Source organism: Micromonospora sp. NPDC047557 (genome assembly GCF_043205095.1).
In the GTDB taxonomy this organism is placed as follows: domain Bacteria; phylum Actinomycetota; class Actinomycetes; order Mycobacteriales; family Micromonosporaceae; genus Micromonospora.
In genome coordinates, this window is the sequence record NZ_JBIDDK010000008.1 from 56112 (window position 1) to 110115 (window position 54004).

Below are 54004 nucleotides of genomic sequence, written 5' to 3' on the forward strand. Positions count from 1 at the left end.
GCGCGCGGTTGTCCGTTCGGAAGATCAGGTTTCCACATGATCGGATGGAAGTGCCATGCACGTGCGCTCAGACGCGGTAGTGCTGTTCGGCGTGACAGGTGATCTCGTCTCGAAGAAGCTGTTTCCGGCGCTGTACGAGTTGACCCGACGTGGTCGGCTCGATGTCCCGGTGATCGGGGTGGCCCGCTCCCCCTGGGACGATCAGCAGTTGGTCGCGACCGCCCGCAAGTCGGTGGCCGAGGTGAGTGACGAGGTGGACGACGAGGCGTTCGACGCCCTGGCGGGCAACCTGTCGATGATCTCGGGCGACTACGCGGACCCGGTGACGTACGAGCGGCTGGCGGAGCGTCTGCGCGACGCCGAGCGTCCGGTCTTCTATCTGGCGATTCCGCCGATGGTGTTCGGTTCGGTCGTGCGAGGGCTGGCGGCGGTCGGGCTGGCCGATCGTGGTCGGGTGATCGTGGAGAAGCCGTTCGGGCGTGATCTGGCGTCGTCCGCGGAGTTGGATCGGACGTTGCGGGGGGCCTTCGATCCGACGCGGGTGTTCCGGATCGACCACTACCTGGGCAAGGAGGCCGTGGAGAGTCTGTACGCGTTCCGGTTCGCCAATCGGCTGTTCGAGCCGTTGTGGAACAGCGAGCACATCGACAAGGTGCAGGTCACGCTGGCCGAGGGTTTTGGCACGCAGGGTCGTGCCGGGTTCTATGACACCGTGGGCGCGACCCGTGACGTGTTGCAGAACCACATTCTTCAGGTGGTCGCGTTGATCGCGATGGACGCGCCGGCGGGTGACGACACGGACGCGTTTCGTGCGGCGGAGGCGGCGGTTCTGCGGCAGATCGAGGCGTTGTCGCCGGAGTTCACGGTGCGGGGGCAGTACGCGGGCTACCGCGACGAGCCGGGTGTCGCGCCGGATTCGAACACGGAGACGTTCGTGGCGACCCGGTTGACTGTCGACTCTCCTCGCTGGGCGGGTGTGCCGTTCTATCTGCGGACGGGCAAGTCCCTGGCGGGGACGGCGACGGAGGTGGTGGTCGAGTTCAAGCAGCCGCAGCGTGCGCTGATCCCGGCCGCGGGTGGGGCGGCGGCGCCGGCGAATCTGCTGCGGTTCCGGCTGGGTCGCGGGGACGGCATCACGATGTCGATTCAGGCGAAGAGCCCGGGTGCGGAGGTGGCGAGCCGTCCGGTCGACCTGTCGGTGGACTTCGGGGCGGCGTTGGGTCGTCGTCAGGAGGCGTACGAGCGGTTGCTCGACGATGCGATGGACGGGCAGCATCTGCGGTTCGCGCGGGCGGAGACGATTCGGCAGGAGTGGCGCATCGTCGAGCCGATCCTGGATCTGGCGGCGCCGGTGCGGCCGTACGACAGGGGTAGTTGGGGTCCGGCGGAGGCCGACGCGTTGGCCGGCGGTTGGCACGTGCCCGACCTGGGGTAGCCGGCGGGAGTGGGCTGAGTGACCGCTCAGCTCACCGGAGGGACCGTCCGGCGACGGTGAGGTTTGCCGCAGGCGTGAGGTGTGGGCATGTGGGGGTGTCTCACGTCCTCATCGGAGAGGAAGCAGCGCATGCTTTCCGCACTCGATCGTCGGCACACCGTCGCGCCGCCCGGCTACAGCCGGTGGCTCATTCCCCCGGCGGCGTTGGCCATCCATCTCTGCATCGGCCAGGTTTACGCGACGAGCGTCTACAAGAACTCGTTGATCGCCCACTTCGACACCGGGCAGACCGCGATCGGGGTGATCTTCAGCATCGCGATCGTGATGCTGGGGTTGTCCGCGGCGGTGGCCGGGACGTGGGTGGAGGCGAACGGGCCGCATAAGGCCATGTTCGTCTCGGCCTGTTTCTGGGCGACGGGTTTTCTGGTCGGGTCGCTGGGCATCGCCACGAAGCAGCTGTGGCTGCTGTACCTGGGCTACGGCCTGCTCGGCGGCATCGGTCTGGGCATCGGGTACATCTCCCCCGTCTCGACGCTGATCAAGTGGTTCCCGGACCGGCCGGGTCTGGCCACCGGTCTGGCGATCATGGGGTTCGGTGGCGGCGCGATGGTGGCTTCTCCCCTGTCGCGTCAGCTCCTGTCGTTCTACGACCCCGGTTACGACCCGTCCAACGCGGGCTCGACGGCGTCGGGCAGCGCGCTGGTGTGGCTGTTCGTGACGCTCGGCCTGGGCTACTTCGTGATCATGATGTTCGGGGTGGCGAACGTGCGGGTGCCGGCTGACGGGTGGCGTCCGGCCGGCTTCGACCCGGCGGCGGTGGCGGCGAAGCCGCTGGTGACCACGGCGAACGTGTCGGCGGCCAACGCGGTGAAGACCCGCTCGTTCTGGCTGCTGTGGGTGGTGCTGTTCTGCAACGTCACGGCCGGCATCGGCATCCTGGAGCAGGCCAGCCCGATGATTCAGGACTTCTTCCGGGACAACGGCACGTCGGCGGTGTCGGTGGCGGCGGCCGGCGGGTTCGTGGGTCTGCTGTCGCTGTTCAACATGGCGGGCCGGTTCGTCTGGTCGTCGACGTCGGACGTGATCGGCCGCAAGCCGATCTACCTGGTGTACCTGGGTGTGGGCATGGTGCTGTACGCGCTGCTGGCCGTGTTCGGGCAGACGGCGACGGCGCTGTTCGTGCTGTTCGCGTGCGTGATCCTGTCGTTCTACGGCGGCGGGTTCGCGACCGTGCCGGCGTACCTGCGGGACCTGTTCGGGACGTACCAGGTGGGTGCGATCCACGGGCGGCTGCTGACCGCCTGGTCGGCGGCGGGGATCGCGGGGCCGCTGATCGTGAACGGGTTCCTCGACGCGCAGGGCAAGCCGGGCACGTTGACGGCGGCGGCGTACCGGCCGGCGCTGTTCACGATGGTGGGCGTCCTCGCGGTGGGCTTCGTGGCGAACCTGCTGGTGCGGCCGGTGCCGCAGCGCTATCACGAGCCGGCGGCGGACGTGGACGAGCCGAAGAGCGAGCAGAGGAGCGGTACGCGATGAGTGACGACGGTCGGCACGGGCAGCAGGCCCGGTTGTGGATTTCCTGGCTGGTGGTGGCGGTGCTGCTCGGCTACGGGGTCGTGCAGACGGTGATCACGGCGGCGAAGCTGTTCACCCACTGAGCGGTGAGCCGGGGCGCGCGGCGCCCCGGCTCACAGGCCGCCGGAGACGCGCAGGACGGTGCCGGTGGCGTAGGAGGCGTCCGGGCTGAGTAGCCAGGCGATGGCGGCGGCGACCTCGTCGGGTTCGCCGGCGCGGCCCAACGGGATGCGGCCGGCGGCGCGGTCGGCGCGGTCGGGTACGCCGGAGTCGGCGTGGATGTCGGTGCGCACGATGCCGGGGGCGACGCCGTTGACCCGGATGCCGCGTGGGGCGAGTTCCTTGGCCAGGCCCACGGTGAGGGTGTCGGTGGCGGCCTTCACGGCGGCGTAGTGCACGTACTCCCCCGGGCTGCCGAGGGTCGCGGCGGCCGAGGACACGTTGACGATGGCGCCGCCGTCGGTGAGGCGGCGGGCCGCCTGCTGGGCGCTGAGGACGTACCCGATGAGGTTGATGTCGACGACCCGGCGCAGGTCGTCGACGCGCAGCTCGGTGAAGGGGCCGATGGGGCTGGTGACGCCGGCGTTGTTGACCAGCCCGGTGAGCGGGCCGAGTTGCGCGGCGGCGTCGAACAGGGCGGCGACCTGGTCGGGGTCGGTGGTGTCGGCGCGTACCGCGATGGCCTGCGCGCCGGCCGCGTGCAGGTCGGCCAGGACGGTCTCGGCGGCGGCGTGGTCGCGGCGGTAGCACAGGGCGAGGTGGTGCCCGGCGGCGGCGAGTCGGCGGGCGGTGGCCGCGCCGATGCCGCGACCGCCGCCGGTGATGACGGTGACGGGTGGTGCCACGATGCCTCCGGGGCTGTCGGGTGGGGTGAGCCGACGTTACCGTGACCGGCGCGGGTCGATCGTCGAGAGGAGGGTCACATGCGGCGGGCGTTGGTGCTCGGCGGTGGCGGGGTGACCGGGGTGGCGTGGGAGTTGGGCCTGCTGGCCGGGTTGGCCGAGAGGGGTGCGGCCCTCACCGAGGCCGATCTGGTGGTGGGCACGTCGGCGGGTTCGGTGGTCGGCGCGCAGGTGCGCTCCGGGGTGCCGCTACGGCGGTTGTACGAGGAGCAGTTGGCCCCGCCGACGGGTGAGATGGCGGCGCGGCTGGGCTTTCTGGCGGTGGCGCGGTTGGTGTGGGCCGGTGGTCGTACGCGTGACGCGGTGCGGTCGAGGGCGCGTATCGGGGCGATGGCGGTGGCGGCGCGTACCCAGTCGGAGGCGTCGCGGCGGGCGGTGATCGAGGCCCTCCTGCAGAGGCGGGAGTGGCCGGAGCGGCGGCTGCTGGTGACGGCTGTCGACGCGGCCTCGGGTGAGTTCGTGGTGTTCGATGGCGCCGACGGGGTGTCGTTGGTGGACGCGGTGGGTGCGAGCTGCGCGGTGCCCGGGGTGTGGCCGCCGGTGACGATCGGGGCGCGTCGTTTCGTCGACGGTGGGATGCGTTCGTCGGTGAACGCGGATTTGGCGGCGGGCGCGCAGCGGGTGCTGGTCCTCGCGCCGACGTCGGCGGCGTTCGGGCCGATGCCACGGTTGGCGGCGCAGGTGGCCGAGCTGCGGGCGGCCGGGTCGCAGGTGGTGGTGGTGACGCCGGACGCGGCGGCGCGTACGGCGATTGGCCGCAACGTGCTGGACCCGGCGCGGCGGGCCGGCGCGGCGCGGGCCGGGTGGGCGCAGGCCGCGACGGTGGCCGACGAGGTGCTGGCGCTCTGGGTGTGATCGCTTACGCTCACCGCGCGTTCGATCGGACAACGGAGGTGCGCGGTGGCGGGTGTGGGTGTCGGCGATGTGGTGCAGGACTTCGAGCTGCCGGATGAGACGGGCACGCCGCGGCGGCTGTCGGAGTTCCTGGCGACCGGGCCGGTGGTGCTGTTCTTCTACCCGGCGGCGATGACCCGGGGGTGCACGGCGGAGAGTTGTCACTTCCGGGACCTGGGCGCGGAGTTCACGGCGTTGGGCGCGTCGCGGGTGGGCATCAGCCGTGATCCGGTGGCGAAGCAGGTGGAGTTCTCGACGCTGCACGGTTTCGACTATCCGTTGCTGTCGGACGCCGACGGGACGGTGGCGCAGGCGTTCGGGGTCAAGCGGCGGGTGCCGCTGGGGCCGTTGAGCACGAAGCGGATGACGTTCGTCATCGGCGCTGACCGGCGGGTCATCGAGGTGATCCACAGTGAGGTCAGCATGAACGACCACGCGGACCGGGCGCTGCGGGCGCTGGGCGGCTGAACCCCCTTGCGGCGGCTGTCGCAGCCGACTGGTATCAAGACAGCAATCAAACAGGTGTACGGAAGAGGGTTGTGATGGATGCCGGCCAGGGTTTGTCCACTGACGAGGTGCAGAGCATCCGGGAGGCGTTGGCGGCCGGTCGTAAGCCGCGGGTGGTGTTCACCGCGTCGGCGGGGCAGATCGCCGGTCAGGTCGGCCAGGTGGTCGAGCTGACCGATCCCGAGGTGTCCGACGAGTTCGTGGTGGTGCGTTTCGGCCGCGACGAGTTGCCGTTCTCCCCCGCCGATCTGGCGGTGGCGCCCAAGGGCGCGGGTCGTCGGGTGGCGGAGCCGAAACCGGAGCCCGAGCCGGAGCCGGCGGCGGCGCCCGCGCCGGAGTTCGTGTTGGACACGCCGCGGGTGCCCGCGCCGCGACAGGAGGAGCCGAAGGTGGAGCAGACGGAGAAGGCGACGCCGGCCCGGCGGGTGGTCAAGGCCGCCAAGCCGAAGAGCCCCGCCGGTCTCACGGTGACTTTGGCGTACGCCGACGGCGAGTGGACCGTCGCCGCGCAGCAGGGCAGCAAGGCCCTCGCGAAGCCGTACGTGGTGAAGCCGGCCGAGGCGTTGAAGATGGTGGCGCTGGTCGACGTGCCCGGTGTGCAGGAGGCGGTGGAGCAGATCCTGGGCACCGAGCGGGCCGAGGCCGAGCAGCAGGCGGAGAAGCTGCGCGCGGAGCTGGCCGAGATCGAGGCCCGGCTGGCGGAGCTGCGCGAGGCCCGCTGAGGCGGGTCAGTGCCGGTTGTGGTGCTCCAGCAGCCGGGTGAGCAGTCGGGTCAGCTGCTCGCGCTCAGTGGTGGACAGCGGGGCGAGCAGGTCGCGTTGGACGCGCTCGACGGTCGCGCCCATCCGGTGGGCCTCGTCGGCGCCGGCGTCGGTGACGCTGATGACGTTGCGGCGGCGATCGGCCGGGTCGGGGGCCCGCACCACGAGCCCCCGGCCGGCCAGGTCGTTGATGGTGGCCACCACGTCGCTGCGGTCGATGCCGCAGCGACGGCCGAGGTCGGCCTGGCTCGCGGGGCCGTCCTCGGCCAGGGTGGCGAGCAGCCGGTAGTGGTAGCCGCGCAGGTCGTGGGCGGCGAAGCCCTCGCTGAGCAGGCGGGCGGCGTGGTGGGCGGTCTGACTGAGCAGCCAGCTCGGGGCCGTGCTGAGCCCGGCGGGTGACTGCGGCGCCGCGTGATCCATGACCGCAGCCTAGCAAGAATCGTTGGCGTGACCCACGATCGGGTGTTACGTTGGCTGCACCAACGTTGGTTAACCCAACGTATTGAAGGAGGCAGCATGTCCACCGCTCCCACGCTCAACGGCCAGGTCATCGGCCAGGCCCACTACGCCACCCGGGCCCTGCTCGAACGGGCCGCCGGCCCGCTCGGCCTCCGCTTCGCCCAGGTGGTCGCCCTCAACGCCCTCGCCGCCGGCCCGGTCGAGCGCGCACAGCTCGTGCACCGGCTCACCAGCACCCTCAAGGTCGACGAGCCGGCCGTGCGCGAGGTGATCGACGCCCTCGTCGACGCCGATCTCGCCCAGGTCGACGGCCCCGCGCCGCAGCTACGGCTCACCGACACCGGTCACGTCACGCGGGCCCGCGTCGCCGACGCCGTCGCGGGCATCACCGCCCGGCTGTACGCGGGCATCCCGGCCGACGAGGCCGACGCCGCCGCCCGGGTGCTCACCCTGGTCACCCAGCGGGCGAACGCCGAACTGGCCGCGTCCTGACGGGCACGCGGTCCCGGTCTGACCGGCCCGCGCGCGGGCGGGTCGGTCAGAAGTAGTCGAGCAACTGCGCGGGGCCTCCGACGCCCAGCAGGTCCAGGGCGGACGGGTCCGCGACGCCGGTGGTGTGCAGCAGGCCGGCCTGGGCGACCGAGCGGGCGTGCGCCGCACCGGCGTACAGCAGCGCGAAACCGCGCACATGCAGGCGCAGGTCCGGCTCGCCGCTGATCCGGGTCAGCTCGGCGGCGCCGTCGGCGACAGCCAACCGCCAGGCGCCGGTGTTCCAGTCGGCGAGCGGGTCGGTGAGGTGGAAGTCGACGGCGCCCCGGGCGTGGACGGGCCAGCCACGGGCGCTCACCGCCCGGGCCACGTCCACCGGCCGGTGCATCCACAGGTCCCGCGCGTGGTCGCGGGCCGCCTCCAGCGGCAGGTGGGCGCTGACGGCGTCGCCGTCGAGCGGGCACAGCCGCAGCGTCGGCGCGACGCTGGCCCAACTGCCCAGCACACCGACGAGTTCCCGGGCCGCGTCGGCGGTGACGGCCAGCACCTCGTCGACGGTGAGCACCGAATCGGCGCCGTAGCCGCGGCCCCGCTGCCAGGTGGCGTAGCCAACCAGGTCGCCGTCAGCTTCGACGAGGGTGACACCGTCGCCGGGCAGGTCCCCCTTGGCGTTGAAGTGGTCGAACAGCGCGCCTTGGCGGGTGAGCATGCCGTTGCGGTGCCGGGAGGCCCGCTCGTACAGGTCGGCGACGGCGGCCAGGTCGGCGGGCGTGCCGGCCCGCACGTTCAGGTGCGCGGCGGGCCGGTGCCGGGGCAGCGCGGCGGTGGCCAGGTTGACGGTGCGCAGCACCCCGGCGGCTTCCCAGCCGCAGGAGCGGTAGGGGGCGGCGACGGTCGGGTACAGGGCGCTGACCGCCGCGCCGCGTTCGTGGGCGCCGGTTAGCAGGGCGGTGAGCAGGGCACGGGCCACTCCCCGGCCCCGGGCCTCGGGGGTGACCGCCACCCCGGCGACGTCGGCCGCCGGGACCGCCCGCCCGGACCACCACTGGTCGTGGTGCAGGTCGACGGCCTTGCCGACGAGCCGACCGCTGCCGTCGAACGCGCCGTAACGGATCATGCCGGGCACCTCGACGGTCGTGCTGGCGGGGCGCTCCTGGTTGCCGCCGAACGCCAACCGGCCCAACTCCCAGGCGGCGTCGAGGTCGTCGAGGGTGAGTTCACGGACGTGCACAGTGGCGGGCATCGGGACAACCTAGCCGCACGGCTCCGCGCTGACCGCCGATTTTCTGGCGGAAGCGAGCCGAGCCCGCGGTCGACCGATGCCCGCGTGGACAGGATCACGCAAGCGGATCCCTCAGCCCGAGTGCGTCCAGCACCTCGACGAGCGCCCGCCGGTCGTGCGCGAGCTGCGGAACGTACTCGGTGATTCCCACTCCGATCACCTCGTGGTCGGCGCGCAGCGCGGTCAGCGACCGCGCCAGCGCGGCGGCGCTCACGCCGCCGGGGGTGGGCACGGCCACGGCCGGCAACGCGGACGGGTCCAGCACGTCCAGGTCGAGGTGCACGTACACCGCGGCGCCGGGCGGGGGCAGCGCGGCCAGCCGGGTCGGCTGCGCGTCCCACGTCGGGACGTCCACCACCGTCAGGTCGTGCCGGCGCACGTACGCGACCTCGGCGGGGTCGAGATCGCGGACCCCCACCAGGGCGACCTGGCCCGGGGAGAGGCAGCGGGGCGCCGGCAGCGCGTCCCCCGGGTCGTCGTTGTCATCGTCGAGCAGCAGCCGCAGGGGCATGCCGTGCGCCATTCCGCTCGGCGAGCTCGCGGGCGTGTTCAGGTCGCCGTGCGCGTCGATCCACAGCACGAACAGCCGGTGCGCGTACCGACCCGCGAGGTGGGCCACCGACGCGACCTCGACCGCGCAGTCCCCGCCGAGGGTCAGCAGCCGCCGCGGACGGTGCCGCGCGAGCACGTCACGGTGCGCGCGGTAGGCGTCGACGACCGCAGCCCGGTGCCGGACACCGCCCTCGCGCTCCGATCCGCCGGCCGGGACCGGCACCGTGACCCGCCGCGTCCCCGGCACGGTGAGGGCGGCCAGCGCGGCCGGTGCCTCGCGCACCCGCAGGTCATCCGCGCCCTGCCACATCGGCACCAGTACGTCGAGATCCCGGTTCCACATGGCGACGATCTTTCCAGCGGCCGCGCGCCCGGGCACCGTGCGGCCCGTCGGTCAGTGCTGCGGGATGTTGGCCACGCCGATGCGCTTGCGGAAGACCCAGTACGTCCACCCCTGGTAGGCGAGCACCACCGGTGTGAAGATCACCGCCACCCAGGTCATGATCTTCAGGGTGTACGGGGTGGAGGCGGCGTTGGTGGCCGTCAGCGTGCCGGCCGCGTCCAGGGTGGACGGCAGCACGTTCGGAAACAGCGCCGCGAACAGGGTCGCCACGGCCAGGCCGATCGCCACGGCGGTGCCGGTGAACGCCCAGCCCTCCCGGCGTACCCGGGCGGCGGCCAGGCCACCGAGCAGGGCGAGGGCCGCGCCGACGGCGAGCACGACGGCGGCCGTGCTGGAGCGGATGCTCAACGTCCAGGTCAGGAACCCGACCGCGAGCACGGCGGCGCCGACACCCAGGCGCACCGCGAGGGCGCCCGCGCGCTCGCGGATGTCGCCGGTGGTCTTCAGGGCGAGGAACACCGCGCCGTGGGTGAGGAACAGCGCGAGGGTGGTCGCGCCACCGAGCAGGGCGTACGGGTTGAGCAGGTCGAGCAGGCCGCCGACGTACTCGTGGTCGGCGTCCAGCGGCACGCCGCGCAGGATGTTGGCGAAGGCGACGCCCCACAGGATCGCCGGCAGCAGCGAGCCGACCACGATCGCGGCGTCCCAGCGGCGCTTCCAGGACGCCTCGGGGCGCTTGTGCCGGTACTCGAAGGCCACCCCGCGGGCGATCAGGGCCAGCAGGATCAGCAGCAGCGGCAGGTAGAACCCGGAGAAAAGGGTCGCGTACCACTCGGGGAAGGCGGCGAACATGGCGCCGCCGGCGGTGATCAGCCAGACCTCGTTGCCGTCCCAGACCGGGCCGATGGTGTTGATCAGGACGCGGCGTTCCCGGTCGTCGCGGCCGAGCATGGGCAGCAGCATGCCGACGCCGAAGTCGAAGCCCTCCAGGATGAAGTAGCCGGTGAACAGCACGGCGACGAGGAGAAACCAGATGGTGGTCAGGTCCACGATGGGCTCCGGGATCAGTAGGCGAAGGCGAGCGGACGCTCGGCGTCGTCAGGGGTGTCGTCGATGGGGTGCTCGTCGCTGACGTCGGGCACGCCGGCCCTGGCGTAGCGCAGCAGCAGCTTGACCTCGATCACGGCGAGGGTGGCGTAGATCAGCGTGAAGGCGGTGAACGAGGTGAGCACCTCGGCCAGCGAGACGCTGCGGGACACGCCGTTTCGGGTGAGCATCTCGCCGAAGACGATCCACGGCTGGCGGCCCATCTCGGTGAAGATCCAGCCGAAGGAGTTGGCCAGCAGCGGCAGCACCGGCATGGCCAGCCCGGCGCGCAGCAGCCATTTGCTGCGCGGGGTGCGGCCCTTGCGCTGGCTCCAGAGGACCAGCAGGGCGATCGCGGCGGCCGCCATCCCGAAGGCGATCATGAAGCGGAAGCTCCAGTAGGTGACCGGGATGATCGGGGTGTAGCTGCCCGCGCCGTACTGGGTGGCGTACTGGGCCTGCAGGTCGTTGATGCCGTGCACGGTGCCGTGCGGGTCACCGGTGCCCAGGTACGACAGCAGGTACGGGATCTTGAGGGCGAACACCTCGCGGCTGCCGTCGAGGCTGCCGATGGTGAGCACGGAGAACGAGGCGGGGCTCTCGGTGGTGTAGAGGCCCTCGGCGGCGGCCATCTTCATCGGCTGCACGTCGGTCATGATCTTGCCCTGGATGTCACCGGTGAACAGCACGGCGGCGGAGGCGACCAGGACCACCCAGGAGCCGAACTTCGTGGCGAAGCGGTACGCGCCGGTGTCGGCGGAGTCGCGGTTGCGGATGACGTGGAACAGGCCGACCGCCACGATCAGCGATCCGGCGACCAGGAACGAGCCGGCCAGGGTGTGCGGGAAGGTGATCAGGGCGACCTTGTTGGTCAGCACGGCCGGGAAGTCGGTCAGCTCGGCACGCCCGCTGTCCGGGTTGATTCGGAAGCCGACCGGGTTCTGCATGAACGAGTTGGCCGCGAGGATGAAGTACGCGGACAGGTTGGTGCCGATCGCGGCGGCCCAGATGCTGGCCAGGTGGGCCCGCTTGGGCAGCCGGTCCCAGCCGAAGATCCACAGGCCGATGAAGGTGGATTCGAGGAAGAACGCGACAAGCGCCTCGATGGCCAGGGGCGCGCCGAAGATGTCGCCGACGAAGCGGGAGTAGTCGCTCCAGTTCATGCCGAACTGGAACTCCTGCACGATGCCGGTGACCACGCCCATGGCGAAGTTGATCAGGAAGAGCTTGCCGTAGAACTTGGTGAGCTTGAGGTAGCGCTCGTTGCCGGTGCGGTGCCACATCGTCTGCAGGATGGCCACCAGCACGGACAGGCCGATGGTCAGCGGCACGAAGAGAAAGTGGTAGACGGTCGTGACACCGAACTGCCACCGGGCGACGTCCAACGCGTCCACCTGTTACCCCCAGCTATGCGTACTACGAGACGTAGTAAATACTACTGCTCGTCGTAGAGAATGCGGCAGGGCCGGGCGGCCCGAACCGGCCCGGGACCAATGACCCTGATCACCCCGGGCAACCCGCCGACCCGCCCGCACCACCGGGCCGCCGCGTGCGACGATGGCGCGCTGATGAACACCGCGCACTCCCCCTGGCAGCCACCACTGATCTGGCGCGCCGCCCTCGTGGTGGCCCGCGTCCTGGTCGGTCTGCTCGCCCGCCTCGAGGTCACCGGCGACGTCCCCGCGCACCTGCGCCGCGGCCCGCTCGTGCTGGCCGCCAACCACATCAGCCCGTTCGACCCGGTAGTGATGATCGCCGCCTGCCAGACCCGCGGCATCGCCCCGCGGATCATGGCGACCGCCGGGCTGTTCCGCGCCCCGGTGCTCGGAGCCGCCATGCGCCACGCCGGACACATCCGCGTCGACCGGGGCACCAGCGCCGTGCACCGGGCCCTCGACGACGCCGCCACCGCCGTCGCGGCGGGCTCGGTGATCCTCATCTACCCCGAGGGACGCATCGGCCTGGACCCCGGCATGTGGCCCGAACGCGGCAAGACCGGCGTCGCCCGACTCGCGCTGGCCTGCGGCGCCCCCGTCATCCCGGTCGCCCAGTGGGGCGCGCACGAGGTGCTGCCCTACCGGGCGCCGAAGGGAATGCTGCGCGGCATCGCCCGCGCGCTGTGGCGCCGCCCGCTGATCCGGGTGCACTTCGGCGCGCCCGTCGACCTGGGCGAGGCGAACGCCGCCAGCCCCGGCGCCGCCCGCCGAGCCACCGGCCGGATCATCGACGCGCTCACCGACGCCCTCGCCCCGCTGCGCCCCGACGAACCCGACCTGCCCCACCACGTCGACCCCGGCCGCCCCACCGACACCAGCCGGGCGCACCGCCGCCGGTCGGGCTGACCCGGGCCAACCCGACCGGCGCGGGGTTCAGCCCGCCGCGTCCAACAGCGGCACGAGCTGCTCCTCCTCGTACGCCAGGTGCGCCAGCACCTGATCGGTGAGCCGGGCCACCTCGCGGCGCAGCACCTCCCGGTCCGGGTGCGGGGTGCCCAGTACGGTGCTCAACTCGTCCAGCACCGCCGTCATCGCCCGGTGCTCGGCGTCGAGGCGGGCCAGCACCGGGGCCAGCTCGGGCCGCTGGTCGGCCAGCCAGGCGAAGAGGGCCTGGTCCTCGCGCTGGTGATGCCCGCGCAGCCCCTGACACAGGGTCAGGCAGTTCACCCGCAGCTGTGCGCCGACTGCCGGCCCTGCACCGTCCACCTCCCGGCCGATCAGGGCGAGCTCCCGCCGGAACGCGTCATGCACGGCGACCAGAGCCGCTCCCGGCGGACCCGGCGGCGTCGGCGGCGGACCCGGCAGCGGCTCGAGCGCCACCACGGGCAGCACACGTCCCGCCCGGTCCTGGTACTCGCCCCAGCCCGGGTTCGCCGCCACGGCCCGGGCGAAGACGGCGTCGCGTTCGGCCCCGGCCAGCACCTCGGCGCGGGCCCGGTAGGTGAACACCCCGTCCTCCACCGTGACCAGCGGATCGGCCAGCAGGTTGCGGAACCACTGCGGATCCTGCGGCGCGCCCCCGGCGGAGGCGACGACCAGGACCCGCTCCCCGCCGTCGGGAAGGTAGCCCAGCGGGGTGGTGTGCGGCGCGCCGGTGCGGGCCCCGGTGGTGGTCAGCAGGAGCAACCGGGCTCCCTCGAACCAGCCGCCGACCCGGCCGCCGTTCGCGCGGAACTCCGCGATGACGTCGTGATTGAAGCTGTGTGGCATGTGACTCCCGAAAGAACGTGGGTCGCCGCGCCAGGCAGGGCACGGCGAGGAAGGCGACAGGGCATCGATGGCAGAGCCACGCGGCGGGCGACGACACAGCCGCGTGGGCGCGAACCCGCGAACGGAGCGCGCAAGGAATTCGGATTCATCGACGGCGGACCTCGGGCCCGCCCGGGGCTCACTCGCCCGCCGGGTGCCCTGTCCGCTCGTGGCCCATGGCCGACCCGGCAGTCACGGCACCGAACCTAGTAGCAACCCCGGACGGCGGCAACCCGCTCGGACTTGCCGCCGAGCAACCTGCGAGGGTGAGACTCTGCCCTGGCGGGCCCGACCCTCGCCGCCCGGCGACGAATGTTGCCGGCAGGCCACCGGGGGTCCACCAGCGGCAGGCATACTGCGTCGCGTGCTGAACCGATTCGGCTACCTGGACGCGCCCGCGCCGCTGGCGTTCGCCCACCGTGGCGGCGCGGCCGACGGCGACGAGAACACCACCGAGGCGTTCGCCCGGGCCATCGGGCTCGGCTACCGGTACGTGGAGACCGACGTGCACGCCACCGCCGACGGCGTCGCGGTGATCTTCCACGACCCGACGCTCGCGCGGCTCACCGGCGAGGCGGGGCGCATCGCCGAGATGAGCTGGGCCGACCTCGCCTCGGTACGCGTCGGCGGCGCCGCCGTCGTACCCCGGCTCGACGAGGTGCTGGGTGCCTGGCCGCAGGTCCGCTTCAACATCGACGTGAAGGCCGACGGCGGCGTCGCGCCGACGGTCGCGACCGTGACCCGGGCCGGCGCCGCCGACCGGGTGCTGCTCGCCTCGTTCAGCGACGCCCGACTGACCCGGCTGCGGGCGCTGACCGAGGGACGCGTCGCCACCAGCCTCGGCATGCGCGGCGTCGCTCGACTGCGGCTCGCCTCCCTGCACGGGCGGCCACTGCGACTGCCGCCGTCGGTGGTCGCCGCGCAGGTGCCACCGCGCTACGGACGGGTGCCGGTGGTGGACCGTCGCTTCCTCGACTACTGCCACCGACTCGGCCTGCAGGTGCACGTCTGGACGATCGACGAACCCGCCCAGATGCACGAGTTACTGGATCGTGGTGTGGATGGCATCATGACCGATCACGTCGGCGTGCTGCGCGACGTCTACCGCAGCCGCGGCCACTGGGCCGCCTGAGCGTCGAAGGACCCCCGATGGCCGAGACCGTGACCCCCACGGTGGACGACACCCCGCCCCCGGCGAGCACCCGCCGGGAGCGGCGCGGCTGGTACATCTACGACTGGGCGAACTCGGCGTTCCAGACCACGGTGATCACCGTGTTCCTCGGCCCGTTCCTGACCACCGTGGCCGAGCTGGCCGCTGGCTGCGAGCTGGGCGCGGACACCTGCGACGGGTACGTGCACCCGCTGGGCATCCGGGTGGCGGCCGGGTCCTACTACCCGTACCTGATCTCGCTGTCGGTGTTCCTCACCGTGTTCGTGCTGCCCGTCATCGGGGCGATCGCCGACCGGTCCGCGCACAAGAAGCGGCTGCTCGGCGGTGCCGCGTTCACCGGCGCCGCCGCGACCATCGCGATGGCCTTCGTCACCGGCGACCGCTACCTGCTCGGCGGGGCGCTGTTCCTGATCGCCAACATCTCCTTCGGCGCCGCGATCGTGGTCTACAACTCGTTCCTGCCGCAGCTCGGCGGCCCCGACGAACGCGACGGCATCTCCAGCCGCGGCTGGGCGCTGGGCTACCTGGGCGGTGGCGTGCTGCTGGCGCTGAACCTGGCCGCGGTCACCCTGCTCAGCGAGGACGACAACCCGCAGCGCACTCTGGACCTGGCCCGCTGGTCGATCGTCTCGGCCGGGGTGTGGTGGGCGGTGTTCACGCTGGTGCCGCTGCGTTGGCTGCGCGAACGCCCCAGCGCGGCGGCCCTCGCCGCGCGCGGCAACGTGCTCACCGACGGGTTCCGGCAGCTCGGCCACACCCTGCGCGAGGTCAAGGCGTACCCGCTGACGTTGTTCTTCCTGCTCGCGTTCCTGGTCTACAACGACGGCATCCAGACCGTCATCACCCTCGCCAGCCAGTACGGCACCGAGGAGCTGCGCCTGGAGCAGAGCACCCTGATCGTCACGATCCTGCTGGTGCAGTTCCTCGCCTTCGGGGGCGCGTTGGGCCTCGGCGCGCTGGCCCGGCGCATCGGCGCGTGGAAGACCGTGCTGCTGAGCCTGGTGCTGTGGACCGGTGTGATCCTCGGCGCGTTCCGGCTGCCCGCCGAGGCGCCGGTGCCGTTCATGATCCTCGGCGCGGCCATCGGCCTGGTCCTGGGCGGCAGCCAGGCGCTGAGCCGTTCCCTGTTCAGCCAGCTCATCCCCTCCGGCAAGGAGGGCGAGTACTACGGCTTCTACGAGATCAGCGACAAGGGCACCAGCTGGCTCGGCCCGCTCGCGTTCGGCCTCGTGTTCCAGCTCACCGCCTCCTACCGCGTGGGCCTGGTCTCACTGCTGATCTTCTTCGTGGTCGGGTTCCTGCTCCTGGCCGCCGTGCCGATCCGTCGGGCCATCGTCGCCGCCGGCAACACGCCACCCCGGGTGCTCTGAGCACGCATCCCGCACCTGGCAGATCAGGCCCTGTCGATCGGCTAGGCTGCCCGACCGTGACTGACGACGCCGCTGCCGCCCCGACCTGCCTGGCCCACCCGTTCCCCGGCCAGCCGCACGCTCCGGCGGGGTGCGCGGCGGCGCGCGGGCTCGACGGACGGCCGGTGCACGCGGCGGCGTTGAAGTTCTTCTGGGGGCCGATGGACTGCGGCAAGTCCACCATGGCGTTGCAGATGAACTACAACCACGCCCGGCAGGGTCGCCGTGGGCTGGTCACCACCCGCATCGACAGGTCGCTGGGCCCGCAGGTCACCACCCGCATCGGCCTGGCCCACGAGGCCATCGAGGTCACCGACGACCTGGACCTGCGGGCTCTCGTGCGGGGCCGGTGGGCCGACGGGGTACGCGTCGACTACCTGATCTGCGACGAGGCCTGCTTCTACACCGTCGAACACGTCGAGCAGATGGCCGAGCTGGTCGACAGCTACGACGTGGACGTGTTCGCGTTCGGCCTCGCCACCGACTTCCGGTCCAGCCTCTTCCCCGCCGCGCAACGCCTGTTCGAGTTGGCCGACGAGGTGGCCCGCATCCAGGTCGAGGTGCTGTGCTGGTGCGGCCGGGAGGGGCTGCTCAACGCCCGGGTCGTCGACGGGCGTGTGGTGCGCGAGGGCGCGCAGGTCGTCATCGGCGACACCGTCGACACCGCCGACGTGCGCTACCAGGTGCTGTGCCGCCGGCACTACCGCAGCGGCGACCTCGGCCCCCGCGACTGAGGCGCCCTTCCCGATCCGGCGCGGAACCGGTCACGGCGCAGCCCGTCGTACCCGGAGCCGGTCGGTGATGATCACGGCGACGGTCACCGCCACCGCCGCGGTGGCGCACGCCGCGACCGGCGCCCCGAGCGCCACACCGGCCGGTATCAACGCCAGCAGCACCAGCACCGCCACGATCCGGCTGCTCGGCAGCGCCCGCCACAGCACCGCCTTGTAGGCGGCGTGCCCGGCGAGGAACAGCGCCGGGCCACCCAGGGTGAACAGCGCGTCGACAGTGGTGGCCGCGGCGCCGCGGGCGTGCAGGAGCCGTTCGTCGCCCGCCGAGGTGACGACGATGCCGGCGACCATCACCGGGTGCAGGTAGTTGAACGCGAGCCGGCTCAACGCTCCGGTGCGCCGACCGGCGCGGGCGATGACCTCCGTCGCGGCCGAGGCCGACCGGGCGAAGTACACCCACCACAGCGCCACCGAACCCGCGAACGCCACCAGGAACGCCCCCGACGTCACCAGGTCCACGTGCGACGTGAGGGTGCTGCCGGTGACCAGGATCGACTCGCCGAGCGCGATCAGCACGAACGCCCCGCAGCGCTCCGCCAGGTGCCCGCCCTCCACCATCCACCGCTCGGGGCGGCTGCGCTCCCGCCCCGGCAGCGGGTAGCCGATCGACAGGCCAACCACCTCGAGCACGATCACCGCCGCCCACACCACCTCCCGGGCCGGCGTGTCCACCAGGCCGCCGACCACCACGAGCACCGACGTGGCGCCGATCCACGGCAGCGACTTCTGAAACCCGTCGACCAGCCACGGACTCCCCTGCGTCGCCCACAACGCGAAAATGGTCCGGCCCACCTGCACGCCCACGTAGACCACCGCGAAGAGCAGGCCGGTCCCGGCGAACGCCTGCGGGATCGCCGCCGACAACAGCAGGCTGCCCAGCGTCACCCCGATCAGCATCGCCCGCACCGGGCCCTGGTCCGGTTGCAGCCAGTTGGTCACCCAGGTGGTGTAGACCCAGACGAACCAGACCAGCGCCAGCAGCAGCGCGGTGCGGACGGCGCCACGCCAGTCCGGGTGCTCGATCAGGTAGTGCGACAGCTGGGTGATCGTGAAGATGAAGACCAGGTCGAAGAACAGCTCGGTCGAGGTGGTCGGCTCGACGCCCTGACGCCCGCGCAGCAACCGGGGATGCGCCAGGTCGACGCCCGGTGGCTCAGAAGGGGTCACCGCACACCCGCCAGTCGCCGTTCTCACGGACCACCGGCAGGCGGCGTTCCTCACTGATGCCGCCGTCGCGGGTCAACCGCACCGTCACCGTGCCGCGGGGTCGGCCGCCCTTGGTGGCCACCGACACGTCTTTGATCTCGTAGTCGGTCACCATCGGTGGCGTCCGCACCCAGCTGGTGAACCCGATCGCGCTCCACCGGGTACGCGCGTCGGAGCAGAGCCGCTCGTACGCCTGGTCGCTGTCGCCGAGGGTCACCTCGCTGAGGAAACCGTCGGCGGTCTCCCGGATCGGGCCGGCGGCCTGCCGCACCGTCTGCAGGTTCCACGCCCCCAGCCCGGCCACCCCGACGCAGCACAGCGCCATGCCGAACCCGGCGAAGGCCAGCCCGGTGCGCATCGGGCGGTGCCGCCGGGCCGGTCGGCTCCACGACTGGCCGGCACCCACGACTACCGACCGTAGAGAACGCCGTCGCGGTGAGGCAGGACAAGCGGAAAACTGGGTACGCCCGAGGCCCTGTTCGCGGCGGCGACGCATCGTCTACCGTCGGCGCACACCCCCAGCAGCGCCAGGAGTCGATCGATGAGCCGCTTCGTGCAGCCGGTACCACCCCCCGCCGACCCGTACGCCGGTGACGCCCTGCTGCGGTCCTGGCTGGAGCGTCACCTCGGCCCGGCCGGACACGCGGCCGCCAAGGGTCGCCTCGCCGAGCTGGCCGCCGAGGTCACCGGGCCGCTGCGTGCGGCGCACGCCGACGCCGAGGCGCACCCGCCGACGCTGGTCCGCTACGACCCGTGGGGCGCGCGGATCGACCGGATCGACACGTCCGCCGGTTGGCAGGCGCAGCGGGCCGCCGCCGCCCGGCACGCCGTGGTGGCGCTGCCCTACCTGCCCGACGCGCGCGGCACCTGGGGTGCCGCCGCACGGGTCGTGCAACACGCGCTGCTGCACCTGTACGGGCCGGAGTCGGCGACGTTCTCCTGCCCGGTGGCGATGGCCGACGGGGCGGCGGCGCTGCTCAGCCTCCCCGACGTCGACGCGGGTGTCCGTGACGCGTGGCTGCCCCGGCTGATCTCCACCGACCCGGCCACGGCGATCACCAGCGGCCAGTGGATGACCGAGTCGCAGGGCGGCTCCGACCTGGGCCGCTCCGGCACCGTCGGCCGTCCCGCCGCCGACGGTTCGTGGCGGCTGACCGGGGAGAAGTGGTTCTGCTCCGCCGCCGACGCCGCGATGGCGGTGGCGCTGGCCCGCCCCGAGGGCGCCGGGCGGGGCAGCCGGGTGCTCGCCCCGTTCCTCGTTCCCCGCTACGCGGTCGACTCGCCGCTGGCCACCGGTGCGGCGCCGGACGCGCCCGCCCCCGGGGTCACCGTGCACCGGCTCAAGGACAAGCTCGGCACCCGGGCGCTGCCGACCGCCGAGATCGGCCTGCGTGACGCGTACGCGCTGCCGTTGGGCGACCCGGCGGTGCCCGGCCTGGTCCGGGCGATGACCCTGGTCGTGGTGACCCGGGTGCACAACGCGGCCGCCGCGGCCGGCGGAATGCGACGAGGGCTCGCCTACGCCCGCGCGTACGCCGACGCGCGGCACGTCGCGGGCGGCGCGTTGGCGTCCTCGCCGCTGCACCGCGCGACGCTGGGCACCCTCGCGGTCGACGCGGCGGGCGCGTTCGCCCTCGCGGGGCACGCGTTCGCGCTGCTCGGGCGGGTCGAGGTCGGCGCCGACCCGGCAGCCGCCGCCGAGCTGCGCATCGTGGCCCCGCTGGCGAAGCTGGCCACCGGTCGGCTCGCCGTCAGCTCCGCCAGCGAGTACGTGGAGAGCTTCGGCGGCGCCGGCTACGTGGAGGACACCGGCGTGCCCCGGCTGCTGCGCGACGCGCAGGTGCTGCCGATCTGGGAGGGCACCACCAACGTGCTGGCCCTGGACGTGCTGCGCGCGCTGACCCGGGAGGACGCCGGGACGCCGCTGCTGAGCCGGCTGACCGCCGCCGTCGACCTGGCCCGGCCGCTGTCGCCCGCGCTGGCCGACACCCTCGCCGCGGCCGCCGGGCAGCTGCGCGACACCATCGCCGCGGTGACGGCCGAGCCGGGCGCGGCGGCGGTGCTCGCGGGCGCCCGTGGCCTGGCGCTGCGCCTGGCGTACGCGTTGACCGCCGCCCTGCTCGTGGAGCACGCCGCGTGGGGTGACGAGCAGGCGGAGCTGGCCGCCCGGCTGTGGGCGCGGCGGTGGCTGCGGCAGGAGGACATCGCCGAGGACGCCCACCACCACCTGGACCTGCTCTGCTGACCGGTGCCCTGTCGAATCGAGAAACCGCCGACGTACCTGACACTGGTTGGCAGGTACGTCGGCGCAGACTGCCGGCATGACAACAACCGCCGACCTCGCGATGGTCAACCTGGACAGCTCCGACCCGGCCGCGCACGCCGCCTTCTACCACCGGGCGTTGGGCTGGGAGATCACCCACAGCCAAGCCGAGTACGCGATGATCAGCGGCGGTGGCGCGTCCATCGGCTTCGGCCTGGTCGAGGGCTACCAGCCGCCGTCCTGGCCCGACCCGGCCGGGCAGAAGCGCTACCACCTGGACCTCTACGTCGACGACCTGGCCGTGGCCGAGAAGGAGTTCGTCGCCGCCGGCGCGTCGAAGCCAGAGTTCCAACCCGGCGGCGAGCGGTGGGTGGTGCTCCTCGACCCCATCGGGCAGCCGTTCTGCATCTGCCCCCGCCCGCAGGGCTGACCTGCGGGCGCGACGCTCAGCGCAGCGGACCTCGGGCCACCGCGGCGCGCATCGCCGCCGGGTCGCCGACCGGGACGTACTCCAGCCACCAGGTGGCCCCGGCGGCTGCCAGCTCACGGAGGTAGGACCGCTCGGCGCGCTCGTCCGGGCGGCGGCGTCGCCCGCCGATCGCCACGTCGAACGGCTGGCCGTCGGCCCGGGTCGGTGGCAGGGCCGCGACCAGGTCGCGGACCTCGTCGGGGGTGAAGTCGGCCCAGCCGTCGGTGTCGGTGAGCTTGTACGGCACGATGCCGTCGGCGCGGGCCGCGCGGCGTCGCACCGCCCCGGCCTGGGTGCTGCCGCCGACCCAGACCGGCACCCGGGGCGACTGCACGGGCGGTGGCCGCAGCGCCACCCGGTCGGCGCGGTAGTGGGTGCCCCGGTGGTCGACCTGCTCACCGCCGAGCAGACCGGTGAGCAGGTCGAGGCCCTCGTCGAGCATCGCGGCGCGCACGGCCACCTCGGTCGGCTCGCCGAACGCGACCAGGCCACGGTCGCCGGGGTCGCCGACTCCGACCGCCACGGTGGCCCGGCCCGCGCTCAGGTGGTCGAGGGTCAGCACCTCGCGGGCCAGCTTCGCCGGACGGCGCCGGGGCAGCGCGGTGACAGTGGTGCCCAGGCGCACCCGGTCGGTGCGCCCGGCGATCGCGGTGAGCACCAACCACGGGTCGTAGGTGAACGGGTCGTCGCCGGAGTAGTGGATCAGGTAGTCCTCCAGGAACACCCCGTCCCATCCGGCGCTCTCGGCCAGCTCACCCAGCTCGACCAGGGTGGACACCGCGACGTCGCCGCCACCGCAGGGGATCTCCAGACCGTGTCTCATCCGCCGACCGTAGGCCGGGGGTGGGACAGTCAGCCGCGGCGACGGGATCGGGCGGCCCACACCGCGTACGCCGGGTCGCGGTCGAGGTTGTGCCGGTCCCGGTCGTAGCGGCGGGTGGTCCGCGGGTCGGCGTGGCCCATGGCGTCCTGCACGTCTTCGAGGGGGACGCCCTCGGAGCGGGCGGTGGTGGCGAACGCGTGTCGCAGCGAGTGCGGGGACAGCCGCGCCCAGGCCGGGATGCCGGCGGCGCGGGCGAGTCGGCGGACCATCCGGAACACCGAGTGCCGGTCGAGCCGGGCGCCGCTGGCGGTGACCAGCAGGGGCCCGGTCAGGTGGGTCACCGGCACGCCGGCGGTGGCGGCCCGCTGTGCCAGGTACGCGTCCACCGCGTACGCGGTGCCCGGGGTGAGGGCGCGGCGGCGCTGCTTGCCGCCCTTGCCGATGAAGCGCACGCTGCGGTGCCCGCGTTCGGTGCCGAGATCGGTCAGGTCCAGCGAGACCAGCTCCCCGACCCGCAGGCCCAGATCGGCCAGGAGCGCGATCGTCGCCCGGTTGCGGGCCGCCGTCGGGCCGGTCTCCGCGTCGGCGGCGGTGAGCAGCGCGTCCACCTCCTCCGGGGTGAGCCCGACGGTGGCGGAGTGGTCCCGGTCGACGCGGGGCCGGTCCGCGCCGGAGACCGGGTTGGCCGGCACGCCGCCGAGCTTGACCAGGAAGTCGTACCAGCTGGACAGCGCCGACAGCCGACGTGCCACGGTCGCCGGGGTCAACGGTCGGCCGCTGCGGACGACGAGAGTGGACTCCAGCGCGCGGGCGTACTCGTTGACGTGCAGGAAGCTGGCCCGCAGCGGATCCAGGTCGTGCCCGGAGCACCAGCTGAGCCACGCGGTGACGTCGCGCCGGTAGGCGTCGCGGGTGTGCTCGGACAGCCGGCGGTTGCGTAGCCACGCCTCGGTGACGTCGACCGGCCCGCTCGGCAGGGCCGGTCGGGCGGTGGGGCGGGCGAGCACGGGAGCGTCGGAGGACACCATGTGAAAAAGGTTCTCAGCAGCGGATGGGATTGCCACGCAGGCGCGCCGACGCCGGCCCGCGCGGCGGCGCGGACGGTGTCGGCTACGGTCGCACGGTGCGTGCCAGCCGGCTGGTCTCCCTGCTGCTGCTCCTGCAGGCCCGGGGGCGGATGACCGCCGCCGAGCTGGCCGACGCCCTGGAGGTGTCGGTTCGCACGGTGTATCGCGACGTGGAGTCGCTGGGGGCCGCCGGTGTGCCGGTGTACGCCGAGCGTGGCCCGGCCGGTGGTTACCGCCTGCTCGACGGTTACCGCACCCGGCTCACCGGCCTGACCGCCGGTGAGGCCGAGGCGTTGTTCCTGGCCGGTGTGCCCGGCCCGGCCGCCGAGCTGGGCCTGGGCTCGGTGCTGGCCACGGCGGAGCTGAAGCTGCGCGCCGCGCTGCCGGCGGACCTCGCCGACCCCGGCGGCAGGATCCGGCAGCGGTTCCACCTGGACGCGCCGAGCTGGTTTCGCGAACCCGAGCCCACACCCCACCTGGCCGCGCTGGCCACGGCGGTGTGGGAGGACCGTCGGGTCCGGGTGTGCTACCGGCGCTGGCAGGCGCCCAGGGAGGTGACCCGGACCCTGGACCCGCTCGGCGTGGTGCTCAAGGCCGGCCGCTGGTACCTGGTCGCCTCCGCGTCCGGGCAGGTGCGCACCTACCGGGTGGGCGCGATCCTGGAGCTGACCGTGCTGGACGAACCCGCCGAGCGGCCGGACGGGTTCGACCTGGCGGGCTGCTGGCAGGAGCACGCCGAGCGCTACGAGCGGGGCGTCTATCGCGCTGAAGCCCGGGTGCGGATGACCGTGGCGGCGCTGGCGCGCACGACGCACCTGTTCCCACCGGCGATGAGCCGCGCGGCGCAGGACCACGCCGGTGCGCCGGACGCGAACGGCTGGGTCACCACGACCGTGCCGATCGAGTCGGTCCGCCACGGCTGCGTCGAGATGCTCAAGCTCGGCGCGCAGGTGGAGGTGCTCGCCCCGCCCGAGCTGCGGGAGCTACTCGCCAGCACCGCCCACGCGCTCGCCGCCCTCTACCCACCGCCCGGCGACGCGCCCGCCTCAGAGCCGGAGGCCGGCGACGCGCCCGCCTCAAAGCGGGAGCCCGGGGACGCGCCGACGGCCGGCACCTCGGGGCGGGTGCCGGCCGTCGAGGCCGTCGCGGTCAAGCGTTGATCTGTCGACGTGCGTCGCCGTTGGCGCTGATGGTCACCCGGCGCGGCTTGGCCCGCTCGGCGACGGGGATGCGCAGCGTCAGCACCCCGTTCTCGTAACCGGCCTCCAGCCGGTCGGTGTCCAGGGTGTCGCCCAGGAACAGCCGTCGGGTGAAGGTGCCCATCGGGCGTTCGGCGGCGACCAGCTCGACACCGTCGCCGGTGGGCCGGCGGCGCTCGGCGCGGACGGTGAGCACGTTGCGCTCGACGGTGCAGTCGATGGTGTCCGGGTCGACGCCCGGCAGGTCGAACGCCGCGTAGAAGTGGTCGCCGTCGCGGTAGGCGTCCAGGTGCATCATCGCGGGACGGGCTGCCGTACCGAAGAACTGCTCGGCGAGCCGGTCGATCTCGCGGAACGGGTCGGTACGCATCAACATCGCTGTGCCTCCTCGGTTCTCCTGGCCGAAGGTGATGAGTTGAGCCGTGGTGACTCAACTTCCTCTTCTTATTTAGCGCCTTCCGCGACGGACGTCAACTGCTTCTCGAACCAGTGCTCGGCGTACGGGCCGTGCGTGTACGCGGGGATCTCGGCGTAGCCGTGCCGGGCGTACAGGGCGCGGGCCTCGACCAGGTCGGAGCGGGTGTCGAGCCGGATCCGGTCCGCCCCGGCCGCCCGCGCCTGCTGCTCGACGGCGGCCAGCAGCGCTGCGCCCCCACCCGCGCCCCGGTGCGCGGGCCGAAGGAACACGCGGGTCAGCTCGGCCCAGTCCGGGTGCCACCGCAGCCCGGCGCAACCGGCCAGGTCCGCGTCGCGGTACGCGAGCAGGAGCAGACCACCGGGGTACGCCAGGTCGTCGCTGGGCATCTCGGCCAGCGCCGCGTCGACCTCGCCGGGGTGGGCCGGGCGGCGGTGGTAGCGCACCACCATCTCGGTCATGTACTCGCGCAGCAGGACTGTTGCGTCCGGATGGTCGGGACGGACGGTGGAGGTCACCCAGGAGGATCGAACGGTCGCGGTCACCCGTCGATCGTCACTGCCCGGTCAACTGATTTTCGGCGTCCGTCAGCTGGTAGACGCCCTGCTCACGGGTGAGCAACCGCTCGTCCACCAGGTAGCGGCGCAGGGTGGCGTGGTCCGACGCGCCAGCGGCGCACCACGGTTTGAGCGCGTCGTCGACGGCCCGCTCCGGATAGCGCGTGCCCGGCTCGAACGACTGCCGGGCGACGTGTGCCAGCAGCACCCGTCGCCGCCCGAGCTGCGCCGGCATGCCCGAAAGGACGCCGCCGCGCAGGAACGTGCGCAGCACCGGATCGTCGGCCGGCGCGGCGTCGTCGGCCGGGCGGCTGTCGCGCGCCGCCGCCCGCAGCGACGCCTCGTCGACCGCGAGCGCGCCGTCAGCGCCGGTGACCAGACCCGCATCGGCGAGCCGCCGGAGCCCGGTGAGCACGACCCGCGCCGCCAAGCCGGAGCGCTGCACGACCTCGGCCACGGTTGTCGATCCCAACGCGACCGCCGCGAAGACCCGTCGCCGTCCGTCGTCGGCCAGGGCCCCGGCCAGAGCGTGCGCAGTCATGCCGGTCACCCTCCCATCGGCGTACGAGCGCCGCCAGGCGATTTTCCGAGTACGCGCCCACGCCGGCTGTCGCCGGCCTGCTGGTCCGCACCTCGAGGTTGAGGAAGATCGGGTCAGCGGTCAGCTGTGGAATTGATCCTGGCGAGGGGCATGCCGCAGCGAAGTGAACCCCGCAGGTGCCGCGCGGGGTGCGTGGCAGCGGTGGGGGCGAGAAGACGACTGAAGCGTCGAATTCGACGGCAGGAGTATCCGTGCGGGCGAAGGCTGGCACACGGACATGGCGGGAACCATTCATGGTTTCGGCGATTCCAAGCTCTCGGCAGGAGGCACTGGGGCCTCCCGGATCCAGTGGCGGGTAGCCGGCGTCTCGGCGCGGAGGGGCAGACGGGGAGGTGACTCGAACCCGTCCTCATCGCGCACGTGCGCCACTGGTCACTGATCCATGCCCGTCAGCATGGTCAACCCGTGGCTGCCGGGCAACGGATTTCCGGGTGGCCTCGCCGTCGGGGGCGCGGAAAACCGCTGTCGGTTGTCGAGGGGCGGTGGTACAAAGCCGCGGTGGAAGAGACCCTGGAGTTCGCCAACCTGTTACGGCTGATGGACGAGCGGTCCACCGCCTTCCGGGCGGCGGTCGCCGCGGCGCCCAGCCTCGACGTACGGGTGCCGACCTGTCCCGAGTGGACGCTGTTCGACCTGGTGCAGCACCTGGGCGAGGGACGCTTCAGGTGGGCGGCAATCGTGGCCGCGGGGCCCGCCGACGCCCCGCCGGCCATCTCCACCCCGGCGCCGCCCCGCGAGCGCGAGGCCCTGCTGGCCTGGTTCGCCGCGTCGACGGCAGAGCTGCTGGCCGCATTGCGAGAAGCCGGCCCGGATCGTGGTTGCTGGACGTGGTGGGGTTCATCGCAGGCGCCGCAGACCGCCGGTGCCGTTGCCCGCCACCAGCTCCAGCAGGTCGCCGTGCACACCTATGACGCCCAGGTCGCCGTGGGCGCCTCGCAGCCGCTACCGGACGAGGTGGCCCTCGACGGTGTCGACGAGTTCCTGACCACCTGCGTCGCGACGACGGCCACGTGGCCGCACGCGCCCGCAATCGTCGACTACCACGCCACCGAGGGCCGTTCCTGGCGGATCTGGTTCTCCGCCGATGGCGCACGGACCGCCCGGCTCGTCGCGCCGGTCGCCGACGTGGGCCCGGAGACGGCCTATGTCTCGGCCCGGGGTACGGCAAGTGAGCTGGTCATGTTCTGCTACGGCCGCATCCAGATGGACTCGCTGCAGGTCGAGGGCGACCGGCGCGTCTTCGACCAGCTGATCGCCTGGGAGCCAGAGGAGTAGGAGCGGCTACGGTTGCTCGGCGACGCGCAGCACCCGGCGCAGCAGGTCGGAGAGCAGTCGCCGTTCGGCCGGGGTCAGCGCGCCGAGCAGCCGGTGCTCCTCGGCGCCCTGGACCTCCATCGCCGCGCGCCACGCGGCCTCGCCCGCGTCGGTGAGCTCCACGTCCACCCGACGGCGGTCGACGGTGGACGGTATCCGGCGCACGAAGCCTCGTCGGAGCAGGGTGTCGACGCGCGCGGTGATCGAGGCGGGTGCCACGGACAGGTCCGCGGCGAGGTCCGAGGGAGCCGCCCGGCCGCGCCGGCCGGCCAGGGCGTGCAGGGTGTCGTACTCGTGCGCGGGCAGGTCGAAGTCGGCCAGGGCCCGTTCCTTGACCGCCCGCAGGTGCCGGGTCACGCGGATCATCCGGACGACCGTGCCCTCGACGTCCGCGTCGAGGTCGGGCACCACGGGCAGCCACCGCTCGATGTGCCGGTCGACGGCGTCCGGAGTGTCGGTCACGATCGCCAGCTTAGCTCACCAGCGAAATATTCATTGCCGAAAGGTTCGGTGTCGAAGTAGATTCCTGGCATGGCTCATCCCCTGCGCATCCGCTCCTTCCGGCTGCTGTTCCTCGGCCGTACCGTCTCGGCCGTCGGGGACGCGGTGGTGCCCGCCGCGCTCGCGCTGGCCGTCCTGCGGGCCACCGGCTCCACCGGGGCGTTGGCCGTCGTCCTCGCCGCGGCGATGGTGCCCCGGCTGGTCCTGCTGCCCCTCGGCGGCGTTGTCGCCGACCGGTTCGCCGCTCGCCGCGTCGCCCTGCTGACCGACCTGGTCCGCTGCGCGACCCAACTCGCGATCGGCGTCGAGTTGCTCGGCGGCGAGGTGTCGCTGACCACCGTCGTGGTGGCCTCCGCGCTCGGCGGCACCGCGTCGGCGTTCGCCATCCCGACCGCGTCTCCCCTGGTCGCCGGCACCGTCGCGCCGGCCGACCGGCAACGGGCCAACGCCCTGATGGGAGTCACCGCCAACGCCAGTCGGCTGCTCGGCCCGGCGTTGGCCGGCGCGCTGATCTGGGCCGCCGGGCCCGGCTGGGCGTTCGTGATCGACAGCGCGTCGTTCGCACTCAGCGCCGCCCTGCTCGCGCTGGTCCGGGTCCGACACGTGCCGGTGCCGCGTCGCTCGGTCCTCGCCGACCTGCGGCACGGCTTCGGCGAGGTGCGCGCCCGCGACTGGTTCTGGACCAGCCTGCTCGGGCACGGCGTCTGGAACGGCGCCGCAGCCGTGCTGATGACCCTCGGCCCGGCCGTCGCCATCAACCGCCTCGGCGGGGAGGCGACGTGGGTGCTGCTGTTGCAGGCCGGCGCGATCGGCATGCTCACCGGCTCGCTGCTGGCCGGGCGGGTCCGGCTCCGCCGGCCGGTGCTGCTGGCCAACCTCGGGCTCGCCAGCTACGCCGCGCCGCTGTTCCTGCTCGCCGTCGCCGCGCCCGCCCCGGCCGTGATCGTCACGTACGCCGTGGCGCTGACCGCCCTCGGCTACCTCAACCCGGTCTGGGAGACCGTCGTGCAGCACCACTTCGCACCGGAGGTCCTGGCCCGGGTCACCTCGTACGACTGGCTGGTGTCGCTGGCCGCGATGCCGCTGGGCTACGCGCTGGCGCCGTTGGCCGCCGACGCGTTCGGTGCGCCCGTACCCCTGGCGGTCGCCGGCCTGCTGGTCCTCGCCTCCTGCGCCGGCACCGCGCTCGTGCCGGGCGTACGCCGGCTCGCCTGGCCGGCCGCCTCACAACCGCAACCGGCCGAACCGGCCGGCGTGCGCTGACCAGGTCGGGCGACGTGGACGGTCAGCGGGCGTCGCGTGCCATGGCGACGAAGCTGCGCCACGACTGCGGGCTGAACGTGAGCGTCGCGCCGTCGCGATCCTTCGTGTCCCGCACGAGGACCACGCCCGGGAGGTTGTCGGCGACCTCGACGCAGTCACCGCCGTTGCCGCCGCTCTTCGTGCTCTTGCGCCACCGCGCGTCGGTCAGGTCCATGATGCCGCCGCTTCTCTGAGAAGGTCCAGGGAACGCCCCCGGGGCAGCGCCTCGCCGCGAATACGCTCCCACCGCCGCTCCAGGCTAACAAGCTCCGATGTCTGGTCGAGGATCTGCGCCTGCGCGGCGCTGTCGACGTGCGCGACCCGCGAGCCGTCCGGCAGGTCGGCGATGGTGAACGGCCCGTCGAGCCCGGGGTAGCTGGGTGCGTCCGCCGGCACGATCTGAAGCTGGACGGTGTCCGTCTCGACGTACCCGAGCAGGTGCGTGAGCTGCGCGGCCATCAACGCCCGGTCGTCGCCGACACGCCGGCGCAGCACCCCCTCGTCGAGCAGAGCGATGAGCAGCGGCCCGTCGCCCTCGCGGTCGAGAATCGACTGCCGGCTGATCCGCGCCCCGGTGAACTCGTCGACCGCGTCCGGCGTCAGGACCCCGCCGGCCAGGGTCGCCCGGGCGTACGCCTCGGTCTGGAGTAGACCCGGCACCCACGCCAACTGGAACGACCGCAGCGTCAGCGCCTCGCGTTCGAGGTCGACCCACGGTCGGAACCACACCGGCTCCCGGCGACGGAGGGCGTCCGGCCACAGTGCCTCGGCGTCGCGCGCCAGCAGCTCCGCGACTGTCGCGCGGTGTCGACTCTGGGGAACGTGGCCCGGGTTCGCCCACCGGGCGACGGTCTTCGGGTGCACACCGATCCGGTCGGCGAGGCTCTCGGCGGTGTGACCCGCTTCCGCGAGCGCTGCGACAAAGGCGTGATTCATGCCGTCCCTTCCCTGGGGCAAAAGTGCTGCGCCAAGGAGATTACGTAACGCTGTGTGGTTGTCCAGAGACTCCCGGCAAAGTGGGGTATCGACGGCGCGGCCGGCAGGGACCCGAACCCGGCGGACGCGTTCGCAGCGGGGCCGCTTCCGCGACCAGAAGCGGCCCCGCTTCCAGCAGCCGACCCAGGAGGAAGACCCGTGCCACACACCGAAGGAAAGGCCAGGAAGTCGACGCACTCCCCGTTGCGCCCGTCGTGGCGCTGCCCGGTCTGCGGGATCCTGTGGCCGTGCTCGACCGCGAAGCTGCGCCTGCTCGGCGAGTACCGCGAGGATCGGCCCGGCCTGTTGAGTCACCTGGCGACGGTGCAGCAGGAGGCCGAAGCCGACCTCACCGCGCTCAACCCCGGCGTGGCGCTGCCCGACCTGACCCCGCGTTTCGTCGGCTGGGCACAGGCCCGCTGATCAGATGTGGGTTCACGGCCACCGGGCGGCCTTAACCACGGATGTCCTCATCGACGTCGTGCTCGGTGATGAGTGCGGGAAACCAGATGATGTCCAAGGGGGTGCCGTCGTGGGCGCCGCGGTTGTTGTTGGCCATGTCGGCGACCCGCTGCGCGTCGTCGAGGGTGGTCAGCAGCGCAGCGCTTCCCGGCCGGATGCCGAGCTTGGCGAGGGCCTGGGTGTCCAGGCGATAGCAGAGCCAACTGTGGAAGCGGCCGCCGATGAAGCCGAGCACCTCGAATCCGTGCGTCGTGCCGAGTGGGGCGGCCGTGGGTTGCGTGAGGTTCATCCGGATCGGATGCGGGAGGTCGTCGATCCACTCCTCGAGAACGGTCATCAGCTCGGCGACCGCTGTCGTCGGCACGCTCATGCTCAGCACGTGAACGGTGCGGGGATCCGGAGGCGCGTGCCGGACGGCGTTGGCGGCCTGGCGCAAGGACCGGTGCCAGGGCGCGAACAGAGGCTGTTGCCACGGCTCGATGTCCTGGTCGGCGGGGAGGAAGTCGGCGAGGCAGTCGCTGACAGTGGGCACGGCGCGCGGTAGGTCGGCGGACCAGTCCTTCCTGCCGGGCATCCACCGAAAGCCCGCGACGAACCCGGCCAGCACGTAGCTCTCGGCGCCTGTCACCTGCTCATGATCGACGAGGCCGACGTCCGGCGCAGAGAATTGTTCGCGTGGTCCCGGCCTCGATGCCGAAACTCACGGATCGCTCGCAGGAGGCCCGTCGGTGCACAGTCGCGCGTGCTGGTGCATGTCGTGCCAGCCGTCGGCGTGCCGCAGCGACCCGCGCGCCACGCCCTCCACGGGGAAGCCGGCCCTCGTGGCGACCCGGCACGACGCCGCGTTGGCCGTCGAGTGGTTCAGGGCCAGCCGGTGCAACCCGGCCCGGGTGAAGCTCCACTGCGTCAGCGCCCCGAGCGCCTCGGTGGCGATCCCGCGACCACGGGCGGCGGGCAGCAGCCAGTACGACATCTGCGCCGACCCCTCGGTCAGCAGCACGTCTCGCAGTCCCACCTGGCCGACCGGCCGGTCGTCGTCCTCGACGATCGCCCAACTGGCGGCCGTCTCGGCACGCCACCGGCCGGTCCACTGTGCCGTCCACGCCCGCGCCTCGGCGTCGTCGTCGAGCCGGAGCACGTGCCACCGCTGGATCGCCGGGCAGCCGAACGCGGTGCGCACGAGCGGGGCGTCCTCGTCGCGCCACGGCCGCAGCGCCAGCCCGGGGCGTACCGGAAGGTGGGGTTGTTCCTGGGCGGCAAGGCTTCCGGCGGGCAGTGCGGGCGTGACGAGCAGCGGCATCGGCCCATTATCGAGCAGGCGGCCTCACTCTCCCGTCGGGCCGCCCGCCAGCTCGGCCACCACGTCGAGGTGGCCGAGGTGGCGGGCGTACTCCTGCACCAGGTGGAACAGCACCCGTTCCAGCGACGCCGGGTCCGCGCCGTTCCAGCGCGGGCCCGGCGCGCCGATCTCGGCCAGGTCGTGCGCCGAGACCACGGCGGTCGTGTGCGCGCCCTGCGCGCGCAGCGCCGCCACCAGGTCGCCGCGGGTCTCCTCGGGAGCGACGTACCAGCGGTCGCCCCGACGGTCGCCCCACGGCTCGGCGACGTCCCGGCCCTGAAAGCCCCACTCGATCCAGCGCCGCTCGACGTGGCGCAGGTGCGTGAGCAGCTCCAATGGCGTCCACCCGGACGGCAGCCGGCTGCTGCGCAACTCCGACTCGTCAAGCGCCGACACCTTGGCCACCATGGACTCCCGGAAGTAGTCCAGGTAGCGCAGGAAGACCTCGGTGCGGCTGCCGGCCGGGGTGGTGGGTTCGGGGAACGCCGTCATGAGCCGGTCGGCAGGTCGCGGCCACGCTGGCGTACACCCGCGCCGCCGTACGGGTAGTCGCCCACCAGCGGGGCGCTCGCCTCGTCCAGCAGCCGCATCTGCTCGGCGTCGAGGACCAGGTCGGCGGCGGTCAGGTTGTCGTCGAGCTGCTCGGTGGTCCGCGCGCCGAGGATCACCGAGGTGACCGCCGGTCGGGCCGCCAGCCAGGCCAGCGACACCGCCGACATGGAAGCGCCGTGTTCCCCGGCGACCTGGCGGACCGCGTCGAGCACCCGCCAGGTGCGCTCGTCGGCGTTGCGACCCGCGTACGCCTCGACGCCGCGCTGCGGGTTCTCGCCGAGCCGGGTGGCGCCGGTGGGCGTGGTGTCGCGCTGGTACTTGCCGGTCAGCCAGCCGCCGCCCAGCGGCGACCACGGCAGGATGCCGATGCCCTCGTTCTCGCAGACCGGCACCAGCTCGAACTCGATCTCCCGGGCCAGCAGGTTGTACTGCGGCTGGAGGGTCACGATCGGGGTGAGGTTGAGGTGCTGGGTGAGCAGGGCGGCCTTCTGCAACTGCCAACCGGTGAAGTTGCTGACTCCCGCGTAGCGGATCTTGCCGGCGCGGACCGCGTCGTCGAAGAACCGCAGCGTCTCCGGCAGCGGGGTCAGCGGATCCCACGCGTGCGCCTGATAGAGGTCGACGGCCTCGACCCCGAGCCGCCGGAGGCTGGCGTCCAGGGCCCGGGTGAGGTGCACGCGGGACAGGCCGGCGTCGTTCGCCCCGGGGCCCATCGGGAACCGGCCCTTGGTGGCGATGACGAGGCGGTCGCGCAGGTCGGGGCGGGAGCGCAGCCAGCGACCGACGATCTCCTCGGAGACGCCGGTGGAGTAGACGTCGGCGGTGTCGAGGAAGGTGCCGCCGGCCTCGACGAACCGGTCGAGCTGGGCGAAGCTGCCCTCCTCGTCGGTCTCCGCGCCGAAGGTCATCGTGCCCAGACACAGGGTCGACACCACCGTGCCGGTGGCGCCCAGAGTGCGGTATCGCATGTCGTCCTCTCGGTCCGAGTTACGAAGCTGATCTTCGCACCTGGTCAGACCACCTGCATCCGCGGGCGCGGGGGCACCCACGCGGCCGCTTCGCGGGCGATGATGGGTCGGTGAGCGAGCCCGCCATCGACACCGATCGACCGCACCTGCCGGCGCGGTCGTCCGCGCCGGCCGAGCTGCCGCAGCCCGGTCCTCGTGCGCTCGGCCCGTGGCTGGTCGCCGCCGCGACCAGCGTGACGTTGCTGCTGCTCGCCGGCCGCTACGGCTATCACCGCGACGAGCTGTACTTCCTGCTCTGCGGCCGGCACCTGGCCTGGGGCTACGTCGACCAGGGCCCGCTCGTCCCGGCGCTGGCCCGACTTCTGGACACGATCGCGCCGGGCAACCTGGTGGTGCTGCGGACGCCGTCGGCGCTGCTGGCCGGCGCCGCGGTCCTGCTGGTCGCCGCCATCGCCCGCGAGCTGGGCGGTGGCCGGGGCGGGCAGACCTTCGCCGCGGTGCTGGCCGCGCTGTCCGGCATCGTGCTCGCCGGCGGTCACCTGCTCAGCACCACGACCGTCGACCTGCTGGTCTGGCTCGGCCTGGCGTGGTGCGCGGTGCGGCTGCTGCGCACCGGGGACACCCGGTGGGCGCTCGCGCTCGGGCTGGTACTCGGCGTGGGCATGCTCAACAAGCTGCTGCCCGCGTTGCTGGCCGTGGGTCTGCTCGCCGGGGTGGTGATCGCGGGGCCGCGCCGGCTGCTGCGCGACAGGTGGGTGCTCGCCGCCGCCGGGATCGCCGTGCTGCTGGCCGCGCCGAACCTGATCTGGCAGGCCGCGCACGGCTTTCCGCAGCTCGGTGTGGCGGCTTCCATCTCCGGCGGCGACAGTTCCTACAGCGGTCGCCTCGACGCGCTCACCCTGCAGTTCGTCATCATCAGCCCGTACGCCGTGCCGATCTGGATCGCCGGCCTCGTCGCGCTGCTGCGCCGCCCGGCGTGGCGGGCGTACCGGGCTGTGGGGTGGGCCTGGGTGGTCGTGGTCGGCATCGTCTTGGTGGCCGGCGGCAAGGGCTACTACGACGCGCCTCTGCTGCTCGTGCTCACCGCCGCGGGCGCGGTGGTGACCGCCGCCTGGGCCTCGCGCGGGTCGGCGTGGCTGCGGCGGGGGGTGCTCGCGGTGGGCGCGGTGCCGTTCCTGCTGCCCACCATCGTGCTGTTGCTGCCGGTGCTGCCCGCCGATCGGCTGCCCAGCTTCGTGGTCGACGTCAACTACGACGCTGGCGAGACCATCGGCTGGCCGGAGTTCGCCGACTCGGTGGCCACCGTCCATCGTGGCCTGCCGCCGCAGGAACGGTCGCGGGCGGTCATCCTCACCGGCAACTACGGAGAGGCCGGGGCGATCGCCCGCTATGGGCCGACCCGTGGGCTCCCCCGGGCGTACTCCGGGCACAACAGCATGGTGGATTTCGGCCAGCCACCCGCCGACGCGGATGTGGCGATCGTCGTCGGCTGGGAGCGCCCCGACGCGCTGAACGCCTGGTTCCAGGAGTGCGCGCCCGCCGGGCGGGTGGACCAGCGGGTCGAGGTGGACAACGACGAGAACGGCGGCCCGATCCTCGTGTGCCGGGGGCTGCGGCGTCCGTGGGCGCAGATCTGGGACACCGAGGTACGCCACACCGGCTGAGCGCGGTCAGCCGGTGCTGTCGCCGGTGAGCCAGGCACTGACGCCGGCCAGGGCCTCGGGACCGGAGTCGACGCCCACGTCGCGGGCGAGGTCGGCGATCGTGATCGCGGCCAGGGCCTCGCGCCACGCCTTCTCCGCCGTCGCCATGGCGCGGGCGATGGGACAGGCGCGGGTGCAGGCCTCGGGCGGGGTGGCCAGCGGGCCGCGCTGGCGGATCTCGGTGCAGACGAAGGCGGGGCCTGGCCCGTCGACGGCGTGGACCACGTCGAGCAGGCTGATGCTCTCCGGAGGTCGGGTCAACGCGTAGCCGCCCGACTTGCCCTGCACGGAGTGAATGAGCCCGGCGCGGGCCAGCGACTGGAGCTGTTTGGCGAGGTAGCTGCCGGACACGTCGTGCAGTTCCGCGAGCCGGGCCGCCGGGACGGGCCTGCTGCTGGCCGTGAGCACGACGCAGCAGTGCAGCGCCCACTCCACCCCGCCGGACATCTTCATCGCCTCACCCTAACCACCCCGATACTCGGATCTCTCATATCCGAGTATAGTTCTCGGACATAGGGAGTCCGAGTTAAGTGCCCCAGCGGCACGGCGGACAAAACAGACAGGGAAGGTGGAACGGACATGAAGATCGCCGTGATGGGCGGGACGGGTCTCATCGGGTCCCAGGTCGTCCGGATCCTGCAGGCGGCCGGGCACGACGCGGTGCCGCACTCGCAGTCGACCGGAGTCGACCTCCTCACCGGGCAGGGTCTGCCCGAGGCGCTCAAGGACGCCGACGTCGTCGTCAACCTGACCAACTCGCCGACCTTCGACGACGCCTCCCCCGCCTTCTTCCAGACGACGATGGACAACCTGCTGACCGCCGCCGAGCGGGCCGGCGTCGGCCACGCGGTGGTCCTGTCCATCGTCGGCGTCGACCAGGTGCCCGACCTGGCCTACTACCGCGCGAAGGTGCTCCAGGAGGACATCCTCAAGGCCAGCAAGGTGCCGTACTCGATCGTCCGCGCCACCCAGTTCTTCGAGTTCATCGACGCGGTCATCTCCTGGACCGCCGACGACAACGGCGTCCGCCTGCCCAGCACCCCCGTGCAGCCGATGGCCGCGGCCGACGTGGCCCAGGCAGTCGCCGACGTCAGCGTGGGCGCCCCCCTGCGGGGCGTCCGCAACGTCGCCGGCCCCGACGTGTTCGCGCTCGACGAACTGGGCCGGATCACCCTCGCCGCACACGGCGACCAGCGCACCGTCACCACCGACGACACCGCCGGCATGTTCGCGGCCGCTCCCGGCGACGCGCTGATCGCCAAGGAAGGCGCGGTGCTCGCGCCGACGTCCTACCGGGAGTGGCTGACCCGCTGAGTTTCCACCCGCGGTGTTCCGGCGTACGCCCCCCGCGCCGGAACACCGCGCACCTCAGCGCCATTCACCTCTTGGGACGGACCGGCCCGGGATGCTGGACGCTCAGGTGTGAGCGGGGCGACCGCCGCGCTCCGGCCCGACGCCGGGACAGCGAACGGATCAGGTCGGCGTGCACCCGCTGCTCGTCACGGGTGCTGAGCCCGAGCTGATTGTGCAGCAGGTGGACCAGGTCGAACGTCATCCTGCCCTCGTATCCCGGTGCACGACGGAACGCCTCCAGCAGGTGCGCCCAGCAGGTCAGCGGGTGGCGTTCGGTCTTGAGCGCGGCGGTGATCCGCTGCCAGCGGACGCTCGGCAGGGCGGTCACCGCCTCGGACGTGACGAGCTCGCTGTCGCCCCGCAGGGCGGGGCAGTTGCGCATGGCCGCCACCATCGCCAGGTCCACGGCGGCGCCGAGGCGGGCCTGCCGCCCCGGGGTCATCCCGATCAGGTCGACCGCCACGTCGACCAGCCGTGGATCGCGCGCTGGCGGAGCGGCGAGGTGCGGCACGTGCACGGGCCCCTCCGCCCCGACCGCCATGCAGAGCCCCGCCAGTCGGGCCGCCAGCAGTCGCGGCGCGCTGCCGAGCAGGTGCAGACAGACCACTCGTGGCGACTGTCGGGTGAACGACCAGGCGGACAGCTCACCGGCAGCCTGCAGGCCGTGCAGCAGCGGACTGATGCCCCGGGTGAGGAACGCGTCGGCCACCGCGGCGCGCGGCGGCAAAAGACACTGAAATGCGTGCCATCGTTCCGGCTCGCTCAGCATCACCTCCGCATCTGACGAATTGTCCAGATAGGATCGATAATGAACGGTCATCCGAAGTCCCCCCAGAAGGCGTCGCACCGCCGGGGTCGACATTAAGCGACGGGGAACGATGCGACAGTAGGGGAAACCCCACATTGTCGTGAACTCAACGCAACCGCCGGTGTGCGCTGTGTCAAGAACCAAGTCCGCTATTTCGGTTTTTGGGCAGCAACATTTGCTCTCTTCGGCAATAGGACCAACCGGTCCCGCGATCGCAGTTCTTGTCACGCGGACCTAGAGTTGCACCTGCCGCTCGCCCGAGCGCCGGCAATTGGCACCGCTGGCATCGGGCACGCCGAGAGGCCCGAACGGGACAGATCCTGGGGGTGGCAGTTGAAGCTGGGCCAACACTCGCCGCATTTTCGCGTCCGACCTGGCCGTCGGGCCGCCGCCGGGCCGAGTCCGACCACGACCGACCGCTGGCGTACGCCACTGGACCCCCCGAGGGCGCCCGTCGTGGGGTGCCGATGAACATCAGCGAGGAGGAGTTCGCCCCGCCGCCGTCGGGCGACCCTCTCGACCCCCTGGTCGGACGCAACTGCGCGCTCGACCTGTTCGACCGCGCCCTGGCCGGGGTCCGCGACGGCCAACCCGCCATGATCGAGTTCGTGGGTGATCCCGGCACCGGCAAGACGCGGCTGCTGCGCGAGGTCGCCGCGCGAGCCCGACGAGCCGGGGTGCCGGTGCTCGCCGCCGCAGGCCGCGACGGCCACCAGGTCGGGCAGACCCTCGCCGCGCTGACGGATGAGCCCTCCGCGGCGGTCCGCGCGGGTGGGCCGCTGCTGCTGCTCCTGGACGACCTGCACAGCGCGTCACCCGCGATGGCCACGCTGCTGCGTCGGCTCGCGCAGGCGCCGCCCCCGGGTCTGCTGTGGGTCACCGCGTACCGGCCGCGGCAAATGCCGTCGTGCGTGACCACCGCGCTCGCCGCCGGCATCCACCTGAGCCGTCGGGCGGTCACCCTGACGCCGTTGGATCCGGCCAGCGTCGCCGCGCTGCTCGGGCTGGTGGAGGGACGCGCCGCCCAGCGGGTGCACGTGCTCTCCGGCGGCGTCCCCCGCTACGTCCTCGCCTATCGCCCGGGCGCCCTGGACGGCCCGGTCGCCGCCCTGCGGGGCCTGCCCGCCGAGCTGCCCGTCGACGTCACCGGCGCGGTGCAGCTCGACCTCGACGCGCTGACCGACGAGCAACGGCAGATGCTGGAGGCCGTCTCGGTGTGCCCGGACGGGTTCGAGCCGGCGCTGGCCGCGGCGCTCGCCGATCGCGGCCCCGAGGTGACCAGCGACCTGCTCGACGCGCTGGTGGCCGCCGACCTGCTGCGGACCGACCCCACCGAGGCGTCGACCCTGCGGTTCCGCCACGAGGTGGACCGCAGCGTGGTGTACCGCGCGTTGTCCCCCGGCCGGCGGCGACGCCTGCACGCGACGGCGGCCCGCGTCCTGCGTGAGCTCGGGCATCCGGTCGCCCGGTACGCCGAACACTTGTCGGCCAGCGGGCAGTGCGCCGAACCGGCGACCGCCGACGCGCTGATCGAGGCGGCGGAGAGCGGTCTCGTGCCCCGGCTCGACGCGATCCGGTGGTTGACCAACGTCCAGCGGCTGCTGCCCGCCGCCGAGGTCACCGAGCCACGCCGTACGCGGCTGGAGTTCGCGATGGCGGACGCGCAGGTCGGCGCGGGTCAACTGCGCCAGGCCCGCACCCTGTTACAGGAACTCACCCGCCGCCCTCTCGCCGACTGCGACCAGCGGCTGCGGGCGGTGGCCGCACGGGCGCGGGTGGAGCGTCTGCTGGGCCGGCCGTTCGACGCGTACGCGCTGCTGCTGCCGTACCGGGACGGGCGGGTGGAGCCGCACACCCAGTTCCTGCTGACCGTCGAGGCGGCGATCGCCGGCGCACTGTGCGCAGCGCCCGACGCGGCCGAGCACGCCCGGAGTCTGAGCCTGCTGGCGGAGCGGACCGGCTCGGCGGTCTGCGCGACCACCGCGGCGGTGGTGCAGTCGTTCGTGGCCGCGTACACCGACTGTGGGATCCGGGCGCCCGAGACGCTGGACCGGGCGTCGTCCGAGGTGGACGCCTTCGCCGACACCGACCTTGCCCGGCACCCGGACCTGCTGGCCCTGCTGGGCTGGGCCGAATACTTCCACGAGCGGGAGCGCTCGGCGCTGCACCACTTCGACCGCGCGCTGGACATCTGCTGCCGCGCGGGTCTCGTGGCGCTGACTCCCTGGCTGCTGGTCGGCCGTTGCGCGGTGACCGCCCGACTGGGCAGCCTGGACCGGGCCCGGGTCGAGGGTGAGGACGCCGAGGAGGTGGCCGTCGCCATGGGCATCGACCCGATGGTGGCGCTGGCGCGCGCGTACCGGGCCATCGCGGTGGCCTGGCGCAGCGGCCCGAAGGCGGCCCGCCACCTGGCGGACACCGCCGTGCTGGACGCCAGCACCCGCCGGGAGAACTGGTACGACGGGGCGAGTCAGCGCGTTGCCGTGCGGGTGCGGTTCCTCGCCGGGGACCGCGCCGGCTCGGCGGCGACGTTGCTGCGCGCCTGTGGCGGGGATGGTCTCGACCAGGTCGAGGTGACCAACCGGGCCTGCTGGGCCTCGGCCCTGGCCGAGATGGCCCACAAGGCCGGTCGGTGCGACGAGGCCGCGCGCTGGTTGGACGTGGCGGAGGGGTACGCCGAGCGGCTGGGGCTGCGGGGGCAGAGCGCGTTGACCCGGACGGCCCGGGCGCGGCTGACCCTGGAGGCGGATCCGCGCTGCGCCGCCGAGCTGGCCGCCGGGGCGGCGGACTCCTTCGCGAGTCTGGGGTGGAGGCTGGAGGAGGCGTCGGCGCGGTTGGTGCGGGCGCGAGCTCTGTGTGAGGCCCGGGAGTGGTCGGCGGCGGAGGTCGAACTCGCCGAGACCCGCCGCATCGCGGAGCTGGTCGACTCCCCGCCGCTGCGCCGTTCGGTGGCCGGCGAGCAGAGCCGCGCGGCCGGGGCCGCGGGCCGTCTGCCGGCCGCGGCGGCGGGTGGGGAGCTGACCCTGACGCGGCGGGAGTGGGACATCGCCCGGCTGGTGGCGGCCGGTGCGAGCAACGCCGAGGCGGCGGACCAGGTGTACGTGACCGTCAAGACGGTGGAGGCTCACCTGACCCGGATCTTCCGCAAGACGGGGGTGTCGTCGCGGGCCGGGCTGGCCGCGTTGCTGGTGTCCCGGGCTGTCGAACCGCGATCCGCTGTCGAGGATCGAGGGTCTGCGACCCGCAGGACCCGATTTGAGCGCTGATGCCCACAATAAAACGGAGATGAAGGATAGGCGTCCCGTGGCGAGTGTCGGATATCTCGCCTTCTGCCGGCCGGAATCTGATATCTTGTCTCCCACCACTGGTCAAACCCGACAGGGTTGACCGGAGGGCCGGAAGCCGCACTGGCTCGCCCGGAGATGCGCAGGAAAGGCATCGTCGTGAGTCAATACATCATCACCATCGTGCCCGTGGAGGACGACGGTGAGGAGATCACCGGCCCGGTGGCCCAGACCGTCGTGCGTCTGGAGACCGGCAACGGCCACCCGGTCGTGCGGGAGCTCACCGTCCGCGCGCCGCAGAGCGCCGGTCTGACCGGCGAGCTGCCGTACGTCGACTTCGACGCCCTGCTGCGCGCCTTCATCCCCCCGCAGGACCGGGACCGGAGTCGCGCCGAGGCCGCTCCCCGTCCGGCCGTGACGGTCGGACCGGTCCCCGCGACCACCGCCAACGCACCCCGGCCGCAGCCGCCCCGACCGGCACGTCGGCCCGGCGAACCGGACCGGCTCAGCCGACTCAAGGCCGGTCGCGCGTACCGCCGGGCGCCCGACCCGGCGGACCTGGAGGCGGTCTACGAGCAGGTCGGCACGATCAGCCGCGTCGCCGAGCACTTCGACGTTCCGGTGCACACGGCACAGGGCTGGATCAGCCGGATGCGCCGCAAGCACGACGAGGTCAACGCCGGCTGACTCCGGGCTCGGCCGGCACGCCGGGCACCACGGCCAGCGCGTCCACCACTGCCGGCGTCGCCCGGTCCAGCCAGCGCTCGATGCCGACCTCCGCCGTGTCGAACTCGCGCTCGAGCACGCACAGGCCGGCCGTGGGCACGCACGCGCCCACCTCGGCCAGCAGGGCGCCCAGGTAGGTGTCGACGACGTGCCGGTGACCGGATCGGGCGGCGGTCATCAACGGCACCGCCACCACCCCGGTCAGCGCACCCCGGGGCAGCACGTCGACGAAGAGCTTCAGCAGGCCGCTGTACGCCGCCTTGAACGTGGGGCTGGCCACCAGCAGCAGCCCTGGTCGGCGTACCGCCTCCAGCACCTCGTCGAGCGTCTCCGGCCGGCTGCCCTGACCGACCAGCTCGGCCGTCAGCTCGGCCAGGTCGATCACCGTCGGCGCTCCGACGGGGGTCGGGCCGTGGGTCAGTCGGGAATGCAGTGCCGCCGCGGTGGCCAACGCGACGGTCCGCGTACGGGAATGGGGCTTCGGGTTGCCGATGAGCGCGGTCATCGGCAGCTCCGCGACCGGCCCGGTCATCGGCCCACCGCCAGCTCCGGGGTCCGCCGGGCGTCCCCGGCGTGCGTGCCGGCCCCGTCGTCCGCGTCGGCCCCGCCCGTCAGGAGGCCGTCGTGGCGCAGCAGCGGCAGCACGCCCTCGCCGAACCAGTACGCCTCCTCCAGGTGCGGCTGCCCGGACAGGATCAGATGGTCCACCCCGGCGGCGTGGTACTCGGCGATCCGCTCCGCGACCTGCTCGTGGCTGCCCACCAGCGCCGCGCCGGCACCGGGCCGGATCAGGGAGTAGCCCGCCCAGACGTTCGGGTACACCTCCATCCGGGCGTTGCCGTCCGCGTGCAGCGCCGCCGCCCGCCGCTGGCCCTCCGAGTCGGTACGGGCGAAGCGCTGCCGAGCAGCGGCGATCCGCGCCTGGTCGACGCCGGCGAGGAGACGGTCCGCCTCGGCCCACGCCTCCCGCGCGGTGTCCCTGGTGATCACGTGGAGCCGACTTCCGGTGCGCAGCGTGCGGCCGGCCTCGGCCGCCTGGTCACGTGCCCGACCCAGCAGCTCGCCGAGCTGGGCCGGTGTCTCACCCCAGGCCAGGTACACGTCCGCGTGCCGGGCGGCCGCCCGCTGCGCCGCCGGCGAGGACCCGCCCAGGAACACGGCCGGAGCGGTGGCCGGCGGCCGGGCCAGCAGGGCGGCCTTCACCCGGTAGTGCTCGCCGCTGTGGTCGACCGGCTGCCCGGTCCACAGTCCACTCAGGATGGTGAGGAACTCCTCGGCGCGGGCGTAGCGGGCGTCGTGGTCCAGCCAGTCGCCGTAGCGGCGCTGCTCGTCCGGGTCGCTGCCGGCCACGATGTTGAGCAGCACCCGGCCCGCCGAGACACGTTGCAGGGACGCGGCCATCTGGGCGACAAGCGTGGGTGAGGCGAGCCCTGGCCGTAACGCGATCATGAACTTCAGCCGTTGCGTCTGCGCGGCCAGCGCGGACGCCACCACCCACGGGTCCTCGCAGAACAGCCCGGCGGGCGTGAGCACACTGGCGAAACCCAACCGGTCGGCGGCGCGCGCCACCTGCGCCAGATAGCCGATGTCCGGCGGGCGGCGGGTGATCCGGGCCGGCCGGCTTCCGCCACCGCGGGCGGGCTCGGCCAGGTCACGGCCGTCTCCGTGCGTCGGCAGGAACCAGTGCAGGTCCAGTGGCATGGGGTCACTCCCCTTCCGGCGCGACGTCGAAGCGCGCGGGCATCGCGGTGACGGCGTTCATGAAGTTGGTCCGCATCCGGCGTACCGGCCCGGTCAGCCGGAGCCGGGCCAGATGCGGACGGATCGCGGTGAGAAACGCCGCCATCTCCAGCCGGGCCAGGTGCGCGCCCAGGCAGAAGTGCGGACCGATACCGAACGCCAGGTGCGGGTTGGGATCGCGGGCGAGGTCCAGCCGGTCGGGATCGGCGAACGCGGCCGGGTCCCGGTTGGCCGAGATGTAGTAGACGACGACCTTGTCCCCCGCGGCGATGCGGGTTCCGTCGAGGACGGTGTCGCGGGTGGCGGTGCGGCGGAACTGCATGATCGGCGTGACCCAGCGCAGCAGCTCCTCGACCGCGCTCGCGGTCAGATCCGGCTCGGCGATCAGCTGGTCCCGCTGCTCGGGATGCTCCAGCAACGCCTGCACCCCGTTGGAGATGAGGTGCCGGGTGGTCTCGTTGCCGGCGATGACCAGCAGCAGCCACAGCTGGCACAGCTGCGCGTCGGTCAGGCCCCGGCCGTCGGCCTCGGCGTGCACGAGGAGGCTCAGCAGGTCGTCGGTGGGCGCGGCCCGTCGCTGGGCCGCCAGCTGCCGGACGTACGCGAAGGCCGCCGCGAAGGTGTCCCGGTAGCGCTGCACGCTGCCACCGCCGTAGCGGGGATCGTCGAACCCGACCAGGTTGTTGCTCCAGTCGAACAGCAACCGACGGTCCGCCCGGGGCACACCGAGCAGGTCGGTGAGGACGAGCAGCGGCAGCTCGGCCGCGAGGTCCGCCACCACGTCGATGTCGCGCGCGGCCACCGCCCGGGCGACGACCTCCTCGGCATGCCGGGTGACCAGCTCACCGAGGCGACCCACCGCGCGGGGCGTGAACGCCCCCGCCACCAGCCGCCGCACCCAGGCGTGCTCCGGAGCGTCCATGTTGATCAGAAGCTGCCGGTTGCGGTGCAGATCCTCCGGAGTCCGGGGGTCGGCGAGGAACGCCCCGCCGGCCGCCGACGAGAACGTCGCCGGGTCCCGGGACACTGCGGACACCGCGGCGTGGCGGGTGACGGCCCAGAAACCCGGGCCTCGGGACCGCACCGACCGGTCCTGGTCGGTGCGGGTCAGCTCGACCTCCTCGACCCAGGCCACCGGCGCCTCCCGTCGGCGGCGGGCGAACTCGTCGTGCGGCACGCCGGTCAGGAAGGTCGCCGGGTCCGCGAGTAGACCCGGCCTCACCGTGGCCGGCCGGTAGCGGTCCCGCAACGCCCGGCGGGGCACCTTGCCGGTGGGCTCGCGCGGGATCCGGTCGACCATCTCGTACGAGCGCGGCACCTTGAAGCCGGCCAGGCTGGTCCGGCAGTGCGCGTCGAGGGCCTGCTCGACGCCCTGGACCGGCCACGTCGGGTCGAGCTGCACCACCGCTCGGACCTGCTCACCGAACTCGTCGTCCGGCACCCCGATGACCACGCTGTCCTGCACGGCCGGGTGCGTCGACAGCACCGCCTCCACCTCGGCGGGATAGACGTTCACGCCGCCGGTGACGATCAGCTCCGCCGAGCGGCCGGTGAGGAACAGGTAGCCGTCGTCGTCCAGGTGGCCCAGGTCGCCGACGGTGAAGGTGTGCGGAGCGACGTGCGCCTCTTCGGTCTGCTCCGGAGCGTTGTGGTAGTGGAACCCCCGGCCCGGGGGCCGCCGCACGGCCACCCGACCCTCCTGCCCGGCGGGCACCGGCCGGCCCTCGTCGTCGACCACCACCACCTCGGTCGGCGGCGCCGGCCGGCCCACAGTGCCCGGCCGGGCCAGCCAGGTGTGCGAGTCGGCGAGGGTGACGATGCCGGCCTCGGTGGCGGCGTAGTACTCCACGAACACCGGCCCCCACCACTCGATCATCGCCCGCTTGGTCTCCGGCGGGCAGGGGCCGCCGCCGTGCCAGATCCGGGCGAGGCTGGCCCCGGAGAACGCCGCCCGGGTCGCCGCGTCGACCCGCAGCAGGCGGATGAACTGGGTCGGCACCAGATGACTGATGGTGATCTTCTCGTCGTCGATCACGCGCAGCACCTCGACCGGGTCGAACCCGCGGCGCAACACCAGCCCACAGCCGCGCAGCAGCGGAAACTGGGCGAAGAACAACTGCGCCGAGTGGTACCAGGGACCGACCAGCAGCGCCTGCCCCTGCGTCGGAATGCCCAGCCCGCCGCCGAGCGCCTCGGTGGTGGCGGCCACCCGGTCGATCGGAGCGCCCACCTTGAGCAGCGGGTTGACCACGCCCTTGGGGCGTCCGCTGGTGCCCGAGGTGTAGAGCAGCACTCCGCCAGAGAGCGCCGGGACGCCCGGTCCCGCCGGCAGGTCGTCCACCACCGTGAACCCGTCCCCGCCGTCGACAGTCACCAGCAGATCGGGGCCGCCCGGCGTACGCGCCACCGCGTCGCGCACCGTCGGGGCGTACGCCGCCTCGGTGAGCACCGCCCGCGCGCCGCAGTCGGTCAGGATGTGGGCGATCTCCGGCGCGGTGAGGTGCCAGTTGACGGGCACCGCCACCAGCCCCGCGTGCACGCAGGCGAGCAGCGCCTCGAACGTCTCGTGCCGGTTGCCGAGCACGAACGCCACCCGGTCGCCGACGTCCAGGCCGGCCCCGCGCAGCACGCCGATCCACCGGTCCACCGACCGGTCCAGCTCCGCCCACGTCCGGGTGGTCCGCTCGTCGGTCAGCGCGACGTCGCCGGCCCGGTCCCGGACCATGGTCTTCAGCAGCTCGGCCACTCGTCACTCCTGTCTGGGCGTGGTGCCGTGCGTGAGGTCGGGGCTGACCGCCAGGACGTGCTCCGCGACCGGCCGGAAGTTCAGTCGGGCGATCTGCGCGGTACCGATGTCCGCCCGCGCGGCCCGGGCCGCGTCGGCGGGGATCACCACCAGCTCGCCGGCCGCCTGGGCGAGCAGCTGCACCTGGCAGCAGCGGTCCATCGCCAGGAACCACCAGGCCGCCTCGGCCACCGACCCGCCGACCGTCAGCAGTCCGTGGTTGCGCAGGACGACGGCCTTGCCGGTGCCCAGCGTCGCCGCGATGCGGTCACCCTCCGCGCCGTCGAGGACGACTCCGCCGTACTCGTCGTGCACCTCGTGGTCCTCGAAGAAGGCGCACGCGTCCTGGGTGATCGGCGCGAGCGGCCGGCCGAGCGCCGAGAACGCCCGACCGTGGATCGAGTGGGTGTGCGCGGCGGCCACCACGTCCGGGCGGGCCTTGTGGATGGCCGAGTGGATGGCGTACCCGGCGGGGTTGATCCGGCCGGAGCCGTCGACCACGTCGCCGGTGTGGTCGACGCGCAGCAGGTCGTCGTCGCGCACGTGGGCGAAGTGCCGGCCGAACGGGTTGATCCAGAAGGTGTCCGGTTCGATCGGGTCCCGGGCGGTGACGTGGCCGCCCGCGCCCTCGTCGAACCCCGCGAGGGCGAACGCGCGCAGCGTGAGGACCAACTGCCGACGGCGGTGGGCGCGTTCCTGGTCCGGGTCTCGTCGCTCAGCCACAGCCGCCTCCGGTGTCGGTGTCGTACCCGCCCACGCCCGCCGGCACCGCGGGGGGCGCGACAGGCGTGCCGGTCCGCTCGGCGTACGCGGCGAGGAAGTCGTCGACCCGGTCCACGCCCCAGAACCGGTGTGGACCCAGCCGCAGGTAGGGAATGCCGAAGATGTCCTCCTCGTACGCCCGCAGCAGGCAGTGCGCCCCGGCCGCCCGGACGGTCTCGTCCTGCACCGCGCCGAGCACCACCGCCGGGTCCACCCCGGCCCGCTCGGCGACCTCGGCGATCACCTCGGGGGTGCACACGTCCTCGCCCCGCTGCCAACGGGCGGCGATCACCTCCCGGTAGAACGCCTCCCCCGCGCCCTGTTCCCGGGCGGCCAGCCAGCCCAGGTGCGGGACCTCCCACCACGGGTCGATGTCGATCGGCCAGCGCATCGCCAGGCCCAGCCGCTGGGCCTGCCGCTTGGCGTCCTGGAGCAGGTACAGGTGCTTCGGCTTGCTCATCTGCACGTAGTGGAAGGCGCCGCCACGGGCGGTCAGCGCCTCCTGCGTCCGCGCGTCCGGATCCCAGTAGGGGATGAACTCCAGCACCTCCTGCGGCCGGCCCAGCGCCCGGGTCAGCCGCTCCACGGCCAGCCAGCTGTACGGGCTGCGGAAGGAGAAGTACAGGCGGGGCTGCTTGGTGGCCATCACCGCCGCCCGCCGGTCAACGCCGCCACGGTCTCCCCGTCGAGGGTGGCGAGCCGGCCCGCCTCCGGGCCGCGGCTGACCGCGTACCCGTGCAGGATGCTGGCCGTCGCCACCCGGACCAGGCGACCGTCGCGCACGACGTGGCAGTCCATCCGCGCGTCGTACGTGACGTCCTTGAGCACGTCGGTGACGGTGAAGCTGACCCACACGGGCTCGTCGAGGTGGGCGTCGCCGAGCACCTCGATCCGGGCGCGGGAGACCACCGGGATCCAGCCCCGCTCGCGCAGCATCCGGCCCACCGACACACCCCGGTCGGCGAGGTAGCGGTCCACCACCTCCTCCAGCAGCCGGATGTACCCGGAGTGCTGCATCCGCCGCGAGTACTGGCAGTAGAAGTAGGGCACCCGCCACGGCCACACGAATCCCGCTCCGGCGGCGCGCAGCGTGTCGGCCGGGTCCGCGCCGGCGGGGGCGCCCGGCTCGCCGGCGGCCGACTCCTCGACCAGGCCGGCCAGCTCCGCCGGCAGCGGCGCCGCCTGCGGTACGTCCGCCTCCCGCACCAGGGCCACCCGCACCCGGGCCCGGCAGACGGTGACGTCGGCGTCGCGGCGCACACCCATCCGCACCGCGAACCGGCCGTTGGCGGCGGGGGTCGCCACCACCGTCGCGGTGTCGTCGACATCGAGGACGGCGGGCAGCAGCAGCGAACAGTCCCGGATCGACAGCCCCACCCCGTGCTCGTGGTAGAGCCGGCCGGGGCCGTGCCCCCGCTCCCGGAACCACTGCAGCACACCCTGCTCCACCAGGTACGCGAAGTGTTTGAAGCCGATCCAGGTGCGGATGTTCGCGCCCTCGAACCCGGGCCGGGCCGACAGTGTCACGGATGCGTTCTCAACCGCCGTGGTCACGGCGTACCTCCTCGGATCGCGGGGTCGGGGCAGACCTTCTCGACGAAGCCCGCGACGTGTCGGGCCACCTCGGCCGCCCGGTCGAGATGACAGAAGTGGTGAAAATCCGGCTCCACGACGACGTGCGCGTCGGGGAGTTCGGCCCGCAGCGCGCCGACGCGCGGGCCGTCGAGGCCGGGGTCCCGGCCACCGGTGAGCACCATGGTCGGCACGGTCACCGAGTGCAGCGGCAGGCCGGCGGTCGCGGTGAAGTGGTCGAACAGCGTGGTGAAGCCGACCGGCCCGATCCGGTCCACCATGATGTCCCGCATCGCGGTCAGGGTCTCCGCGTCCAGGTCGGCCAGCCGGGGGCCGAGACGGTGGCGCAGCCCCTCGTCGATGATCTGGACGAAGTTGGCCTGCGCCCGCTCGTGCACCGCCCAGGTGACCGCCAGGTCGGGCGGGCAGTAGAACGGCGCGATGAGCATCGCCCCGCGCGGCGCGACGTCCGGTTCGGTGGCGAGCATCTCCAGCACCGCGTTCGCGCCGAGCGAGTGGCCGACCACGACGTCGGGGGGCGTGGCCAGGGCACGGATGGCGGCGGCGAGCCAGGCGCCCGGGGTGCCCCGACGCCGCCAGCGGTGATCGGTGCCCGCCTTCCACGGCAGCTCGGCCGCGAGCAGCCGCCAGCCGGTGGGCAGCCGCTGCGCCAGGGGTCGCCAGCTGCGCCAGGCGTCGGACATGCCGTGCGCGAGCAGCACGGTCGGCGTCCCGGTGTCCGGGCCGGCGAGCCGGTGCACAGCGACCGGAGGTGGCGTGCCGCTCATCGCCGCGCCGCCCGGACGTCGAGTTCGCGCATGCCGTCGACGGGGTCGCCGCAGCGAACCGTGACGTTCGGGGTGGCGTCGACCAGGCGTACGGCCAGCGCCGTGTGCACGACCCCCGCGGCGCCGTAGTGGTCGCCCGCCACGGCGGCCGCGTCGACCAGCAGGCCGCGTGGGGTGCTGTCGACGGGTACGCCCGCCCGCACCGGCCCCAGCAGGGCCAACGGGTGCGGCTCGGCGTCGACCCGGCCGAGCAGCACGCAGGCCGCCCCGGCGCGCAGCGGGAGGGCGGCGGTGGCGCCGTCCCGGGCGGCGTGCAGGGCCTGGGCCTGCGGGTCGTCCGGTTCGGTGCCGACCACGACGGCCCGGTCGGCGCGGCCGGTACGCAGCAGCAGCCCGGCCAGCCAGATCGCGTCCAGGCCGGCGGTAGCGCCGGAACAGACGGTGAGGTTGGGGCCTCCGAAGCGGAACCAGATGGCGATCGCGCCGGCGATGACGTTGCTGGAGGCGTTCGGCGCCTCCAACGGGCCGACCTCGCGCGGGCCGCCCTCGCGCAGGCGGCGGGCGATGTCGCCGACGGTGGCGACGTTGCCCAGGTTGGAGCTGACCACCACGGCGGTACGCGGATCCGCCGGCCCGCTCGGGCGGGGCGCCTTCGGCGCGCGGCCCAGCGCCCGGTGCACGGCGCAGAGTGCGAGCCGGGTGGACGGCTCCTTGGCCAGCAGACCCTTGCGGCCCAGCAGGTCGGCGGCCCGCTCGGGCGGGCAGGCGGGTTCCTCGTCGGCGGCCCTCGCCGGCAGGTCGACTCCGCGCAGGCGTACTCCTGGCAGGTGCAGTGCCGCCGCGAGAACGGCGGCCACCGGCCGATCCGGGTCGGCCCCGGGCGGCATGTCCGCCATGGACCGATCCGGCCGGGTCACCTGGCCCGGCCGGCGGGACGCGGGCGGCGGCACGGTCCGATCCGGAGTCGGCGCGAGGTGCCCGACCTGGGCGCGGCCGGTCATCGCACCGCCTCCAGGAGGGTGACGGCGTTGAGACCGCCGAAGCCGAACGCGTCCACCTGCGCCACCCGGACGTCCGCCCGCACGGCCGCGTCGCGGACCAGCCGCAGCGCGGCCGACTCGGGCGCCGGCCGGGTCAGCCCGACCACCGGCGGCACCCGGCCGGTGCGCAGGATCTCGACGGCGACAGCGACGCTGAGCAGCGCCGATCCTCCCGACGTGTGGCCGACGGCGCCCTTGAGGGCGGTGACCAGGGGGCCGGGTACGCAACCGGCGAACACCTCGGCGATCACCCGCGCCTCGGTCTCGTCGTTCAGCGTCGTGCCGGTGCCGTGCGCCAGCACCAGGTCGACCTCATCGGGTCGGCGGTCGGCGCGGTGGTGGGCGTCGTGGACCGCCCGCAGGATGCCCGCCGGGTCGGGCGCCGTCTCGTGCCCGGCGTCGCAGGACAGCCCGGTGGCGAGCAGCCGGGCCAGCCCTTCGGGTCGTTCCGGCTCGACCACCAGCACCGCCGCGCCGTCGCCGAGCAGCACACCGGCCCGGTCGGCGTCGAAGGGCTGCACCCGGCTGGTCGGGCGGGCGGCCACCCGGCCGATCATCGCCAGCATGGAGGCGCTGCTGCCGTCGGTGCCGCCGACCAGCACCGCGTCCGCCTCGCCGGTCTCCACCAGGTCCTGCGCCAGGGCGAGGGCGGAACCGCCGGCGCTGCACGCGTTGGCCAGGGTCACCACCTGCCGCACGCCGGGCGCCGCGCTGGCGACGGCGTCGGCGAAGTGCAGCCGCTCGGCGGGAAAGTCGACCGAGCCCGCCAGGGCCGCCCGCTCCACCTCGGCCGACTCGCGCAGCCCGGTGCCCACGAGACTCACCACCCGCTGTCGACGGGGATCGAGGCTGGCGGCGGCGAGGGCCTCGGCCACGCACTCGGTCAGCCAGCGGCTCGGACCGAACGGCGCGTCGTCGTCGATCGGGTAGCCGTGGCCGACCCCCACCCGGGCCGGGTCCGACCGCCGCAGCCCGGCGGCGCCGCACGCGCCGCGCAGCAGCGCCGCGACGGTGGCCGGGCCGTCGCCGAAGCAGGTACGGACCGCAGTGGCGGTGATGGTGGCGGCCATGTCCTACCCCCGCACCACGGCCGCGGCGACCGCGCCGTCGCGGGACCGCCCGACGATCAGCGCGGGTCGACCGCGCGCGTCCGGGTCCTCGGCGTAGCGGCCCAGCAGCACGCCCAGCGCCAGCGCGCCGGTGGCGGACTGACAGTCACCGAGCGCCGGACGCACCGACAACCGCTGCGCGGCCGTCGGCACCACCTCGGACAGGCTGTCGGCGTCGAGATCGCCGCTCGCGATCGCCCACACGTCGGCCGGGCGGACCTTCGCCGTGGCCAGCGCGCGACGTACGCAGCCGGCGAGCCCGTCGGCGCCGGGCTCCGGCTGAAAGCCGGTGGCCACCGCGAGCACCTGGGCGCGTGGCGCCCCGGTGCGGCCGGGCGTCGGGCGGCGCAGCAGGTAGACTGCCGCGGCCTCACCGGCCGGGCCGGCGCCGGTCAGTTGCGCCGCCCACGCCGTGTTCGGCGTGTACTCCTCGACGCCGCCGACCAGCAGGGCGTCGACGTATCCCCGGCGCAGGGCGTTGAGCGCGTAGCGCAGCGCGTACAGGAAGGCGAGCGGTCCGCCGGCCACTGTGGCGTTGACGCCGCGCAGCCCGTAGCGGATCGCGGCCTGGCCGCTGGCGCAGTTCATCACCGTGTTCGGGAACAACACCGGGTTGACCAGGTACGGCTTGTCCTGCACGAGCGTCTCGCGGGAGAAGTCCATCGTCGACTTCAGGCTGCCGGTGGTGGTGCCCAGCACCACGCCGATGCGGTGCCGGTTGTCGTCGTCGGGGGCGAGGCCCCCGTCGGCCAGCGCCCGCCCGCAGGCCACCATGGCCAGCGCGGTCGCCCGGTCCAGGAAGCTGGTGCCCTTGCGGCCCAGCAGCCGGCGTACGTCGAAGTCGGCGATCGCCGGCGCCTGCTCCGTGGGCAGCGGCTCGTCGAAGCGGTCGCGCACGTCGACGCCGACGACCGTGCCGGCGCGGACGGCGGCCAGCAGCTCGGTGACCGACTCCCCGGCCGCGCTGAGCACTCCCCAGCCGGTCACCAGGCCGGTCACCGGATCGCCCCGAAGATCGTGATGGCGTTGTTGCCGCCGAACGCGAAGCCGTTGTTCTGCGCGACCCGCACCGTGGCCGGCCGGGCCGTGTTCGGCACCGGGTCGATCCACGACAGCTCCGGGTCGGGGGTGGCCCAGTTGATGGTCGGGGGCAGGAACCCGTGCCGGATGCCCAACGTGGTGGCGATCGCGCCGAACCCGCTCGCCGCGCCCATCGTGTGGCCGAGCATCGACTTGATCGAGCTGACCGGCGGCACCCGGTCGCCGAACACCGCCCGGATGGCCCGCGCCTCGCACAGGTCGTTGGCGGGCGTGCCGGTGCCGTGCGTGCTGATGTAGTCGATGTCCTCCGGTTTGACCCCGGCGTTCTCCTGGGCCAGCCGCATGCACGCCGCGACGCTCTCCTCGTTGGGCGCGACCATGTGGTGGGCGTCGCAGTTGACGCCGTACCCCAGCACCTCGGCGTAGATCCGGGCGCCCCGGTCCTGCGCGTGCTCCAGGGTCTCCAGCACCAGGGCCGCGCCGCCCTCACCGGTGAGGATGCCGGAGCGGTCCCGGTCGAACGGCCGGCAGGCCCGCTCGGTCAGCGCGCCGAGCCGGTAGAAGCCGGCGTGCGCCCACCGGCACACCGAATCGGCGCCGCCGGCCACCATCACGTCCGCCTCACCCCAGCACAACAGGTCGTACGCGTACCCGATGGCGTAGTTGCTTGCCGAACAGGCGGTGGTGAGGGTGACCGACTCCCCGGCCAGCCCCAGCTCCGCGCTCACCGCGTAGGACAGCCGCTCGGCCGGCGCCTGCCGCAGCGCCTCGGCGGACATGGCCGGGTAGCCGCCGGCCACCAGCTCGGCGGTGAGCTGCTCCACCACAGTGGACTCGCCGCTGGTGGTGCCGACGACCGCGCCGACGCGCGCCGGGTCGGTGGCCGGCAGCGACAGACCCGCGTCCATCGCGGCCAGCCGGGCAGCCGCCGCCGCGAACAGCGCCGAGCGGCCCCAGTCGGCGACCCGCAGCCGCCGCAGCAGCGCCTCCGGCCGGAACGCGGGCACCTCACCGGCAAAGTGGTGCGGGAATCCGCTCGCGTCGAAGCTCGTGATGGGCGCGGCGGCCGACCGGCCGGAGCGCAGCCCGGCGGTGAACTCGTTCACGCCGATGCCGATGCCGGACACCGGCCCGAGCCCGGTGACGACCACGCGGTGCACGGTCAGTCCTGCCAGCCGGCGTGTCGCGCCACCACCTCGTGGACGGCCTTGAGGCTGCGCATCTCGTTCAACTCGGCCTGCGGGATCTCCACCTTGTACTTCTTCTCGATCCGAGCCAGGATCTCGATCGCCCGCAACGAGTCCGCCTCGTACTCCTCGACGAAGTCGGCGGTGTCGGCGACCTCCTCGGGTTCCAACTCGAGCACCTCCGCCACGATCTCCCGCAGCTCCGCCATGTGCTGGTCGCGTTCACTCATCGGGGTTCCCTCTTCCTCTCATCGTTTCCGCTCCGCGATGGCGTCGACCGGTCGGACGACCGCCATCATCGAGCCGAACTCCGCCACCTGGTCGGTCCCCACCCAGCTGGATCCGGCGGCGAACGCGGCGCCGTGCACGACCTGTTCCAGTCGCACCCGGTGCCGGATCACGTCGCCCGGGTACACCGGGCGCAGCAGCACGCAGTCACGGGCCGCGGTGAACATCGGCAGCCCGGTCGTGCCCGGCCCGCGCGACAGCAGCCAGAGCACCGCCGCGCCCTGACCGAACGACTCGATCAGCAGCGAGGCCGGGTAGGCGTACCGGTCGGGGGCCTGCCCCTCGGCGATCCCCCGATAGCAGGGCTCGCAGCCGGTGACCGCCTTCACGGCCTCCAGGCGCACTCCCGGCTCGACGCTGTCGACCCGGTCGAGCAGCAGCATCGGGTACCGGTGCGGCAGCAGGGCCCGCAGCTCGCCGTGGTCAAGTCTCATCAGGCGTTCCCGCCGTCCGCGCTCGGCCAGCGGTAGACCGCGCGCACCGTGGCCGCGTGGACCCCGTCGCCGCGTACGCACCGGGCGGCGACGTCGAAGGACTGGTCGTCGCCGACCGGGCCGACCGACGCCTCGACGGTGAGCGTGTCGCCGGCCAGCAGCGGGGCGAGGAACCGGGCGGAGCGCAACCGGTGCAGCTGGGGCAGCCGGCCGGCGCAGTAGCCGACCGCCGACGTCACGGCCTGCCCGATCGTCTCCAGGGTGAACACGCCCGGATACACGGTCAGCTCCGGAAAGTGCCCGGCCAGGTAGACGTCGGCGGCGTCGACTGTGGTGCCGGCGCGCAGGCTGATCCCGCCGCGCGGGCCGGCGGACACCTCGACCCACTCGATCGCCGGCAGGGGCGCCGCCGCGGCCTGGTACGTGTCGACGGGGCGGGTCGCGGCGCTGAACGCGGGTGCGGCGGTCAC

The 54004-nt window shown here is 73.3% G+C and carries 59 protein-coding genes (1 of these 59 running past the window's edge); 21 read left to right on the plus strand and 38 right to left on the minus strand.

Annotated features, from left to right (window positions below; translation table 11 throughout):
- Positions 1-55 precede the first annotated feature (55 nt).
- The 3 genes from zwf to ACGGAQ_RS19720 all read left to right on the plus strand — a co-directional run bounded on the left by zwf (position 56) and on the right by ACGGAQ_RS19720 (position 3093).
- Entirely contained in the window at positions 56-1435 is a 1380-nt protein-coding gene (gene zwf, locus ACGGAQ_RS19710) for a glucose-6-phosphate dehydrogenase (RefSeq protein WP_393051228.1), read from the plus strand.
- Between the two features lie 129 nt (positions 1436-1564).
- Positions 1565-2971, plus strand: a complete 1407-nt coding sequence (locus tag ACGGAQ_RS19715) for an OFA family MFS transporter (protein WP_393051230.1) — start codon at positions 1565-1567, stop codon at positions 2969-2971.
- Complete coding sequence (locus ACGGAQ_RS19720) at positions 2968-3093, plus strand: hypothetical protein (RefSeq protein ID WP_255473694.1); 126 nt, start codon at positions 2968-2970, stop codon at positions 3091-3093. The genes ACGGAQ_RS19715 and ACGGAQ_RS19720 overlap by 4 nt, the downstream gene beginning before the upstream one ends.
- 30 nt (positions 3094-3123) lie before the next feature.
- On the opposite strand, the gene ACGGAQ_RS19725 is transcribed toward ACGGAQ_RS19720, so the two are convergent.
- A complete protein-coding gene (locus ACGGAQ_RS19725) occupies positions 3124-3855 on the minus strand; it encodes an SDR family oxidoreductase (protein ID WP_355068067.1) in 732 nt (243 codons plus the stop codon).
- Positions 3856-3933: 78 nt separating this feature from the next.
- Between ACGGAQ_RS19725 and ACGGAQ_RS19730 the strand changes: the two genes are divergently transcribed.
- The 3 genes from ACGGAQ_RS19730 (at position 3934) to ACGGAQ_RS19740 (ending at position 6035) form a co-directional block, all read left to right on the plus strand.
- On the plus strand, positions 3934-4767 hold the full coding sequence (locus tag ACGGAQ_RS19730) for a patatin-like phospholipase family protein (RefSeq protein WP_393051232.1): 834 nt from the start codon (positions 3934-3936) through the stop codon (positions 4765-4767).
- 45 nt (positions 4768-4812) lie between these two features.
- Positions 4813-5274, plus strand: a complete 462-nt coding sequence (locus ACGGAQ_RS19735) for a peroxiredoxin (RefSeq protein ID WP_393051234.1) — start codon at positions 4813-4815, stop codon at positions 5272-5274.
- A gap of 74 nt (positions 5275-5348) precedes the next feature.
- Positions 5349-6035 (plus strand): hypothetical protein, encoded by a 687-nt coding sequence (locus ACGGAQ_RS19740; protein WP_355138807.1) that lies wholly within the window; start codon positions 5349-5351, stop codon positions 6033-6035.
- 6 nt (positions 6036-6041) lie between these two features.
- Here the strand turns inward: ACGGAQ_RS19740 and ACGGAQ_RS19745 are convergent, their stop codons facing one another.
- The gene (locus ACGGAQ_RS19745) at positions 6042-6494 is read right to left on the minus strand and encodes a MarR family winged helix-turn-helix transcriptional regulator (RefSeq protein ID WP_393051236.1); all 453 of its coding nucleotides are present in this window, start codon (positions 6492-6494) and stop codon (positions 6042-6044) included.
- A gap of 96 nt (positions 6495-6590) precedes the next feature.
- On the opposite strand from ACGGAQ_RS19745, the gene ACGGAQ_RS19750 reads away from it, so the two are divergent.
- A complete protein-coding gene (locus ACGGAQ_RS19750) occupies positions 6591-7025 on the plus strand; it encodes a hypothetical protein (RefSeq protein WP_393051238.1) in 435 nt (144 codons plus the stop codon).
- Positions 7026-7071: 46 nt separating this feature from the next.
- Here the strand turns inward: ACGGAQ_RS19750 and eis are convergent, their stop codons facing one another.
- The 4 genes from eis to ACGGAQ_RS19770 form a co-directional block, all read right to left on the minus strand.
- On the minus strand, positions 7072-8265 hold the full coding sequence (eis, locus tag ACGGAQ_RS19755) for an enhanced intracellular survival protein Eis (RefSeq protein ID WP_393051240.1): 1194 nt from the start codon (positions 8263-8265) through the stop codon (positions 7072-7074).
- A gap of 94 nt (positions 8266-8359) precedes the next feature.
- Positions 8360-9199, minus strand: a complete 840-nt coding sequence (locus ACGGAQ_RS19760) for an arginase family protein (RefSeq protein WP_393051242.1) — start codon at positions 9197-9199, stop codon at positions 8360-8362.
- A 51-nt stretch (positions 9200-9250) separates the two neighbouring features.
- Positions 9251-10249, minus strand: coding sequence for a cytochrome d ubiquinol oxidase subunit II (cydB, locus tag ACGGAQ_RS19765; protein WP_393051244.1), 999 nt, complete (start codon positions 10247-10249; stop codon positions 9251-9253).
- Positions 10250-10263: 14 nt separating this feature from the next.
- The gene (locus ACGGAQ_RS19770) at positions 10264-11679 is read right to left on the minus strand and encodes a cytochrome ubiquinol oxidase subunit I (RefSeq protein ID WP_393051246.1); all 1416 of its coding nucleotides are present in this window, start codon (positions 11677-11679) and stop codon (positions 10264-10266) included.
- 174 nt (positions 11680-11853) lie between these two features.
- Here ACGGAQ_RS19770 and ACGGAQ_RS19775 point away from each other — a divergent pair, with 174 nt between their 5' ends.
- A complete protein-coding gene (locus ACGGAQ_RS19775; RefSeq protein WP_393051614.1) occupies positions 11854-12627 on the plus strand; it encodes a lysophospholipid acyltransferase family protein in 774 nt (257 codons plus the stop codon).
- A 27-nt stretch (positions 12628-12654) separates the two neighbouring features.
- Here ACGGAQ_RS19775 and ACGGAQ_RS19780 read toward each other — a convergent pair whose 3' ends face one another.
- Entirely contained in the window at positions 12655-13491 is an 837-nt protein-coding gene (locus ACGGAQ_RS19780; protein WP_393051248.1) for a nitroreductase/quinone reductase family protein, read from the minus strand.
- A 403-nt stretch (positions 13492-13894) separates the two neighbouring features.
- On the opposite strand from ACGGAQ_RS19780, the gene ACGGAQ_RS19785 reads away from it, so the two are divergent.
- Genes ACGGAQ_RS19785 through ACGGAQ_RS19795 form a run of 3 tightly spaced genes read left to right on the plus strand, consistent with a single transcriptional unit; the run spans position 13895 to position 16844 of the window.
- Positions 13895-14662, plus strand: a complete 768-nt coding sequence (locus tag ACGGAQ_RS19785) for a glycerophosphodiester phosphodiesterase (RefSeq protein ID WP_393051250.1) — start codon at positions 13895-13897, stop codon at positions 14660-14662.
- Between the two features lie 17 nt (positions 14663-14679).
- Entirely contained in the window at positions 14680-16071 is a 1392-nt protein-coding gene (locus tag ACGGAQ_RS19790) for an MFS transporter (RefSeq protein WP_393051252.1), read from the plus strand.
- 56 nt (positions 16072-16127) lie between these two features.
- The gene (locus ACGGAQ_RS19795; RefSeq protein WP_393051254.1) at positions 16128-16844 is read left to right on the plus strand and encodes a thymidine kinase; all 717 of its coding nucleotides are present in this window, start codon (positions 16128-16130) and stop codon (positions 16842-16844) included.
- Between the two features lie 30 nt (positions 16845-16874).
- On the opposite strand, the gene ACGGAQ_RS19800 is transcribed toward ACGGAQ_RS19795, so the two are convergent.
- Both ACGGAQ_RS19800 and ACGGAQ_RS19805 read right to left on the minus strand, forming a co-directional pair.
- On the minus strand, positions 16875-18068 hold the full coding sequence (locus ACGGAQ_RS19800; protein ID WP_393051256.1) for a low temperature requirement protein A: 1194 nt from the start codon (positions 18066-18068) through the stop codon (positions 16875-16877).
- Positions 18055-18513, minus strand: a complete 459-nt coding sequence (locus ACGGAQ_RS19805) for a hypothetical protein (protein WP_393051258.1) — start codon at positions 18511-18513, stop codon at positions 18055-18057. Before ACGGAQ_RS19805 ends, ACGGAQ_RS19800 begins: the two co-directional genes overlap by 14 nt.
- A gap of 135 nt (positions 18514-18648) precedes the next feature.
- On the opposite strand from ACGGAQ_RS19805, the gene ACGGAQ_RS19810 reads away from it, so the two are divergent.
- Together ACGGAQ_RS19810 and ACGGAQ_RS19815 are read left to right on the plus strand one after the other, a co-directional pair.
- Positions 18649-20352 (plus strand): acyl-CoA dehydrogenase family protein, encoded by a 1704-nt coding sequence (locus ACGGAQ_RS19810; RefSeq protein ID WP_393051260.1) that lies wholly within the window; start codon positions 18649-18651, stop codon positions 20350-20352.
- A gap of 76 nt (positions 20353-20428) precedes the next feature.
- Positions 20429-20800, plus strand: coding sequence for a VOC family protein (locus ACGGAQ_RS19815; RefSeq protein WP_393051262.1), 372 nt, complete (start codon positions 20429-20431; stop codon positions 20798-20800).
- A gap of 16 nt (positions 20801-20816) precedes the next feature.
- On the opposite strand, the gene ACGGAQ_RS19820 is transcribed toward ACGGAQ_RS19815, so the two are convergent.
- On the minus strand, positions 20817-21662 hold the full coding sequence (locus ACGGAQ_RS19820) for an LLM class flavin-dependent oxidoreductase (RefSeq protein ID WP_393051264.1): 846 nt from the start codon (positions 21660-21662) through the stop codon (positions 20817-20819).
- A gap of 29 nt (positions 21663-21691) precedes the next feature.
- Positions 21692-22690, minus strand: a complete 999-nt coding sequence (locus tag ACGGAQ_RS19825) for a tyrosine-type recombinase/integrase (RefSeq protein WP_393051266.1) — start codon at positions 22688-22690, stop codon at positions 21692-21694.
- Between the two features lie 95 nt (positions 22691-22785).
- Between ACGGAQ_RS19825 and ACGGAQ_RS19830 the strand changes: the two genes are divergently transcribed.
- Positions 22786-23889, plus strand: coding sequence for a helix-turn-helix transcriptional regulator (locus ACGGAQ_RS19830; RefSeq protein ID WP_393051268.1), 1104 nt, complete (start codon positions 22786-22788; stop codon positions 23887-23889).
- Here the strand turns inward: ACGGAQ_RS19830 and ACGGAQ_RS19835 are convergent.
- The 3 genes from ACGGAQ_RS19835 to ACGGAQ_RS19845 form a co-directional block, all read right to left on the minus strand.
- Positions 23879-24304 carry an Hsp20/alpha crystallin family protein gene (locus ACGGAQ_RS19835; RefSeq protein WP_354855272.1) on the minus strand — a complete coding sequence of 142 codons (426 nt, stop codon included), beginning with the start codon at positions 24302-24304 and terminating at the stop codon, positions 23879-23881. The two genes, ACGGAQ_RS19830 and ACGGAQ_RS19835, sit on opposite strands and share 11 nt — an antisense overlap.
- A gap of 68 nt (positions 24305-24372) precedes the next feature.
- Positions 24373-24888, minus strand: coding sequence for a GNAT family N-acetyltransferase (locus ACGGAQ_RS19840; RefSeq protein WP_393051270.1), 516 nt, complete (start codon positions 24886-24888; stop codon positions 24373-24375).
- 10 nt (positions 24889-24898) lie between these two features.
- The gene (locus tag ACGGAQ_RS19845) at positions 24899-25441 is read right to left on the minus strand and encodes a DUF2087 domain-containing protein (RefSeq protein WP_393051272.1); all 543 of its coding nucleotides are present in this window, start codon (positions 25439-25441) and stop codon (positions 24899-24901) included.
- A 558-nt stretch (positions 25442-25999) separates the two neighbouring features.
- On the opposite strand from ACGGAQ_RS19845, the gene ACGGAQ_RS19850 reads away from it, so the two are divergent.
- Positions 26000-26776 (plus strand): maleylpyruvate isomerase family mycothiol-dependent enzyme, encoded by a 777-nt coding sequence (locus ACGGAQ_RS19850; protein ID WP_393051274.1) that lies wholly within the window; start codon positions 26000-26002, stop codon positions 26774-26776.
- A 6-nt stretch (positions 26777-26782) separates the two neighbouring features.
- Here ACGGAQ_RS19850 and ACGGAQ_RS19855 read toward each other — a convergent pair whose 3' ends face one another.
- Complete coding sequence (locus tag ACGGAQ_RS19855) at positions 26783-27277, minus strand: MarR family winged helix-turn-helix transcriptional regulator (protein WP_393051276.1); 495 nt, start codon at positions 27275-27277, stop codon at positions 26783-26785.
- Positions 27278-27346: 69 nt separating this feature from the next.
- Between ACGGAQ_RS19855 and ACGGAQ_RS19860 the strand changes: the two genes are divergently transcribed.
- On the plus strand, positions 27347-28579 hold the full coding sequence (locus ACGGAQ_RS19860) for an MFS transporter (RefSeq protein WP_393051278.1): 1233 nt from the start codon (positions 27347-27349) through the stop codon (positions 28577-28579).
- Positions 28580-28601: 22 nt separating this feature from the next.
- Here the strand turns inward: ACGGAQ_RS19860 and ACGGAQ_RS19865 are convergent, their stop codons facing one another.
- Positions 28602-28793, minus strand: a complete 192-nt coding sequence (locus ACGGAQ_RS19865; protein ID WP_354855266.1) for a DUF397 domain-containing protein — start codon at positions 28791-28793, stop codon at positions 28602-28604.
- Entirely contained in the window at positions 28784-29554 is a 771-nt protein-coding gene (locus ACGGAQ_RS19870; RefSeq protein ID WP_393051280.1) for a Scr1 family TA system antitoxin-like transcriptional regulator, read from the minus strand. Before ACGGAQ_RS19870 ends, ACGGAQ_RS19865 begins: the two co-directional genes overlap by 10 nt.
- 198 nt (positions 29555-29752) lie before the next feature.
- Here ACGGAQ_RS19870 and ACGGAQ_RS19875 point away from each other — a divergent pair, with 198 nt between their 5' ends.
- On the plus strand, positions 29753-30016 hold the full coding sequence (locus ACGGAQ_RS19875; RefSeq protein ID WP_393051282.1) for a flavin reductase: 264 nt from the start codon (positions 29753-29755) through the stop codon (positions 30014-30016).
- A gap of 31 nt (positions 30017-30047) precedes the next feature.
- Here the strand turns inward: ACGGAQ_RS19875 and ACGGAQ_RS19880 are convergent, their stop codons facing one another.
- From ACGGAQ_RS19880 to ACGGAQ_RS19895, 4 genes are all read right to left on the minus strand, one after another.
- Positions 30048-30683, minus strand: a complete 636-nt coding sequence (locus ACGGAQ_RS19880; protein WP_393051284.1) for a hypothetical protein — start codon at positions 30681-30683, stop codon at positions 30048-30050.
- Positions 30684-30755: 72 nt separating this feature from the next.
- Complete coding sequence (locus ACGGAQ_RS19885; RefSeq protein WP_393051286.1) at positions 30756-31355, minus strand: GNAT family N-acetyltransferase; 600 nt, start codon at positions 31353-31355, stop codon at positions 30756-30758.
- Between the two features lie 24 nt (positions 31356-31379).
- Positions 31380-31886, minus strand: coding sequence for a DinB family protein (locus ACGGAQ_RS19890; RefSeq protein ID WP_393051288.1), 507 nt, complete (start codon positions 31884-31886; stop codon positions 31380-31382).
- Positions 31883-32914 carry an aldo/keto reductase gene (locus ACGGAQ_RS19895; protein WP_393051290.1) on the minus strand — a complete coding sequence of 344 codons (1032 nt, stop codon included), beginning with the start codon at positions 32912-32914 and terminating at the stop codon, positions 31883-31885. The genes ACGGAQ_RS19890 and ACGGAQ_RS19895 overlap by 4 nt, the downstream gene beginning before the upstream one ends.
- Positions 32915-33024: 110 nt before the next feature.
- Between ACGGAQ_RS19895 and ACGGAQ_RS19900 the strand changes: the two genes are divergently transcribed.
- On the plus strand, positions 33025-34578 hold the full coding sequence (locus ACGGAQ_RS19900) for a glycosyltransferase family 39 protein (RefSeq protein WP_393051292.1): 1554 nt from the start codon (positions 33025-33027) through the stop codon (positions 34576-34578).
- A 6-nt stretch (positions 34579-34584) separates the two neighbouring features.
- Here ACGGAQ_RS19900 and ACGGAQ_RS19905 read toward each other — a convergent pair whose 3' ends face one another.
- Positions 34585-35070: an RrF2 family transcriptional regulator gene (locus tag ACGGAQ_RS19905; protein WP_393051294.1), complete on the minus strand. Its 486-nt coding sequence runs from the start codon at positions 35068-35070 to the stop codon at positions 34585-34587.
- A gap of 126 nt (positions 35071-35196) precedes the next feature.
- Between ACGGAQ_RS19905 and ACGGAQ_RS19910 the strand changes: the two genes are divergently transcribed.
- Positions 35197-35931 (plus strand): SDR family oxidoreductase, encoded by a 735-nt coding sequence (locus ACGGAQ_RS19910; protein ID WP_393051296.1) that lies wholly within the window; start codon positions 35197-35199, stop codon positions 35929-35931.
- A gap of 64 nt (positions 35932-35995) precedes the next feature.
- Here ACGGAQ_RS19910 and ACGGAQ_RS19915 read toward each other — a convergent pair whose 3' ends face one another.
- Positions 35996-36679 (minus strand): hypothetical protein, encoded by a 684-nt coding sequence (locus ACGGAQ_RS19915; RefSeq protein ID WP_393051298.1) that lies wholly within the window; start codon positions 36677-36679, stop codon positions 35996-35998.
- Positions 36680-37245: 566 nt separating this feature from the next.
- Here ACGGAQ_RS19915 and ACGGAQ_RS19920 point away from each other — a divergent pair.
- Both ACGGAQ_RS19920 and ACGGAQ_RS19925 read left to right on the plus strand, forming a co-directional pair.
- Positions 37246-40044, plus strand: a complete 2799-nt coding sequence (locus tag ACGGAQ_RS19920) for a LuxR C-terminal-related transcriptional regulator (protein WP_393051300.1) — start codon at positions 37246-37248, stop codon at positions 40042-40044.
- A gap of 177 nt (positions 40045-40221) precedes the next feature.
- Complete coding sequence (locus ACGGAQ_RS19925) at positions 40222-40749, plus strand: hypothetical protein (protein ID WP_393051302.1); 528 nt, start codon at positions 40222-40224, stop codon at positions 40747-40749.
- Here ACGGAQ_RS19925 and ACGGAQ_RS19930 read toward each other — a convergent pair.
- Positions 40736-41320 carry an NAD(P)H-dependent oxidoreductase gene (locus ACGGAQ_RS19930; RefSeq protein ID WP_393051304.1) on the minus strand — a complete coding sequence of 195 codons (585 nt, stop codon included), beginning with the start codon at positions 41318-41320 and terminating at the stop codon, positions 40736-40738. The two genes, ACGGAQ_RS19925 and ACGGAQ_RS19930, sit on opposite strands and share 14 nt — an antisense overlap.
- Positions 41317-42489: an LLM class flavin-dependent oxidoreductase gene (locus ACGGAQ_RS19935; protein ID WP_393051306.1), complete on the minus strand. Its 1173-nt coding sequence runs from the start codon at positions 42487-42489 to the stop codon at positions 41317-41319. The genes ACGGAQ_RS19930 and ACGGAQ_RS19935 overlap by 4 nt, the downstream gene beginning before the upstream one ends.
- A 4-nt stretch (positions 42490-42493) precedes the next feature.
- A complete protein-coding gene (locus ACGGAQ_RS19940) occupies positions 42494-45274 on the minus strand; it encodes a cytochrome P450 (protein ID WP_393051308.1) in 2781 nt (926 codons plus the stop codon).
- A gap of 3 nt (positions 45275-45277) precedes the next feature.
- Positions 45278-46036, minus strand: coding sequence for a class II aldolase/adducin family protein (locus ACGGAQ_RS19945; RefSeq protein WP_393051310.1), 759 nt, complete (start codon positions 46034-46036; stop codon positions 45278-45280).
- Entirely contained in the window at positions 46029-46721 is a 693-nt protein-coding gene (locus ACGGAQ_RS19950) for a 2-hydroxychromene-2-carboxylate isomerase (protein ID WP_393051312.1), read from the minus strand. The genes ACGGAQ_RS19945 and ACGGAQ_RS19950 overlap by 8 nt, the downstream gene beginning before the upstream one ends.
- The gene (locus tag ACGGAQ_RS19955) at positions 46721-47629 is read right to left on the minus strand and encodes an acyl-CoA thioesterase (protein ID WP_393051314.1); all 909 of its coding nucleotides are present in this window, start codon (positions 47627-47629) and stop codon (positions 46721-46723) included. Before ACGGAQ_RS19955 ends, ACGGAQ_RS19950 begins: the two co-directional genes overlap by 1 nt.
- Positions 47626-48435 (minus strand): alpha/beta fold hydrolase, encoded by an 810-nt coding sequence (locus tag ACGGAQ_RS19960; RefSeq protein WP_393051316.1) that lies wholly within the window; start codon positions 48433-48435, stop codon positions 47626-47628. Before ACGGAQ_RS19960 ends, ACGGAQ_RS19955 begins: the two co-directional genes overlap by 4 nt.
- Entirely contained in the window at positions 48432-49436 is a 1005-nt protein-coding gene (locus ACGGAQ_RS19965; RefSeq protein ID WP_393051318.1) for a beta-ketoacyl synthase N-terminal-like domain-containing protein, read from the minus strand. The genes ACGGAQ_RS19960 and ACGGAQ_RS19965 overlap by 4 nt, the downstream gene beginning before the upstream one ends.
- Entirely contained in the window at positions 49433-50545 is a 1113-nt protein-coding gene (locus ACGGAQ_RS19970; RefSeq protein WP_393051320.1) for a beta-ketoacyl synthase N-terminal-like domain-containing protein, read from the minus strand. Before ACGGAQ_RS19970 ends, ACGGAQ_RS19965 begins: the two co-directional genes overlap by 4 nt.
- Positions 50546-50548: 3 nt before the next feature.
- Positions 50549-51583: a beta-ketoacyl synthase N-terminal-like domain-containing protein gene (locus ACGGAQ_RS19975; RefSeq protein ID WP_393051322.1), complete on the minus strand. Its 1035-nt coding sequence runs from the start codon at positions 51581-51583 to the stop codon at positions 50549-50551.
- Positions 51580-52785, minus strand: a complete 1206-nt coding sequence (locus ACGGAQ_RS19980; protein ID WP_355067543.1) for a beta-ketoacyl-[acyl-carrier-protein] synthase family protein — start codon at positions 52783-52785, stop codon at positions 51580-51582. The genes ACGGAQ_RS19975 and ACGGAQ_RS19980 overlap by 4 nt, the downstream gene beginning before the upstream one ends.
- A 2-nt stretch (positions 52786-52787) precedes the next feature.
- Entirely contained in the window at positions 52788-53042 is a 255-nt protein-coding gene (locus tag ACGGAQ_RS19985) for an acyl carrier protein (RefSeq protein ID WP_354855241.1), read from the minus strand.
- Between the two features lie 18 nt (positions 53043-53060).
- The gene (locus ACGGAQ_RS19990; protein ID WP_387184714.1) at positions 53061-53534 is read right to left on the minus strand and encodes a 3-hydroxyacyl-ACP dehydratase FabZ family protein; all 474 of its coding nucleotides are present in this window, start codon (positions 53532-53534) and stop codon (positions 53061-53063) included.
- Positions 53534-54004: a hypothetical protein gene (locus tag ACGGAQ_RS19995; protein ID WP_393051325.1), complete on the minus strand. Its 471-nt coding sequence runs from the start codon at positions 54002-54004 to the stop codon at positions 53534-53536. Before ACGGAQ_RS19995 ends, ACGGAQ_RS19990 begins: the two co-directional genes overlap by 1 nt.
- Positions 54001-54004, minus strand: the end of a protein-coding gene (gene fabG, locus ACGGAQ_RS20000) for a 3-oxoacyl-[acyl-carrier-protein] reductase (RefSeq protein WP_393051327.1). It continues 749 nt past the right edge of the window; the window shows 4 of its 753 coding nt (coding positions 750-753); its start codon lies off the right edge, out of view — the gene reads right to left on this strand; the stop codon is at positions 54001-54003. Before fabG ends, ACGGAQ_RS19995 begins: the two co-directional genes overlap by 4 nt.

Bases quoted from the DNA above. Each gene is read 5' to 3' on its own strand.
- zwf (WP_393051228.1), top strand. From the start codon at position 56: ATGCACGTGCGCTCAGACGCGGTAGTGCTGTTCGGCGTGACAGGTGAT.
- ACGGAQ_RS19715 (WP_393051230.1), top strand. From the start codon at position 1,565: ATGCTTTCCGCACTCGATCGTCGGCACACCGTCGCGCCGCCCGGCTAC.
- ACGGAQ_RS19720 (WP_255473694.1), top strand. From the start codon at position 2,968: ATGAGTGACGACGGTCGGCACGGGCAGCAGGCCCGGTTGTGGATTTCC.
- ACGGAQ_RS19730 (WP_393051232.1), top strand. From the start codon at position 3,934: ATGCGGCGGGCGTTGGTGCTCGGCGGTGGCGGGGTGACCGGGGTGGCG.
- ACGGAQ_RS19740 (WP_355138807.1), top strand. From the start codon at position 5,349: ATGGATGCCGGCCAGGGTTTGTCCACTGACGAGGTGCAGAGCATCCGG.
- ACGGAQ_RS19745 (WP_393051236.1), bottom strand. From the start codon at position 6,494: ATGGATCACGCGGCGCCGCAGTCACCCGCCGGGCTCAGCACGGCCCCG.
- ACGGAQ_RS19750 (WP_393051238.1), top strand. From the start codon at position 6,591: ATGTCCACCGCTCCCACGCTCAACGGCCAGGTCATCGGCCAGGCCCAC.
- eis (WP_393051240.1), bottom strand. From the start codon at position 8,265: ATGCCCGCCACTGTGCACGTCCGTGAACTCACCCTCGACGACCTCGAC.
- ACGGAQ_RS19760 (WP_393051242.1), bottom strand. From the start codon at position 9,199: ATGTGGAACCGGGATCTCGACGTACTGGTGCCGATGTGGCAGGGCGCG.
- ACGGAQ_RS19775 (WP_393051614.1), top strand. From the start codon at position 11,854: ATGAACACCGCGCACTCCCCCTGGCAGCCACCACTGATCTGGCGCGCC.
- ACGGAQ_RS19780 (WP_393051248.1), bottom strand. From the start codon at position 13,491: ATGCCACACAGCTTCAATCACGACGTCATCGCGGAGTTCCGCGCGAAC.
- ACGGAQ_RS19790 (WP_393051252.1), top strand. From the start codon at position 14,680: ATGGCCGAGACCGTGACCCCCACGGTGGACGACACCCCGCCCCCGGCG.
- ACGGAQ_RS19810 (WP_393051260.1), top strand. From the start codon at position 18,649: ATGAGCCGCTTCGTGCAGCCGGTACCACCCCCCGCCGACCCGTACGCC.
- ACGGAQ_RS19815 (WP_393051262.1), top strand. From the start codon at position 20,429: ATGACAACAACCGCCGACCTCGCGATGGTCAACCTGGACAGCTCCGAC.
- ACGGAQ_RS19820 (WP_393051264.1), bottom strand. From the start codon at position 21,662: ATGAGACACGGTCTGGAGATCCCCTGCGGTGGCGGCGACGTCGCGGTG.
- ACGGAQ_RS19825 (WP_393051266.1), bottom strand. From the start codon at position 22,690: ATGGTGTCCTCCGACGCTCCCGTGCTCGCCCGCCCCACCGCCCGACCG.
- ACGGAQ_RS19835 (WP_354855272.1), bottom strand. From the start codon at position 24,304: ATGTTGATGCGTACCGACCCGTTCCGCGAGATCGACCGGCTCGCCGAG.
- ACGGAQ_RS19845 (WP_393051272.1), bottom strand. From the start codon at position 25,441: ATGACTGCGCACGCTCTGGCCGGGGCCCTGGCCGACGACGGACGGCGA.
- ACGGAQ_RS19860 (WP_393051278.1), top strand. From the start codon at position 27,347: ATGGCTCATCCCCTGCGCATCCGCTCCTTCCGGCTGCTGTTCCTCGGC.
- ACGGAQ_RS19865 (WP_354855266.1), bottom strand. From the start codon at position 28,793: ATGGACCTGACCGACGCGCGGTGGCGCAAGAGCACGAAGAGCGGCGGC.
- ACGGAQ_RS19870 (WP_393051280.1), bottom strand. From the start codon at position 29,554: ATGAATCACGCCTTTGTCGCAGCGCTCGCGGAAGCGGGTCACACCGCC.
- ACGGAQ_RS19885 (WP_393051286.1), bottom strand. From the start codon at position 31,355: ATGCCGCTGCTCGTCACGCCCGCACTGCCCGCCGGAAGCCTTGCCGCC.
- ACGGAQ_RS19890 (WP_393051288.1), bottom strand. From the start codon at position 31,886: ATGACGGCGTTCCCCGAACCCACCACCCCGGCCGGCAGCCGCACCGAG.
- ACGGAQ_RS19895 (WP_393051290.1), bottom strand. From the start codon at position 32,914: ATGCGATACCGCACTCTGGGCGCCACCGGCACGGTGGTGTCGACCCTG.
- ACGGAQ_RS19905 (WP_393051294.1), bottom strand. From the start codon at position 35,070: ATGAAGATGTCCGGCGGGGTGGAGTGGGCGCTGCACTGCTGCGTCGTG.
- ACGGAQ_RS19910 (WP_393051296.1), top strand. From the start codon at position 35,197: ATGAAGATCGCCGTGATGGGCGGGACGGGTCTCATCGGGTCCCAGGTC.
- ACGGAQ_RS19920 (WP_393051300.1), top strand. From the start codon at position 37,246: ATGAACATCAGCGAGGAGGAGTTCGCCCCGCCGCCGTCGGGCGACCCT.
- ACGGAQ_RS19930 (WP_393051304.1), bottom strand. From the start codon at position 41,320: ATGACCGGGCCGGTCGCGGAGCTGCCGATGACCGCGCTCATCGGCAAC.
- ACGGAQ_RS19935 (WP_393051306.1), bottom strand. From the start codon at position 42,489: ATGCCACTGGACCTGCACTGGTTCCTGCCGACGCACGGAGACGGCCGT.
- ACGGAQ_RS19950 (WP_393051312.1), bottom strand. From the start codon at position 46,721: ATGGCCACCAAGCAGCCCCGCCTGTACTTCTCCTTCCGCAGCCCGTAC.
- ACGGAQ_RS19960 (WP_393051316.1), bottom strand. From the start codon at position 48,435: ATGAGCGGCACGCCACCTCCGGTCGCTGTGCACCGGCTCGCCGGCCCG.
- ACGGAQ_RS19965 (WP_393051318.1), bottom strand. From the start codon at position 49,436: ATGACCGGCCGCGCCCAGGTCGGGCACCTCGCGCCGACTCCGGATCGG.
- ACGGAQ_RS19970 (WP_393051320.1), bottom strand. From the start codon at position 50,545: ATGGCCGCCACCATCACCGCCACTGCGGTCCGTACCTGCTTCGGCGAC.
- ACGGAQ_RS19985 (WP_354855241.1), bottom strand. From the start codon at position 53,042: ATGAGTGAACGCGACCAGCACATGGCGGAGCTGCGGGAGATCGTGGCG.
- ACGGAQ_RS19990 (WP_387184714.1), bottom strand. From the start codon at position 53,534: ATGAGACTTGACCACGGCGAGCTGCGGGCCCTGCTGCCGCACCGGTAC.